Origin of the sequence: Pseudomonas sp. GM33, from assembly GCF_000282295.1 — a bacterium.
Lineage (GTDB): Bacteria > Pseudomonadota > Gammaproteobacteria > Pseudomonadales > Pseudomonadaceae > Aquipseudomonas > Aquipseudomonas laurylsulfatiphila.
Genome location: NZ_AKJO01000069.1, coordinates 1 through 46,314, shown reverse-complemented (window position 1 = coordinate 46,314; position 46,314 = coordinate 1). Strand labels below are relative to the sequence as shown.

The window sequence follows — 46,314 nt, the reverse complement described above, 5'->3', positions numbered from 1 at the left end:
GCCGGCTTGCTGGCGATGGCGGGCTGGCGGATTTTGTTGGTGGTGCACGCGTTCCCCTGTAGGAGCTGCCGAAGGCTGCGATCTTTTGATCTTGATCTTCAGCAATTTCCAGATCGCAAAAGCAAAATCAAGATCAAAAGATCGCAGCCTTCGGCAGCTCCTACAGATCTGTTTTCCCCCGGGATTGCGTGAAGAACCTTTTAATAGGGGAGGGGGACTCAGTAGCAAAACCCGCTAAACAGGACATCAATCAGCATTTCCATGGCATGTCGTAATCGAGTGATTGTGAAGTCAGGACGACGTTCTGCTGATCTGCAAAAACCCTCAATCCGCTTCCGGAACTTTTTCTTTAAGTGATGTCAATTTGATAGCGTGTCGCGATGTTTGTTGAAACAGGATCACCCAGCGCCAGGCTGTTTCCTGGCAAGCCCAAGGAAGTGTGAAATGAAACTGATTCTTGCGATGTTGTTGATGTTCAGCGGTTACGCGTTTGCCGGTTGCAACAGCATCAATGATCTTGACCAGCGAGCCTATTGCAGTGCCAAGCAGAGCGGCCGGGGCAGCGATTGCAACAGCATCAATGATCTTGGTTTGCGTGCGCAGTGCAGCGCACAGGTGGGAGATGGTTCTTGCAATAGCATCAATGATCTCAACCAGCGAGCCTATTGCAGTGCCAGGCAGAGCGGCCGCAGCAGCGATTGCAACGGCATCAATGATCTTGGTTTGCGTGCGCAGTGCAGCGCAGAGGTGGGAGGTGGTTCTTGCTATAGCATCAATGATCTCAACCAGCGAGCCTATTGCAGTGCCAGGCAGAGCGGCCGCAGCAGCGATTGCAATGGCATCAATGATCTTGGTTTGCGTGCGCAGTGTGCGTCCGAAGTGGACTGATTGGGTATATTGGATGAGTGTCCCCTATCGGCCGTTTTCTGCCTGTCACCAGGGGACATCCATCAATCCAGGGCTGCCCTTCGCGAAAGGCAGCCAGCGGTCAGAATCGGTCTTCTCTGCGCCTCATGAACTCGACTTTCAGGCGCGCTTGGGGAGCTTCCAGTTCGGGCGGATGAAGTGGCATGTGTAGCCATTCGGTATGCGTTCGAGGTAATCCTGGTGCTCTGGTTCCGCTTCCCAAAAAGGCCCGGCCGGTTCTATTTCGGTGACTACTCGACCTGGCCAAAGGTGTGAAGCATCGACATCGGCAGCGGTGTCCTCGGCAATGTCGCGTTGCTGTTCATTGAGGTAATAGATCGCCGAACGATAGCTGGGGCCCTGGTCATTACCCTGACGGTTGGGTGTGCTGGGGTCGTGTATCTGGAAGAAGAACTCAAGGATCTGCCGGTAGCTGATCACGGCAGGGTCGAAGACGATCTCGATGGCTTCGGCGTGGTTGCCATGGTTGCGATAGGTGGCATTCGGCACATCGCCGCCGGTATAACCGACCCGCGTGTGCAGCACACCGGGATAGCGCCGCAGCAGATCCTGCATGCCCCAGAAGCAGCCGCCGGCGAGAATGGCAGTTTCGGTTTGTCTGGTCATGGTCTGTCCTTCCTCTCGGGCACGTTGTGTATAGCCACTGTTATGAGGGCGTGTTGGCCAATTCCAAGGTTTCGCGCAAACAGGACTGGAATGACCACTCCTGGCCGCTTGAAGACATTCGGGTATAGGCAAAGCGTGGCACAGTTTGCGGAGATATTTCGACGTCGCAGCGTCGCCGCGGCAAGGGTTTCTATTGAGTTGGCATGGTTGGCGAATAGTCGATGCGAGAGAAATAAATCTCATTTGCCATTTATTTGGCGCTCCTCTGACGCTCGTCTGAAAAACGTCGGATAAATGACGTTTTGCGTTGTTCTTTTACCCTCCTGACCTAGGCTCAAGCCATGTGGGGAGGAGGTGAAGTCCATGCGCAAATTATTGATTGGCTCGTCGATGCTGGCCTGTCTGGTGGTGCTGGGCGGCTGGTTGAGTCGACCACAGCCGTTGCCGGTCAGGCTGCTGGAGGTTGAGCGCGGGCCGGTGGAGACGCTGGTGGCCAACACCCGCGCGGGGACGCTGAAGTCCTGTCGACGCTCGCATCTGTCCTTCAATGTCGGCGGCCAGGTTGCCGAGTTGCTGATCGCCGAGGGCCAGCGGGTCCAGGCGGGTCAGGTGCTCATGCGCTTGCGGCAGGACGAGCAGCAGGCCCGGTTGCAGGAGGCCGAGGCGCGGCTGGAGGCCCAACGCAACGCCCGCGAACAGCGCTGCCAGCAGGCTCATCTGGACCGGCGCGACCTCGATCGCCTGGGCCAGTTGGCCGACCGCAAGCTGGTTGCCGCCGATCGCCTCGATCAGGCCGAGACCAAGGCTAACCTGGCGAAGCTGATGTGCAATGCCAGTAACGTGCTGATCCGCGAGGCCGACGCCAGCCTGCAGTTGCAGCGTTCACTGCTGGAGCAGGCGACCCTGCGTGCGCCATTCGCCGGCATAGTCGCAGAAATCAACGGCGAACTCGGCGAGTTCGTCACCCCTTCGCCGCCGGGTATTCCCACGCCGCCGGCGGTCGACCTGATCGACGACAGTTGCCTGTATGTCGAGGCACCGATCGATGAAGTGGACGCTGCCCGGGTTCGCCCCGGAACCGCGGTGCGGATCACCCTGGATGCCTTCCGTGGCCAGCAATTCGCTGGCCGCGTCAGCCGCATCGCACCCTATGTGCGTGAACTGGAGAAGCAGGCGCGCACCGTCGATGTCGAGGTGCGCTTCGACCAGCCGCCGGCCAATCTGGTTCTGCTCACCGGCTATAGCGCCGATGTCGAGATCCTCCTCGAGCAGCGCGAAAGTGTTTTGCGCATCCCCACCGAGACCCTGCTGGAGGGGCAGCGCGTGCTGCGCTATGACCCCAGCGCCCGGGTGTTGCGCGAGGTGGCGGTGCAAACCGGGTTGAGCAACTGGCGCTGGACCGAGGTGCTCGCAGGGCTGGACGAGAACGCGCGCATAGTCGCCAGCCTCGAGCAGGAAGGGCTCAAGGATACCGTGGCGGTGATCCCGGTGGATGCGGCGGAGACCAGGCAATGATCCGCCTGCGCGGCGGCAGCCGCACCTTCCAGTTGGGCGAGCAGCAGGTGATGGGGCTGGACGGCCTGGATCTGGACATCGCCGCCGGTGACTACATGGCGGTGATGGGCCCGTCGGGCTCGGGCAAGTCGACCCTGCTGAACATCCTCGGTTTGCTCGATGCGCCGAGCGCCGGTGAGTACTGGCTGCAGGGCGAGGCCACGGCGACGCTGAGCGAGGCACGGCGCGCCCAACTGCGCAGCCAACTGATAGGTTTCGTGTTCCAGTCCTACCACTTGATCGCACGGCTGACGGTGCTGGAAAACATCGAGCTGCCGATGGTCCTCGCCGGCATCGGCACGGCGCAACGGCACAAGCGCAGCAGCCAATTGGTGGAGCGCCTGGGGCTGGGCGATCGCATTGCCCACCGCCCGGGCGAGCTGTCCGGCGGTCAGCGCCAGCGCGTCGCCATTGCCCGGGCGATGGTCATGCAACCGGCGCTGTTGTTGGCCGACGAGCCCACCGGCAATCTCGATAGCCAGGCCGGCGCCGAAGTCTTCAGCCTGCTGGAGGAGCTCAACGACGAGGGGTTGACCCTGATAGTGGTGACTCACGACGTCAGCCTGGGCGCCCGCGCGCAGCGCCAGTTGCACATGCGTGACGGGCGGATCCACAGTGCTGCGTCGCAGCAGGCGCTGGCCTGATGCGTGCCGCCGATGCCCTGGCCTTCTGGCTCGGCGCCTTGCGTGGGCATCGCTCGCGCAGCCTGATGTTGCTGCTGGCCATCGCTATCGGGGTGGTTGCGGTCAATCTGCTCACCGGTCTCGGTGCGGGCGCGCGGGCCTTCGTCCTGAACGAGTTCTCGCTGCTCGGGCGCGACATCCTGATCGTTTTCCCGGGCCGCAAGGAAACCACGGGGCGCATGCCGCCGCTCACCGGCCTGACGCCGCACGAGTTGACCTTGCAGGACGTACAGGTCATCACCCGGTTGCCGGGCATCCGCCGGGTGGCGCCGATGCAGGCCGGGCAGATGGAGGTGATAGTCGGTAACCGCAATCGTGAGGTGCTGACCCTGGGCACCACGCGTGACTTCTTCGCCATTCGCCAACTGACGGTCGTCCAGGGCCAGCCCCTGCCAGCGCTGGACCCTGAGCAGGGCGAGGCGGTCTGCGTGATCGGCGGCAAACTCCGGCGCGAGCTATTCGGTGCGCGCCCGGCCCTGGGTGAATGGTTGCGCGCCGGCGACCGGCGCTTCCGGGTGGTCGGTATCCTCAGTGAGCGGGGTGAATCCCTGGGGATGGATTTCGCCGAAATGTTGATCATCCCGGTGGCCAGTGCCCAGGCCTTGTTCAATCGCGAGGGGTTGTTGCGGGTGTTTGTCGAGGTGCGTGGACCTAGCTTTCTCGAGCGCAGCAAGCGGCAGATACTCGCCGCGCTCAAGGAGCGCCACGAGGGTGAGGAAGACATCACCCTGATCAGCCAGGACAGCCTGCTCAGCGCCTTCGACGAGATACTCACGGTGCTGACCCTGGCGGTGGCCGGGATTGCCGCGATCAGCCTGCTGGTGGCAGGCATCCTGATCATGAACGTGACCTGGATTGCGGTGAGCCAGCGCAGCGCCGAGATCGGCCTGCTCAAAGCCATAGGTGTGACGGCGGCGCAGTTGCGCCTGCTGTTCCTCGGCGAGGCGGCGCTGCTCGCCCTGGCGGGGGCGCTGGCGGGGCTGCTGCTGGCCGAAACCTTGCTCTGGCTGGGGCGCCTGGCGTTCGATTTGCCGCTCTATGCACCCTGGTGGGCGCGCGCTAGCGCGGTGCTGCTGGCACTCGTCACGGCGATGCTGTTCGCCTGGCTGCCGGCCGCTCGGGCCTCGGCGCTGGAGCCGGTGGCGGCGCTACGCCCGCCGGGAGCGCACTGATGCGCTGGCAAGATGGTTTCCGGCTGACCAGCTCGGCGCTGACCTGTCGACCCTTGCGCAGCCTGCTGACCCTGCTCGGGATAGCGATCGGGATAGCCGCCGTGGCGCTGCTCACGGCCATAGGCGAAGGCGTGCGCGGTTATGTGCTGGAGAACTTCTCGCAGTTTGGTACGCGGATCATCACCGTGCGCCCGGGCAAGACCCAGACCAGCGGCCTCGGCGGTCTGCTCGGCAGCGTACGGCCACTGACCATCAGTGATACCGACGCCCTGCGGCGCTTGCCGCATGTCGAGGCGGCGGTGCCGATCATTCCGGGCAGCGGGGATATCCAGTACGGTCAACTGAGCCGGCGCAGCGACATTCTCGGTGGCGGCCATCAGCTGGCGCAGGCCTGGCGCATGCAACTGAGCCTGGGCGAGTTCCTGCCCGTGGCCCGTGACGGTCGTTCGCCGCCCTATGTGGTGCTCGGCCATCAGCTGCGTGTCGAGCTGTTCGGTGCACGCAATCCGCTGGGCGAGCTGGTCCGCGTCGGCGGCGTGCGTTTCCGGGTGATCGGCGTGATGGCGCAGAAGGGCCAGTTGCTCGGCTTCAACCTCGACGATATCGCCTACATCCCGGTGGATTGGGCCGAAAGCCTGTTCAACCGCACCGGGGTGGTCAAAGTCCATGTGGTGTTCGGCGCCGGCACCACTTCGCGGGCGTTGAGTCAGCAGATTCGTCAGGTGCTCGGCGAACGGCACGGCGAGGAGGACTTCAGCCTGAGCACCCAGGACGACATGCTGCGCAGCTTCAATCGTGTTCTCGGCACCCTGAGCCTGGCCATCGGTGCCTTGGGGGGCATTTCCCTGTTGGTCGGCGCCGTCGGCATTCTTACCATCATGACCACCACTGTGGGCGAGCGCACGGCGGAAATCGGCCTGTTGCGGGCGATTGGTGCCAGTCCGCGGCAGGTGCTCGGGCTGTTTCTCGCCGAAGCGACGCTGCTGTCCCTGGCTGGTGGTTTGCTGGGCTTGCTGTTGATGGGCCTGCTGCTCGGGCTACTGCACCTGGCCATGCCGAGCCTGCCCTTGGCGCTGCAGCCGCTGTTTCTGCTGCTGGCACTGCTGCTGGCGGCGGTGCTCGGCATTCTCGCCGGCCTGGCGCCGGCACTGCGGGCGGCCCGCCTGCATCCGGTGGCGGCTCTGCGCAGTGAATAGCGGCCAGGCCAATGAGCCTGACGGGCTGGCTGTACGCTGGGTGACGATAACGAAAACGCCGGCGCTGGGCCTAATGCCGATCAGTTAAGCCCCGGACATTGTGGGAGCGAGCTTGCTCGCGATGGCAGACGGTCAGGCACCCCTTGTTTGACTGTCCAGCCGTCATCGCGAGCAAGCTCGCTCCCACAAGGTTTGCGGTGATCAAACGCTTAACTGACTGGCATTAGGCGCTGGGCCGGTGATTTTAATGGGGTGGCGGCGGCAAAAACCGAGTGCAAAACTCCGGCAGCAAGTCCTCGGAATTCAGAGTGTCCGTAGAGGATACGTTCCTACGGGTTTACGTTGATCATTGTTTCGGGTGATCGCTTAGGGTCGGATAGCGACGGTCAAGCATCGACCGTCACTATGGATAATCAGACTTCCGTTTGTTCCGCCATTTCCAGGGCATCATCGACCTCGATTCCCAGGTATCTGACAGTGCTTTCAAGCTTCGTATGACCAAGCAGTAGTTGAACTGCTCTCAGGTTCTTCGTCCTGCGATAGATCAACGAAGCCTTGGTTCTCCTTAGCGTGTGGGTTCCGTACATGGTTGGATCAAGGCCAATGGCTGTCACCCAAGCTGTAACTATTCGAACGTATTGCCTAGTGGAAAGATGGTCCGAGGCGTGCAACGGGCTCGGGAACACGTTGAGGGGAGAACAAGGATGGATCAGTCACAATGGCTGGTGGTCGCTATTCGACCCACAGCTGCCCCTCGAAATCTTGAGCGATAGCGCCGAAAGCAGTCAGTCAACGAATGAGGGGGCAGTTGAGCCATAGGCAGGCCGGAGGCGAACGGTAGCGGCTGTACCTGTGGAACGCTGGCCGAATGGCCCAAGCTGCCTGATTTTGGGCTGCTACAATCAAACGGCGTGCCGCCGCGGTGCTGTCGCAGGGGTCCAGTCGCCACAAAGTTTGCCCCTTCTTTTCCGCATGTTTTTCGGCATCCATTCACGTATTCACGGAGTTTGGAGGTTGAACATGTCGACTGAATCTTGCGCTGCCAGCCGAAGAAATGATCGGGTCAAGGAAACTGATCGTCGATCCTTAACCGTTTTACTGGGCGTCGGGGCAGCCTTCCTGATGCTGGCGGGTAACGCTCAGGCGCAGCAGGTGGCGATCCCTACAACCGCCAGCGAAGTTCCCGGCCCGGCGAGCGGCACCGCCATGACCACGGCCTACGTGCAATCGGTGGGGCGCATGGCCTACCTGTGGGGCTGGCCGCTGGTCAACATGGCCAACCGCGGCAACGCTTTTTCGAAGGCCCCCGAACCCGGCTTGCTGGGCGGCGTGATACCGATCGCATTCAACCGGAACGCAATGTTGACCGGGTACGTCAGCCCGGACCAAACCTTCATCGCTTGCCCCAACCAGGATGTCGCGTACGGCGCCGGCTTCATGACGCTGGACAAAGAGCCCATCGTCTTCCAGGTCCCGGATTTCGGTGATCGTTTCTGGGTCTTCGCCCACTATGACGCGCGCACCGACGAATTTTCCGAGATCGGTAAGGCCTACGGCACCAAACCCGGCTTCTACATGATGGTCGGCCCAAACTGGAAGGGCGAAACTCCAGCCGGCATTACGGCAGTGGTGCGCTCCTCCACGTCGCTGGCCTTTGTCGTTCCGCGTATCTTCATCGATGACAGCGCTGAGGACCAAAAAGCCGTCCAGCCGGTGATCAGCCAGATCGTCTATTACCCGTTGTCGGAGTTCGACGGCAAGATGAAGTCCAAGGACTGGAGCAAGCTACCGCATTTCCCCACGCCGAAGACCACCGGCAAGGGGGAGGCCTCGTGGGTGAACCCGGAAACCTTCTTCGACGAACTACCTGCGGTGATGAAAAGCGTGCCGCCGCTGCCAGGCGAGGAAGCCCTCTATAACTGGATCGGTAGTGTGCTGGACGCAGCCGCCAAGGACCCGAAAATCATGCAGACGCTCAAGGCAACCGCTGTCGGTGCTGAGCACGAGATGATTTCGCCGTTCCTGCGGTGGAACAACAACGGTCGTGCCGCCGGCAATGGTTGGAATTCGCCGGTGAACAACGCCCAATGGGGAACCGACTACCTCAATCGGACCGCCTCCGCCAAGTCGAACATGTACGACAACCGCCCGGAAGAGACGAAATATATCTACACGGACAACGATAGTCAGGGCAAGCAGCTCAACGGAAACAACACCTATGCCGTCACCTTTGGCAAGGGCCAGCTGCCACCGGTCAAGGGCTTCTGGTCGCTCACGCTATACAACGACGTCCACCTGTTTCATCCCAACGCGCTAAAGCGCAATTCGCTGGGCACGAAGAACAAGAATCTCAAATACAACCCGGACGGGTCGCTGACGCTCTATGCCGGCGCCAAGACGCCCGGCAAGGACAAGGAAAGTAATTGGCTGCCGGCCCCCAGCGGCCCATTCTCGCTCTACATCCGTGCCTATTGGGCCGACAAAGCCATACTCGACGGCACGTGGCAGCCACCGGCCATCGCGACAGTGAAGTGATCAAACGGCAGAGGACGCAACCATGAATCCAAAGAACTTGATCGCCGCTGCGCTCGTGAGCGCGTTAGTAATGGGCGAATTGGCAATGCAGGCCTCCGCTCAGGAAGTCAGCTTCAATAAACTCGCCGACCTGCCGTTCACGCAAGGCCGACCCACGAAGGAGGCCGCGCAGATACTACGCGACGAATTGCTTTTTCAACGGGCGACACAGACGTATCTCTGGGCGCTGCCTTTGATCAACACCCTCGGCATGCAGGTGGGCTCGGAAAAGACATTCGGCGCTGGCTACAACGTCTTGCCGATCTGGAAGCGCAGACTTGACGCCAAGACCCTGGTGACGACCCCCAACTCCGATGTCCTTTACGCGATGAGCTACATCGACTTGGGAAGGGATGGACCGCTGGTGATGGAAGCGCCGCCTGAGTTGCAAGGCATCCTGCTGGATGTCTGGCAGCGTCCCATCCCGGTCGATGGTGGCAAGTTCTTTGGAGACGTTGGTCTGTTTGGACCGGATGAGGGAAAGGGCGGCAAGTTTCTCCTCTTGCCACCCGGCTACAAGGGCGAAGTGCCGGACGGCTATTACGTGTACCGCTCTGCCACAAACAATGTCTTTGTCTTTCTGCGCGGGTTCTATAAAGACCCGAAGAATCTGACGCCGGCGGTTACGCATCTTGAACAGACAAAGATATATCCACTGAACGGCGCGGCCGGGGCGAAACCGATGACATACCCCGATGCCTCCGGCGTCCCGGTCAACATGCTGCCGAGCAGCGACGGCAATGCCTTCGATCAACTCAAGCTGCTCGTGGACAGTGAAGGCGCCAACCTCGCCGGTCCCGATTGGCTCGGCATGCTGGCGGCGATCGGCATCGTCAAGGGGCAGCCCTTCAATCCTGACGCGCAAACACGCGAGATCCTCGATCGGGCCGCCAAGACCGGCTACGAGATGAGCCGTGTCATTGGCTTTTCAGACAAGGCGAATGGTCTCTCGTATAGAGTCTATCCAGACCGCCAGTGGCTTAATCCTTTCGCCGACGGTACTCCCGCAAATCCGGGCGGGTCGAAGAATGACAGTTGGGAAAATGTCGCCGGAGCCTATCCGTACCTGGCCCTCGATGCTCGAATCTGGATGTTCACCAACTACTACTCGATAAGCCCGGGAATGATGTCCCAAACCCCAGGCAAGGGTGCCAAATATATGATCAGTTTCACCGACAGCGGGGGCACGCCCTTGTCGGGTGATACCAGCTATCACCTGAGCCTGCCGGCCAACATTCCTGCCGCCTTGTTCTGGTCGGTGACGCTTTACGATGCCGCCAATGCTTCCGGTCTCGACAACGGCCAGCCGTTCCCCTCGCTCGGTTCGCGTGACAAGCCGGTGCAAAACGCCGACGGCAGCACCGACCTCTACCTCGGACCCAAAGCACCCGAAGGCAAGCAAGCCAACTGGCTCGCCACTGTGCCAGGCAAAGGTTATTTCGCCATCATCCGACTTTACGGCCCGAAGGAACCCGCTATCGATAAGAGCTGGAAGCCCGGTGATATCGAGCAGGTGAAGTGACGTTGGCCTGTCGATGTCGGGAGGTAAACATAATGCGGATGAGATCACCAACGAGGGAGGCTTTTAGCCGAGACCCTAGAGTGGCAATTTCTGACCGATTTCTGCCCGTTGCGAAGGGCCACAACGCATTGTCAGGCGCATTCCACGGAATGCTCCATTTAAAGAATTTCACCCTCGGGCGCACGGAAGGCCTTGCTGTAGTAGCCGGATTGGTCGAAACAGCAAACCTGCTTCTTGCCGGATGCAAGCATATCGCAAGCATCACCAATTCGTTTTGCGCGCGTCTTGAGTTGCTTGGCTGAAGTAATCCAATGTATCCAGTCTACTCGTGCGATGGTCGTCGTATTGTTCCAAACCTTACGAGCCTCAGGAGTGGCTTCCAGAGCCTCCTGAAAATCGGCTGGGATGTCTGGCTCGGGTTCTTTCTTCACAGGGGTTAGCTCTAGTGTAACGACATCCCCAACGGCTATGCCTGCGGCTTCGAGTAACTCTCTACTGACCTGCAGCCAATGGCTCAGCTGACCATCCGGCTCAAGGGTCGCCTGGAAAGGGTGCCCATTGATTGTGCCTTCAACTGTCGTCCTTCCTCGCCTCGGAAGCTGTTCACTCGCGTCTCTTGGCAGTACTAAGAACGCCCACGATGCATCATTACCCGGCTTTGCCGGACGAAGAAGCTTTGCTTCAAATCGGGATTTCACATCGATTGTTGTCATCGCAACTCCTCCAACTCATACGCCTAACTACTCACTCGCGGTATCACCTTCGGATTTAAACGCGACTTGGCCCTGAGAAAAGCGCGACATTGATAAGCCAGCATGGCTCAGCCCGTTCCGAACCCCTCTCAGGCGGGGAACCGGGCTATCCAGTGCCTGGCAATCTCCTCGCGCCGGCAGATCCACACCGCGTCGTGGCCTTGCACGTAATCGAGAAAGCGCGCCAGCGCCATCGCACGACCGGGATGGCCGCTGATCCGCCCATGCAGGCCGACGCTCATCATCTTCGGGTGTTGCGCGCCTTCCTGCCACAGCAGGTCGAACGCATCCTTGAGCAGCCGGAAGAAGTCTTCTCCGCAGGCGAAACCGTTCGGCAGCAGATAGCGGGCGTCGTTGTTGACCAGTGTGTAGGGGATCACCAGGTGGGCGGGTGAGCCCGGGAGCCAGTAGGGCAGGTCATCGTTGTAGGCGTCCGAGCTGTAGAGAAACCCGCCTTCCTCGCGCAACAGGCGACGGGTGTTCTGGCTGACCCTTCCTGTGTACCAACCGACGGGGCGTTTGCCGCAGGCCTGCTCGATCACGTCGAGGGTGAGGCGGATATGGCGCCGCTCCTGGTCTTCCGGCATGTCGCGATAGTCCAGCCAACGGTAGCCATGCCCGGCAATCTCATGCCCGGCTGCGCAGAGCGCCTGGCCGATCGCCGGGGTGAGTTCCAGCGCCCGGCCGACGGCGAAGGCGGTCAGCGGCAGGCCTCGGGCGCGGAACAGTTCCAGAATGCGCCACACACCTGCGCGCGATCCGTATTCGTACATGCCCTCGACGCTCAAGTCCGGTTCCCCCACGCGCGGCGGGCGGCCCGGTAGCTCGTGAAGCCAGGCCTCCGACTGGGGATCGCCATTGAGCAGGCAGGATTCCGCGCCTTCTTCGATGTTGAGTACGAACTGCACGGCAACGCGCGCTTCACCGGGCCATCGCGGGTGGGGTGGACGGCCGCCATAACCGATGAGGTCGCGGGCGGACATCAGCCCAGCTCGAAGGTGGTGACGCCGAACACACGTTCGTGCGCGATCGCCGGAGAAGGGCCGAGGTACATGCGTGCGCAGCCGAACACCTCGGTCATGCCCTGTTGGTGCACGAGCGCCATCGCGGCGGGGTTGTTCTCCGGGGCATCGAGAAACAGTGGGCCACCTTGCGCAAATTCCGCCAGGCGCGCGTAGAGGGCATTGGCCGCCAGGGCGTCATCGGCGAACAAGGGGCCGATCTTGCAGCCTTCCCGGCAGCGCCTTATCACGCCATAGCCGCTCAGCCTGCCCTCGCGCCGGCAACCCACGGCGAGTGCATCGGCCTGGGCTATCCACCCGCTCAGGAAGGTTGCGCGCGGGGCGGGGAAGCAGGTGCGGTCGTAATCGACCACCTGATCGAACGGAAAGGCGGCCAACGGGACGATGTCCTGGTCGTCTGCCTGGGAGGTCGTCGGGCGCTCGGTGACTTCGGCACGAAAACGCAGGTTGCGATGGGAGAAGACGAAACCACCCTTGGCGTAGTAGTCCTGCATCGCGAAGACGCCGTCCATGCCGATGCTCGCGCCCGGGTGCAGGCGGGCGAGGAGTCGCTCGCGGCGTGCGTGCCAGAGGGTATTGCCCAGGCCCTGGCTGCGGTACTCAGGCCGGACGATGAAAAAACCCATGAAACCGAATTCGCCATGGTAGGAGGTGATGGCGCCGCCGCCGATCAATTCGCCGTCCCGGGACGCCGCGATGAAGGCGGCAGGGTCCGTGGCCCAGAACAGCTCGGCATCGTGAAGGCCGGGATTCCAGCCCTCACGGGCAGCCCACTCGACGAGTTCGTCCAGTTCGGGACGGGTCATGTTGCGTATGACCAGCTGATTCGACACCGTGAAATTCTCCTCAGACGCTAATCGAGCGTGTGGTCCATCCCCGCCCGGAACCCTTTCGGTATAGCTTCAACCCGAGTATTGATCCAGCTCGTCACGTCGCCTTGAGGCGTTCAGCGGGGCGCTTTCAAAAAGCGCTGTTCATGATCAGGATCCGGCAACAGGCAGGTGTCGTATTTCCCGAAGAGGCGATAGCGATTGAGCGCAATGCGGTCGTAGGCCCAATCTCGAAGTGGGCGAGGGATGATGCGCAATAGGTTCACGGGGCGCCAGATTGCGGGCAACTGGGCAAAGATTTCGAAAAATGCTTGCGAACGCTCCCAGTAGTATCGGTCGCGGATCACCGCCATGCTGTGGAATTGATCCATGGGCAAACCTGCCCAGGCGAGCAGAGCCTGCCCCTCGGGTGACTGAACCGCCGCCAACCGCACGCGCCGCTGACGGTCATGGCGAATCACGAACCTCACCCAGCCATTGCACAGCTTGCAGACACCGTCGAACAACACCACCGTCTCACCGGGTTTGAGCAGCGGCGCGGGGGAGGGGAGGATTTTCGAGGCTGGCATGAGTGTGGGTCCAAGGGCGCCTGGGTATCCCGGATCATAACCGCGTGCCGGCGGTGAAGTCTGTGCGCGACGATCCAGTAACGGTGGGTTCCGTAATTGGTGCAGCACGTTCAGCCGATTGGGGCGCTTTGGTCGACAGCATCGGTGCGCTCCACTACTCGAATGCCTTTTTCCGCGAGCGCTTGCCGCACTGTCACTTGGTAGGCATCTATTGCACCGCGTAGCCAGGTCTCAAATTTTTGGCTGGCCGGTGAGTTCGGTCTTGCCTTGGGTTTGAACAGACTGTAGTTCTGCGCGCTGACCAGGCCCAGCGGGTAGGGAACGATCAGCTCGCCTGTTTGGATGGCGGGCAATGCAAGGAAGCTGTCGCCGATGGTCAGACCGCCACCTGATGCGGCGACCGATAGGCACAGGGTGGTTTCGTTGAACACTGTCTGCTGGCGACGCGGACCGCCAGGATCCAGCCCGGTCAGGGTACACCACTCGTCCCAGACATCGTAATTGGCATCGATCAGGTAAGGCGCTTCGCAAGGCTTGTGGCCCTCACCTAAATAGGTTTCTGCAAAGCTGCGGGTGCAGACCAGAACGTCGATCCAGCGGCACAGCTCAGTCTCTTCCAGCCCTCCGCCCGCCCTGGCTCCATGCATACCATAGAAAATTCGGAAGTCGAAATCCTCATCGAGGCGGAAGCTAAAGTTGTTTTCGGCGGTGATTTCTACGGATATCCCGGGATTGGCAACCAGAAACTTCCCAACCTGGCCGGCCAGCCAGCTTGACGCGAAGTCACGGCAGACCAACACCCGTAGATGCTCTCCCCGCCGTGCCCGGCGGCTGATGGTATCGGTGGTCAGCTGAATCAACTCGAAGGCTTGTTGCAGGGCCGCAAACAGCTCGCGGCCCGCCGAAGTCAGGCGGATCACATTGCCCGTGCGCTGGAGCAGGGCGCAGCCCATGTCGCTCTCCAACTGCGTAACCTGTTTTGACACTGCTGGACGCGTTACATGCAGCTCTTCCGCAGCGGACGAAATGCTATTGAGTCGGGCAACGGCCTCGAAGGCGCGAAGCGCGGTTAGCGACTGATGTTTTCTCAAAGGGGGCGCTCCGTAACCTGAAGTGACTCAGGCTGAAATCTTGTCACTTGCCCGTATAGGAGCCTGACTTTAGCTTTGACGTCAATCCCAACACGCAATTCCGAGGTTTCATAATGCTCCTACCAATCCGTTTTTCTTCGACTGGCCCAAGTGACTGGCAGCAATTGCCGAACGAGGCTCTGGAACATGCCGAGCTGATCGAAGGCCGGCCGATGGGCCTGGATCATGCCTACTTCTGCCGTAGCGAGCCACCGGTGAAGTCGGGTATCTGGCGTTGCGAACCTTACACCGAGCGTTACGAGAACTATCCGGCTGATGAGTTCATGGTGGTACTGGAGGGGGAGGTCACTCTCGAAGCAGACGGTTTCTGCGAAACCTATACCCAAGGTGATTCCTTTCTGGTGCCCAAGGGGTTTCGTGGTGTGTGGCGTCAGCCAGTTCCGATGCTGAAGTTTTATGTGATTGTCGGTTAGCCAGCTGAAGAGTTGGGTGTGAGTCATAACAACCAATCGCAAAGCGCAAACTGAGCAATCGCTCCTTTAAACCAACCCGGACCCTGAACCTGGCGCGGACATTGCCGAGCGGGGTGAATGGGTCTGCCTCCAGCATTACGTCTGTGGGAATCATTACCATGTCGACTCTAAAGCAAACATCGTTATCCAGCCCGCAAGACGAAGGGCGCTATGACTACATCATCGTCGGTGCCGGCGCAGCCGGTTGCGTTATGGCCAATCGCCTTGGTGAAGACCCGGACTTGCGGATATTGGTGATCGAGGCGGGTGGCAGCGATGCCTCGCTCTTCGTGTCGATGCCGGCCGCACTGTCGATCCCGATGAACACCAAGCGCTTCAACTGGGGCATGAAGACCGAGCCGGAGCCTGGCCTGGACGGGCGGCAAGTGAACCTGCCCCGTGGCAAAGGGCTGGGCGGCTCATCGTCGATCAACGGCATGTGTTGGGTTCGCGGAAACCCCATGGATTATGAGCTATGGGAGGCGCTGGGTGCCGATGGCTGGCGCTGGTCCAACGTGCTCCCTTACTTCCAGCGTCTGGAAAACGTCGAGGGCGGAGGCTCACTGCGCGGGGTCAATGGGCCGATGCACATCAAGCGGGGGCCGGAAACCAATCCACTCTATCGGGCCTTCGTCAAAGCCGGGAACGAGGCCGGCTACGCTTTAAGTGACAACATGAACAATCGGCAGCACGAAGGCTTTGGGCCGATGGAAATGAACGTTTGCGACGGGCGCCGCATGAGCGCTGCCCGGGCCTATCTGCGACCTGCCATCGCCCGGGGGAACGTACGTGTAATCAAGGGCGGCCTGGTTGACCGAGTGATGTTCGATGGCCGACGAGCAACCGGTGTTTTGTTTTCGGTAGCGGGCAAGCCAGCCCGAGCCATGGCCACGCGGGAAGTCATCCTGTCAGCTGGGGCCATCATGTCTCCGGTGATCCTCAAGCGCTCGGGCGTGGGACCTGCGAGGGAGCTCGCGCAGCAGGGTATTGCAGTGATCCATGACTCACCCGAAGTGGGCGAAAACCTGATGGATCATATGGAGCTCTACCTTCAGATGGAGTGCACCCAGCCGGTTAGCCTGTTTCCCACCCAGAGCCTTCTGGGCAAGGCCAGGATCGGTATCGAGTGGCTCGCTACCCGGCGCGGGCCTGGTGCGACCAACCACTTCGAGAGCGGCGGTCATATTCGCAGCCGGGCGGGCATCGTTTATCCCGACATCCAGTTTCACTTCCTGCCGCTGGCCATCTCCTATGACGGACAGACACTCGCCGCCGGGCACGGCTTCCAGGTGCATGTCGGCACAAAGCGTTCGAAGAGCCGCGGTTGGGTCAGGCTGCGTGACGCCCGTCCGGAAAGTTTGCCGCGAGTACGCTTCAACTACATGACCCATAGCGATGATTGGACGGAGTTCAGGGCCTGCGTTCGCCTGACGCGGGAAATCTTCGCTCAGCCGGCCTTCGCCCCTTATCGGGGTCGAGAACTGGCCCCGGGCGCGGCAGTGCAGGACGATGCCGCCATAGATGCCTTTCTCAAGCAGAAGTTGGAAAGCGCCTACCATCCCTGCGGCACTTGTCGTATGGGCAGCGACGAAGCTGCGGTGACATTCCCCGACGGTCGGGTGCGCGGCGTGGAAGCGCTGCGGGTGGTAGATGCCTCGCTGATGCCCGCTGCCACAGCTGGCGACTTGCAGGCACCAACACTGATGCTGGCCGAGCGGCTGTCCGATCTGATCCGTGGCCGTCACCTGCCGGAGGCGCAGGGCGCCGAGTTACTGGCAGATCCGCAATGGGCCACCCGGCAACGCGGCTCCAATATCACCCGAGACTATTCCGGCGAGCGAAATCGGCTAGCGGCCGCGTTATTGGAAAATGCCAAGGGACAACAGCTGCCGATGGTGGCGGGTTGAGTCACAGCGTTACCGGGCAACGAAGCTACGCATAATCGAGCTTTCGTTCTGCTTTCAGCTGTACAGGTAATAAACGTTACTGCGATTGACCAGCAATTGGAGGGTGCCCCGGAAAGTTTGATGAATGAAGCCTCAGTGATTCAGCCCCGATCAATCTCAATTAGGAAAACAAGAAAATGGGAACGACATCAAACGGGAAAACAGCCACGGTGACGCCTGTCATTCAGCAGGGCCGACTCGATGGTGCGGAACGGCGCTCTGTAGATTTCGTACCGGTGGCGGAGCGCCATGGCACGGTGCGACATCTAGGTGCGGTCTGGTTAGTTGCCAACATCAATCTGACCGCAATGGCTACCGGCGTTACCACACTGGCGCTTGGCGGTTCACTGTTCTGGACTCTGGTTGCCACCGTGTTCGGTTCACTGTTCGGAACCCTTTTCATGGCTCTGCATTCTTCGCAGGGGCCTCACCTGGGTCTACCGCAGTTAGTTCAGTCCAGAGCACAGTTCGGATTTTTAGGGGCCGCGATCACGGTGTGGGTCTTCGCCTTTGTGAACTACTTCAACTACAACGTCGCCGACGCGATCCTCGCAGGATCGAGTCTGCATTTCCTCCTCGGGATTCCAACTTCCTGGGGGTTCCCAATCGCGGTATTGATCGCCGGCACCTTGGCGCTGTATGGCTACCGGTGGATCCATCGGGTTAACCGATTCCTGGTCGCACCGCTGGCCTTGACGGTCGTGATACTCACCTTTGCTGCGGTGGCGCGGGGCGGGATTCCTTCGGGTGCTTTCACTCCGGGGCCCATTCAATGGCATTCGTTCGCGACCACCTTCGTAATCGTCGCAGGTTTCCAGCTTGGTTGGGCGCCATACGTATCGGACTACTCCCGCTACCTCCCACCCACCGTTTCCACTCGATCGTCGTTCCTGTGGACCTATCTGCCTTCAGCGATATCAGCGCTATGGGTGATCGGCCTTGGCTCCTTGCTCGCGGCAGCGACCCCCGGCGTCTCCGTCATCATGGCGATCGCGCAAGGTGGCGACGCCCTGATGGCAGGAGGTGGTCGAATAGCCGTCGCATTGTTGTTCATCGGTCTTCTGGTGGTGATGGCGCTCAACGCTTACGGAGGCAGCTTGACCCTGATCTCGATCGTCGACTGTTACCGTCGGGTCCGGCCATCGTTGTTTTTGAGGGGCATCACAATCGTCGCGATGACCCTGTCCGTAGGCTTTGTCGCGGCAATGGTCGGGGAGGAACAATTCAATGTTTTCTACGGCAACGTATTGGTATTTCTGGCCTATCTGTTCACACCATGGACTGCAATAAACCTGGTGGACTTTTATATCGTTCGCAAGGGGTGTTATTCGATCCGCGAACTCTTCAATCCGGCCGGTATTTACGGCCGATGGGGATGGCAAGGAAACGTCGCCTATATCGGAGCACTGGTGATGATGGTGCCGTTTTTTGTCACCGAGCCTTTCACTGGATGGATAGCTCACCGGATGGGTGATATCGACATCTCGATGTTTGTAGGTCTTGTAGTCGCAAGCCTCCTCTATTTGCTCACATCTCGGACTCTTGATTTGAGCTACGAGCGAAGCCTGGTGGAAAAAGAAGGAATAGCTGAATAGCTGGCGAGCTATGAAGGCAGCCCGATGTTTCGGGCAAAGAATTTATCCCTATCGACACGAAAAAGTAGAGTTAGAACCATGACGACAACCGGCTGGATTTGGGACGAAAGATTTATGACTCATGACACGCGGGCTTGGAGCCTACCGTGGCAGGAACCCATCGACCATCCTGAGAAGGGCGATACCAAGCGACGCTTCGCAAGCCTCGTCAAGCGAAGCGGCCTCGATCAATACCTTGTTCCGTTAGCATTCAGCCCGGCCTCGGAGTCCGATCTATTGCGGGTACACACTCCGGAGTATGTCGATCGAATCCTGAACCCGACCGGTCCTGTCTGGAGCGATGCAGGCGACGGTGAAACGCCCGTCGGACCAGGGTCGGCAGACATTGCCAGACTTGCAGCAGGCGCTGTCATCTCGGCGTTCAATGCAGTCGTATCGGGTACTGTGACGAACGCCTACGCGCTCATTCGACCGCCAGGACATCATGCAATTGCCAGTCAGGGGATGGGCTATTGCATATTCCACAACACCGCGGTCGGAATCCGCCATCTGCAGCAAACAGGAGCGGTGAAACGAGTCGCGGTCATCGACTGGGATGTTCATCATGGTAACGGGACCGAGACCCTTTTTTATGACGATCCGTCAGTGCTGACGATTTCTCTTCACCAGGACGACCTTTACCCCATCGGACGCGGAAAGGTACAAGACATCGGAACGGGTCCCGGAATGGGTGCCAACCTGAATATTCCACTACCCGCAGGGTCGGGCCGAGGGGCCTACCTGGGCGCATTCGAGCGTGTCGTAATGCCTGCGGTGCGCCGTTTTCAACCGGATCTCATCGTGATTGCGAGCGGATTTGACTCCGCTGCGATGGACCCCTTTGGCCGCCAACTCCTGTACTCCGGGGCATATCGCGAGCTGACGACTCAGGTAATGAATCTGGCTGAAGAAGTGTGCAAATCGCGGGTCGTCGCTGTGCATGAGGGGGGCTACGATCCGTTGATGGGGCCATTCTGCGGTCTCGCCGTGGTTGAAACACTTGCAGGGCGGCGAACCGCAGTCGAGGACCCATGGATGAACACAGTCGCGAATCTTCCGGAACAAGCTTTGTTGCCGCACCATGACGCAGCGATACGAGCGTGTGAACAACTTCTCACGGGAGTACCTGATGGGTCCAAGAGCGCGCAATAACGGGGAATTTCAATAGCCTTCCACCGAAGGGGCAGCCATTTGGCGATGAGGCGCCAGTGCTGACAAGCGCTGCGCCTCGACAAGACTCAGCCCACTGCCTGCAACCAGTTAAGTAAATCCATTTCCAGGCTGCCTGGCTGAGGGGGGTTGGGAGATAACAGGCAATAGCGTGTGCCGTCTTCAATAAATCCTAATGGCGCGGCTAACACGCCGCTCTGGATATCGTCGCGCACTAAGTGCCATGGGCCAATGGCCACCCCGAGGCCTGCGACAGCCGCCTGGATGCTGAAATAAAAGTGCTCAAAAGATTGCATCTCCATGGCAGGAGCGGGCAGTCCTTTTGCAGTAGCCCACTCCTGCCAAGCTGTAGGTCGGCTATTAGTCTGAAGCAGCGGGGCCGAGGAACGCAGGCATTTCCTGCTTTTGCCAAACCATTGATCTACCTTTTCCGGCCGGCATACAGGGCCGATCTTCTCAGAGAATAGGGTCTCGGCATGATAGTCGGAGGGGCGAGGAAAATCGTCTCGCCGAATGGCCAAGTCGATGCCATGGTCGAATGAAAAGATGCCGCCGCCGGCCACTAAATGAATGTCCAGCCCCCGATGTTGTGTTTGGAAGTCGCTCCAGCGAGGGATCAACCATCGCATTAACAGTGTTGGCTCGCAGGACAGGACAAGCTGACGGGTACGACGGGCGTCGGTGCGTATCTCGCGAACGGCCTGGTTCATCAATCCAAACCCTTCACTAACTGCTTTCACCAGGCGTTTGCCGGCGTCAGTTAAAAAAACCCTTCGGTTACGCCGCTCGAACAGGTCAACGCCCAGATCCTCTTCAAGCAAGCGCACTGCTCGACTTATGGCACCTGGTGTCAGGTGCAGTTCGTCAGCCGCGCGGGCGAAGTTTTCGAGCCGTCCGGCGGATTCGAAGCAACGCAACGCGAGCAGAGAAGGCAGGCGAGCCTCGGTGATTAGTGATTTGAAGTCACTATGTTCATCAGAAATCATCGTTATTACCAAAGAGCAGGATCTGTAAACATCGCTTTCTACTACCAATAATTGAAGGGTGTCGCATGAGCGAATGGATAGCAGTAATCACCATTACAATACTCGCATGCATCAGTCCTGGGCCAGATTTCGCCATGGTTTCTCGCAACGGATTGCTACTGTCTCGACGGGCGGGCGTCCTCACAGCTGCAGGAATTGGTATGGGGGTGCTTGTCCACGTCTGCTATACGCTGCTCGGACTAGGGTTAGTGCTTCAACAAACGCCTTGGTTGTTCAATGCGCTGAAGCTGGCTGGAGCTGCGTATCTCGTCTATCTAGGCATCCAGATGCTTCGTTCCAAGCCGGCTATCGAACAGCTAGACGCACCGCCGCCCGCCATGTCCGATCTGGCAGCTCTGCGGACGGGATTTCTCACGAACGCGTTGAATCCGAAAACATCGATCTTCATCGTCAGTCTGTTCATGGGTGTTATACAACCGGACACCGCCCTGACAACGCAAATTGCATATGGGCTGTTTATCGCTGGGGCGCACGCAGTGTGGTTCAGCCTCGTCGCGCTTTGCTTTTCAGCGGGAATGGTGCGCGAGAAATTGGTGGCTGCACGGCTATGGATTGACCGAGTTTTTGGCGGCCTGCTCGTGAGCTTCGGGATATTACTGACAATCGCTCAGCGTTCAGCCTGAGTTGAATTAGCCTTTGCGCAGGGCCTTTCAAGCACACCGCCTGTTCGAGTTGTTTCTAGACCTGACTCTTTTGTGTATGAGTCTTTACTTGGGCAGTTTGAATGACCGCTATTCGGGGTGCACTGCCAAAGCCATTCGATTATATGAGCAGATGGGCCTGCTGAGCCCGCAGCGCCGTGGCAGTTATCGGTTGTACACGGCCCATCACCTGACGCAGGTGCAGATGATCCGCACGGCCCAGGCGGTGGGGTTCAAGCTGGGACGGCGGAGCCTGAAATGGACAAGGCAGGGTAGGGGTTGCCCCAAGGGACAGAGTCAAGCGCGGGCGTCAGGACCCGGCACTTCAAGATCATCGTTTTTGTGAAATCACACCCCCCATGTATTGATTCAAATCGCGCAGATCCTTAACGCTCCATGCGTGCGGCGATAGCTTTACGCCATTCTCCCGCAAGGTTCCTGGAATCAAGTCGCCATTTGGGCGAAGTATTATCGAAGAGACAATCACGCCCGGATAATCATTCAATCGCTTTTTGAAAGCGGACGTTGTCAGATCAGGCGTAGGTGGATTGCTTTTATTGGCCAGTGGTCCTGTTGCCTTGAGATCTGTTCCGTGGCACATGCTGCATCGCTGTAGATAGAGATTTTTTCCATTGGCATTATCCGCGAAGGCCAGTGAAGTTTGAGTCAGCGATAAAATTCCCAGCGAAGCGATGAACAGTATTTTCATTGTTTTTATCTTCCTTGATGGGCTCAGCGTCGATCGGACGCGATCTGGTGCGCGGGAAAGATATCAGCCGTCGCGTCGGCCCCCAAGCGGTCTGATCGACCCTTGGCTTGGGTCGATCGGCGATGAGTACGGCATCGAAGCCCAAATCGCGGGCAGCACGGCAGGTACTGTCTACGCAGTATCGAGTTTTCATTCCTGTCACGTGAGCAGACCCGGGATGAAAGTCGTGTCATGCCTGTTCTCAGGCCCGATTGTGTGTCCCGGGCCGAGCGGCCAGTTGCGATCGGGGCGTCAAGATGGCCAAGGCAACCGTCACGATGAAGAGCGCCGGCACGTCACCTGCCAAGTGCCCCATTTGCCCCGGCTGGGTGACCGTCTGGACGGCCATGATTGCTCCGTGTACGGCGCTGGACCACACGGTGAACCAGATCAGGCTCAGATGGGCTAATGGATCACGTGCAGCCAGGATCAAGAACACGCCAAGTGTGGCGTAGATGCCAACGATCATCATCGGGTAGTCCCAGTGACCGACGTGCCAGGCCCAGCCGGACGGCCAGAACAACATGAGTGGGTAGAGAGCAAGGCAGGCGAGGCCAGCCAAAACCAGGGCGACACGCAAATACCTGAGGCGATCGACTAAGGTCATGGCGGACTTCCTCATTGGGCCTGACTCTAAATTGACCCCAAGTGGGGTAACAACGCCTTTACGGGCTTGGTGGATAACAATCTGCTCAATCAGTTCCGGCAGTAGACCAAGCATAGGCCTCGTTGCTTGGTGGTGCACGTGTGCCCTTGTAGGCGCTGCCGGAGGCTGCGATCTTTTGATCTTGCTTTTGCGATCTGGAGATTGCTGAGGATCAAAAGATCGCAGCCTTCGGCAGCTCCTACAGATATTTCGTTATCTGTGTCCCCCCCGGGATTCCTTGAAGAACCTTAGTTAACCATCACCTCGTCCAGCGCCTGCTCGAGGGTGCTGACCGTGCGCTCGATATTGTGCAGCTTTTCGAGTCCGAACAGACCGATGCGGAAGGTCTGGAAGTCGGCCGGTTCGTCGCATTGCAACGGCACTCCGGCGGCAATCTGCAGGCCGTGGTCGGCAAATTTCCTGCCGCTCTTGATGTCGGCATCATCGGTGTAGCTCACCACTACGCCAGGGGCCTGAAAGCCGGCAGCAGCCACGCTTTTGATGCCTTTGCCGGTCAACATTGCGCGCACCCGGTCGCCCAGCGCCTGTTGTTCGCTGCGGACCTTGTCGAACCCGTAGGCTTGCGTCTCTTTCATCACTTCGTTGAATCGCGCGAGGGAATCGCTGGGCATGGTCGCATGGTAGGCATGTCCACCCTGTTCGTAGGCCTGCATGATCTGCAGCCACTTTTTCAGGTCGCAGGCGAAGCTGCTGCTTTGCGTCTGTTCGATGCGCCCGAGGGCCAGGGAACTGAACATCACCAGGGCGCAGCAAGGGGAGGCGCTCCAGCCTTTCTGCGGTGCGCTGATCAGCAGGTCGACTGCGCATTTGTGCATATCAACCCAAATCGTGCCTGAGGCGATGCAGTCCAGCACGAACAGGCCACCCACCGCATGCACGGCGTCGCCGACGGCCCGCAGGTACTCGTCGGGGAGGATAATCCCTGATGAGGTTTCAACATGGGGGGCGAAGACAATCTGCGGCTTGTGCGCCGCAATGGCTGCCAGCACTTCGTCCAGAGGAGGTGGGGCGTAGGCCGCCTGGCGACCCGTGTCGACCGGTCGGGCTTTCAGCACCGTGGTGGCCGCCGGGATGTTGCCCATCTCAAGGATCTGGCTCCAGCGATAACTGAACCAGCCGTTGCGTATCACCAGGCATGGCTGGTCGGTGGCAAACTGTCGCGCCACCGCTTCCATGCCGAATGTGCCGCTGCCCGGGACCACCGCAACAGCCTGGGCGTTGTAGACCTGTTTCAGGGTCGTGGAAATGTTCTTCATCACGCCTTGAAAAGACTGCGACATGTGGTTGAGCGAGCGGTCGGTGTAGACCACTGAGTACTCGACCAGCCCCTCGGGATCGATACTGGGATATAGCTTTGACATGGGGTGACTCCTTTGACAGGGATCTCAGTGGTATCGACCCTGCCCTAAGCCTTGGCAAATGACAAGATTGCTCGGGATTGAATGGCGACTTCTGTCGAGCGGTTGGCATCATCAGATCGATTGCCGGGCGTAGTAATGCTCGCAGGTGGCGGTTGAGTTATGGGGGAGTGGGCCTTGAAGTGTGCCCCAGAGATCAGGACCGGCATTGGTTTCGCTGCGGGTGCGCCCCTGCAGCGCTCACCTGCAGTCCTTAAAATAGCCTGGTGATTTCATTCAGGATCCGATCCTGGGTTTGAGTACTTGGCCTGTGGCGATAAGCTACTGCGAGAAAGGCAACGCCTTCGTAGTCGCAGCGAATCGAAAAAGTCATGCCTTCACGCAACCCATAGACTGATCTTTCTCCTGCTTCAACAAAATATCTCGCTTTCGTAAGAGCCGCTCTGGCGTGCTGCAGGCAACCCGTTTGGCTAAGTGAGTGTTGTAGCCAACTCGTTGTGATTCGCACAGACGACGTCTCGCTGTCATCGACAGGTGGTCGAGTAATTTCTTTAGTCGCTGCAGTCATGTTCTCGTCGCTGGTGCAAGCGGTCAGCCCCATTGAGATAACACCCAGTAGAAAACCAAGACGAACGCTTGAATGCTTGAGTGGATTTCGCATGGTGGGGCGTACCTGTGATGATCTGCAATGAATGAAGTGTCAGGCCGCACTTGCCGGTTTCCGTGCTGCCCTCAGGACTGCGGGTCGAACCCGAAGACGCGCAGTTCCTGGTCGCAGCGACAGGCCTTGGCGATGCGCGCCGCCCACGCGATGGCCTCATCGCGCGAAGGCAGTTCCAGTACGGTGAAGCCGCCGTCGAGCGTGGGCGCCCAAGGATAGCCGCCCATTGCAACCGTACCGTCGGCAGAGACCAGTACGGGCGGTACGTCGTTGTCGATTCCGCCGCCGAAGACGTAGACACCGGCGGTTTTCGCCTCATCAATCACAGCGTGTGAATCGCGGCGCACCGCTTCCCATTCGCCATCGGGCACTACCATCGCCGCGCTTGGAAAAGAGATCAGGTATTTGGCCACTGTGCTTCTTCCGGGAATTGATGGCGGTCGTGATGCCTGTGGGCGGCATGCACCGTCCAATGGGCTCGCTGGCTGCTCGGGCAAGCGTTTAAAGGCTAGCGCATTGGGCCGCCGCAAGGCTGCCGCTCGTCGGCGACAACTCCTGGCCGAAAGCTGCACGTTGCGAGGGACTGAATACGACCATGGCAGCCAGTCATTTGGCGCCTGCAATAGGTGATTGATACAAAATCCAGAATGACGAAGTGACGGTCATTCGGGGGGCAGGGCGGAGTGTTCGATTTCGCCTTGCAGCAACGCCAGGGCCCGATCGAAGTCGAAGCGCTCAAGCTGCTGCGCTACCCGGCTCAGACGCCTGGCCAATGCATCATCGAGATACAAGCGCCGTAACTCTTCAAGCGCCTCAATGGCGGCGGTGTCACTCTCGGCCAATAATTGCCCGAGCCGGGTGAGCCGGTCACTGACTTCCGCCTCGTGCTGCGGCGACTGCGCCCCTGAAGCCGTTTTTTCCTCGGGCAAAAGCGCCAGCGCGCTCAATACGGGTATCAAGCACTGCCTGACCTCGGTCAAGTGAGCGTGCACGCCATCGCTCGGCTCGCCAGCCCGGCACGCTTGTTCCAGCTGGGCTGCAGCCTGTGCCAGCGCCCTGGCGCCGATGTTCCCCGCGTTACCACGCAACGTGTGAGCCATTCGAACAGCCGCCGTCGGATCGGCATCGGTGATTGCCGTTTTGAACTGTTCGACGAAATTCTGCTGGGTCTCATGGAATGTGCGCAGCAGTCGCAAGTAAAGGGCAGTCTTGCCCGAGCAGGCAGCCAGCCCGGCGAGCTGATCGATACCTGCAAGCTCGGTGGGCAACTGTCCGGATGTCTCGGCAACGCTCGTCTCCCGCGCCTGGCCGCCACGCCCGGGCCGTGGCTTGATCCACCTGGCCAGCGTGGCGAACATGCTGTCTACATCCAATGGCTTGGACAGGTGGTCATTCATGCCGCAGGCCAAGGCGCGTTCGCGGTCCCCGGCCATGGCGTCGGCGGTCATGGCGATGATCGGCAATGCCGCGAAGTTCGATTGCTGGCGAATCCTGCGGGTCGCGGTATAGCCGTCCATCACCGGCATCTGGCAGTCCATCAGCACACCGTCGAAATCGCTGTCCCGGGCCAACCTGTCGAGGGCCTGTTGGCCATCGAATGCCAGCTCGAGCTCAATGCCTGCCTCTTGCAACAGGTCGCACGCCAGTTCCCTGTTCAGTTCGTTGTCCTCCACCAGCAGCAGGCGCGCCCCCTTCAGGCGTGCCATGTTGTCAGCGCTCTGCTCGTTGCGTTCATGGGCGCGGGTAACGGTTTGGGGCGCTTTGCCGAACACTGTGCCTATGGCTTCGAGCAAGGTGGACGGCGTGACCGGCTTGGTCAGCACCACCGGCAGATGTACGTCCTGGTGCCTGGCCTGTTCAAGTAACTCCTCGCGATCAAGGGCGGTGACCATGATGACCGACGGTGTGCGTGCCAGATTGGCGCAGCGCATCTGGCGGACGGTCTCCACCCCATCCATGCCCGGCATCCGCCAGTCCATCAGAACCAGGTCGAAAGGCAGCGAATCCTTCTCGGCCTGCGCCAGCATGCGCAGGGCCATGCGACCACTTTCGGCGACGTCCACTTCGACACCGAAACTGTGGGCCATGCCCGAAAGAATTTCCCGCGCACTGGCGTTGTCATCGACCACCAGCACGCGGATGCCCAGCAGTTCATCGGCGGTGAACATGCGTCGCGCCGTCGCCGCTGCCTGCAGGCCCAGACTTACGCAAAAGTGAAAGGTCGAACCGCTGCCCAGTGTACTTTCGACCCAGATGCGACCTCCCATCATCTCCACCAGACGCTTGGAAATCGCCAGGCCCAGGCCGGTCCCTCCGTACTTGCGAGTGGTGGAACTGTCGGCCTGGATGAAAGACTGAAAAATTCTCTGGCATTGCTCTTCGCTCATGCCAATGCCCGTGTCGCGCACCCAGAAATGCAGCTCGACCTTGCCCTCGTCATTCCCGGTGCGCTCGATGCCCAGCACGATTTCACCCTGTTCGGTGAACTTCGTCGCGTTGTTGCCCAGGTTGGCCAGGACCTGGCCCAGCCGCAGCGGGTCGCCAATCAGTGCAGTCGGCAGATCGGCTACCGTGCTGTAGAGCAGTTCCAGGCCTTTATCCTCGGCTCTCAGGCCCACCACATTGGTGAAATTCTCCAGCACGTCTTCCAAGCGGAACGGAATAAGCTCCAGGTCCATCCTGCCGGCTTCGATCTTGGAGAAATCGAGGATGTCGTTGATGATCCCCAGCAGGTTCTCCGCCGAGCGATGCACCTTCACAATGTAGTTGCGTTGCCGGTTATCGAGGTCGGTGCGCAGCGCCAGGTGACTCATGCCGATAATGGCGTTCATCGGCGTGCGGATTTCATGGCTCATGTTGGCGAGGAATTCGCTCTTGGCCCGTGTCGCCTCTTCGGCGATCTCCCGGGCGTGCTGCACTTGCGCCTCGGCGGCCTTGCGGTCGGTGATATCGTAATACCAACTGGCGCTGATATTGCGCTCGCCGAGTGTCAAGGGTACGGCCGAGAGCAAGACCTCGAAACGTTCTCCTCCATCGCGCTGCAGGCTGGCCTCGAAGTTTAAAACCGCGCCCTTGGCGGCTGCGGCCAGGAAGCGGTCATGTGCCTGTGCGTCGTACCAGAAGCGACTTTCATCCATCTCGCCCAGTTGCTCGCGGCTGACGCCGAACAGGCCCTCAAGCTCCGGGTTGCAGTAACTCAGGCGGCCATCATCGCCACGGATCAGCATGGCCACCGGACTGCTGTCCAATACCGCACGCAACTGCGTTTCGCTGGATTTGAGCGCCGCTTGCATCTGCCGTCGCTCGCTGACATCGCGAACCGAAGCGCAGATGCATGTGCCACGCCCCTCCAGAAGCGGTAAGTGCGACAGGCCGATCTCCACGGAAAACAGGCTGCCATCCTTGCGAAGTCCCTTGAGGTCATCGAGTTTCGCGCCCATCTGCCGGGTGCTGCCATGGGCGATGAAGCCATTGCGCAACGCCACATGCCGACCGCGCGCCGCGTCAGGCACCAGCCGCTCGATGGTCTCGCCCACCAACTCACCTGTGGCATAACCGAACAGCGTGTCCAGTTGCGGGTTGGTCATGAGGATCTCGCCCTCGGCATTGATGACGATCATGCCGTCCGGTGCCGCCTCGAGGATCGCGCGGTACCAGGCCTTGGTGGCACGCAAGGCAGTCTGTTGTGCCTCCAGCTCCTTCGATTGCAGCTCCAGGCGCAAGGCCTGCTGACCCATTTCATCGGCCTGGCGCCGGGTCTCGCTCAGCAAGGATTGCACCGCCAGATGACGCTCCATCACCGCCATGGCTCCGGCCAGGCGTGGCATGGCCTCCTGCAACAGCGACTGTTCACGGGCCCCCAGCGCTTGATGACCCGCCAGTTCGAGCACGCCGAGCAGACGCTCACCACGCAAAACCGGCTGCACCAGCAGATAGCTGGCCGGCACTTCACCCAACTGCGAATGCAACCGTCCGAGCGGCTGCGTCAACCCCTGCAATTCGCGGGGCGCACGATCCAGCGCGCATTGTCCTAGAAGGCCGGCTCCCAGAGCCACCGTCGGCGCCGGCGGGTAATCGGGATCGGTCGCGTAACCGCCAATCAATTGCAGGCTTTGATCCTGCTCTTGCAGGCTATAGAGCACGCCCCGGCAGATGCCGAGCATGCTCGCCATATGCCGCAAAAAGACCTGGGCCAGCTCCTGCGGCGTTTCCGATTGTGGCAAGTCGGCCTGGAGTTGCTCGGTTTGTGCCTTGACCCAGCGTTGGCGTTCCAATTGTTGCGACTCGGTTTGCAGTGTCGCGATGGCACGCGCCAGATCACCGGTTTCATTTTGCAGGTCGGTATGGGGAATCGTCCCGTCCAGTCGGCCGGCGGTCAGCTCGTCAACGGCGGCGCGAACCCGGTAAAGGGGCAGGCGAATCGAACGGCTGATCAACCAGCCCATCAGCAACGCCAGTGCCAGGCCGCCCAGCAGCAATTGATAAGTGAGCCGGGTGCTGCGCCCGGCAAAGTCTGCGATCTGTTTGGCCGTGTCATGAATGGAGGCCTGTTTGATTCGCGCCATCTCCTTGAGCAAGTTGTCCCCTCGCTCATCCAGCCCCTGGAACCCGACGCTATTGATCATCCGCAAGGCTTGCGCTTGATCCCCAGCGGCAAGTTCCAGTGCTGCCTCACCGTCGTGCAGCAAACGCTTCAGCAAAACCTCGAACGTGGCGAATCGCTCCTGGTTTTCCTCGCGCCAGAGGGTCGGTTGTGTCTGTAGCAGCGCCTCTTGAAGATGTTGTCGAGCCTCACGAAATTGCTCGACGCCCTTGCTACGATCATCTGCGTTGTTGCCGCCGACGGCATGCTGCAATCCCTGCATGAGATGCGACATCTGCACCCGTGCTTCCTGCAAGGGTTCGATGCCCGCCAACTCATGCTGGTACAGCCTCTGCATATCCGCTTTCAACAAATCCTGGGTACGCAGGCTCTGCACGCCGAGTACCAGAACCAGCGCCGCTAGCGTCGCGAAGCCGAGGATCAGCTTGATACGAAGAGGCAGGCGTTCAAGCTGAGCGAGTACTCGGGTCATGGCAATTCCCGTTGATGAAAAACCGGCGCGTTGACCGTTCAGGGTTTCTGGAGAGTGCGTTGCAGGTCGACCAGCATGGCCATGTCCTGATCGCTGTCCGCAAAGCGCTCGGCAATGAGATGGAATTGCTCGGCGTTGGCAAGAAAGGCATCACAGACGTCTGGGTCGAAGTGGCTCGCGCGCCCCTGCCGAATGATCTCCACGGCCTGTTCATGCGGCATTCCAGCCTTGTACACACGACGACTGATCAGCGCGTCATAGACATCCGCCACCGCCATCAATCGGGCACTCATCGGGATTTCTTCGCCAACCAGTCCCTGCGGGTAGCCGCTGCCATCCCACTTTTCCTGGTGGCTGTAGGCGATTTCCTTGGCCATGCGCAGAAAATCCACCGAAAGGCCCAACTGATCCTCGGCACGCTGGATGGCATCGCGCCCCAGGGTGGTGTGGGTTTTCATGATCTCGAATTCTTCCGGGGTGAAACGCCCCGGTTTAAGCAGGATGTGGTCAGGAATGCCGATCTTGCCGATATCGTGCAGCGGTGCCGACCTGAACAGCTGGCGGATGCTGTCATCGTTCAGGAACGGATTGAAACGCGGGTGATCGCGCAGCAGCTCGGCCAGCAGCCTGACGTAGTGTTGGGTACGACGGATGTGGTTGCCCGTCTCGTTATCGCGGGTTTCGGCCAGTGAAGCCATGGCCTGGATAGTGACGTCCTGAATGGCTATGACCTCACGGGTGCGGCGCTGGACTTCCTGTTCGAGGAAGTCATTCTGATCGCGTAGGAAGTCAGCCGCGGCCTTGATCTTCAGTTGGGTCTGCACCCGGGCCAGGACCAGTGGCGGACTGATCGGCTTGGTGATGTAGTCGACCGCGCCCAGCTCCAGGCCCTGGATTTCGTTTTCCATTGACGCCAGGGCGGTGAGGAAAATGATTGGAATCTGGCGGGTGCGCGGATCTTGTTGCAGCAGCCGGGCGACGTCATGCCCCGACAACCCTGGCATCATGATGTCGAGCAGGATCAGATCCGGCAGTGGATTGTTTTGCAGCACGCGCAACGCCGTTTCGCCGCTGTTGGCGGCCTTGACCCGATACCTGTCCTTGAGCAGGTCGGTCATCAGCATCAAGTTGTCTGGCGTGTCATCGACCACCAGAACGGTGGCTGCAGGATAAACATCCTGTTCAATTCCCATGTCTTTTGGCTCCGCTGTCCTATGAAGGATTGCGCACAGTCCCTCCATTGCAGACAAGCGTAGCTCTATTCATCGCAATTGCTGATGGAGAGCCAAGGCCGCTCAATAGCCGCCCTCGGAAAACACGGAATTGCGAAACGCCCGCTGAACGATTCAGCCAATCTGTTGCAACGACCGGTTGAATCCACAGCCGATAGCGACCGGTGAGCGTGGAAGATCGCTTGAGTCATTTCCCGCCCGGCGTATTACCTGTTTCGGGTTATGCGCCCTACGGCACTAGCGATGGTTGCGATAGCGTTCGGTCAAGGACTGCACGAGGGTGACGTAGGATTGCGTCTCGGCGTAGGGAGGCACGCCGTTGTACTCGGCCACGGACGCTTCGCCGGCGTTGTAACCTGCCAACGCCAGCACCTGGTTGCCGTTGAAACGCTTGAGCAGCCAGGCCAGGTAGCGCACGCCGCCACGAATGTTCTGTCGTGCGTCGAACGGATCGTCCACGGCGAAGCGCTCGGCGGTGGCGGGCATCAACTGCATCAGCCCTTGGGCGCCGGCTTCGGAAATGGCGTAGGGGCGAAACGCCGATTCGGCATGTATCACTGCGCGGACCAGCGCCCGATCGACACCATAAAGACCCGAAGCGGCTTCGATCTCCCGCCGATAGGATTGGGTGTCCAGGCGCAGTGAGGTGACCTTGAAATCCTTCGGCGCCCTGCACAGGTAGCAGCCCTTGATGTAATAGAGATCAATGACATCGACCCGTGCGGAAATCCCGACGGGGCGCCGGCTCACATATTGACGAACACCCCTGTGGATGAAGGTGAATACCCGAACCCGCACCGCGTCTGTGTTGTCGTCCCGCACAAACCGTGGCAGGGCCATTGCCTTGGTGCCGACACCGGCGCCGGCCATGCCATTGAGGCGAGTGCAGCGGGCGCTGGCGATGGCTTGGCTGGTGTAGCTGATGGCTCCGTCCCTGGCTTGGCACTTGTACATGGCGCTGGCGCACAGTGGAGCGACCAGCAAGGTCAGCCCGATGCAGCCAAGAAGGCTCTTGCGAGCCCATCGCCATGCTCTGCAACTCATCACATCGCTCCGCGCCGCAGGCGCCGATCAGGCCTGGGGCGGCTGGCCCGGGCGCTGCCTTTGGAGGGCCTGTTCCGGGTGACCCGCCTTTTGATTTGATAGTTATACGCCTTGTAATCGGCCTTGGGACTTGCGTTGACGTACGGGCTGCCGGCGACTCATGGTTGCCGGTCAGCATCGGCAGAAATTGGCCGATCGATGCCTGTCGCGAAGGACTGAAACCGGCCAAAAGCAGCACCCCAAAGCATCTATCAAACCGGGGACAATTCACTGTATCGTCGAATGGCTGTAGGCGAAGCGTTGACGACGTATCTCGCTTCGCCTATTCGAGAGATCTTTGACCAAACATGCGCGAGCTTTTAACAACTGGTCGGCTGTTGACCGCACAGTACAGCCCCCCGGCCAACACCAACCCCATCGCCCAACTAATGTCGGCGCCTAGCCAGTTCGCTACAAAGCCTGTGTAGAACGAGAGTTTCATGAAGGGAATCGTGCCGATTATCGAAACGGCATAGACCATGAGGGTTCGCCCGTTGAAGCGGGCGTAGCGGCCTTTAGGGTCGTACAGGTCACCTACTTCATAGTGGCCGCGACACACCCAGTAGTAATCAACCAGGTTGATCGCACTCCAGGGAATCAGCAAATACAACTGACCGATCAGAATATCCGCAAAAAACGTGTCAAAACGGTACTGGGTGGCTATGGCGATCAGGGTCGCAGCAACGGTCAAAATGGCCATCACCAATGCTTTTGCTGGAGCCGTGACGTATTTGAGCCCTCCAAAGGCTCCGAATATCGTGACCGAAGACATATAGGCGCTGTACAAGCAGAGTACGTTGTACTGGATGACGCCAAGCGCGATCACGCCCAGTACCAAAGGTGCCCACGGGCCAAACAACATGGCAATGGCGGTTGCAGGGTCGCGCTCAAGCGCTGCAGGTATCGCTACTGCCAGTAAAGCGCCTAATGCCATCATGGCAAAAGAGCCCAGTGCGCAACCACAATAGGTTGTCCAGAACGTGGCACGGGTGCTCACGTTCGCGGGGAGGTAACGCGAGTAGTCTGCCACGTAGGGGCCGTAACCTAAAGTCCAGGAGGCAGCCTGCGCTATGACCAGGTTAAAGGCCGCCAACGTAAAGCCCGTACCTGAGACGGTTGTTGATGCCGCGTCGCCGGGGTGCAGCAGGATCAAGGCCAGGGCGCTTGCAAACACCAAGGTAGATAACAGGCTCATCCACGCCCCCATACGGTGGATCAGCTCGTAGCCTATAAAACCAATGATGAAAGTCAGAATGCCGACCACCACAATGGCCTGGTCGTCGCTCATTGGCACCAGCGCCTTTAAGGCATCGCGCATCAAGACGCCACTGGCGGCAAGAAATAGCACCGCCGCCGTGACCATTACCAGCAGGGGGATCGCGGCGCCGTAAACACCGAACTGTGCCCGGCTCTGGATCATTTGTGGAACCCCCAAGTGAGGTCCCTGGGCGGAGTGCGCGGCCATGAACACGGTGCCGACCAGATTGCCAATCAGCAGGCCCAGCAATGTCCAGCCGAAGCTCAACCCCGAGGCGATACCCAGCGTACCGACCATCAAAGCGGTCACTTGGAAATTGGAACTGAACCAGATGGTGAACAACCGCCGTGGCGTTCCGTAACGTTCACTGTGAGGGACAAACTCGATACTACGCTTTTCCAGCTTCACGACCGCCTCCTGATTTATTTTTATGATTATCAGATAGGTATCGATAGCTTTTCGGCCCAGCTGCGAACGCCTCATAGCTAGTAGCGCCATACCCTCGCGTAAATTGCAGGCGTTTTCACACAGGCTGGACCCAGAGCTGCCTGTCGCAGTCACCCCTGAATAATCCAGCGATGCCAATAACAGCGTGTGTAGTAAGCCCAGCAGCAATTAATGAATTGAATTTAATAATGTAGTGATTTTGAGTTAACCAACGCCTGTTGCTCACTTCGTATATTCCAGCCACACGCCGGCTGATCTCCCTTCGAAGGCGCACGAAAATAAAAGGTGGAGTTGACGATGAACACTTACAAAATTGCAGCGGTTCCTGGTGACGGTATCGGCGTGGAGGTGATCGACGCGGGTGTTGAAGTGCTCAAGGCACTGGCCGAATGCCTGGGCACCTTTGCCCTGGACTTCAAGCACTTTGACTGGAACTCTGACAACTTCCTCAAAAACGGCCACTACATTCCCGAAGGTGGCCTGGAAGAACTCAAGACCTTCGATTCCATTTTCTTTGGCGCCGTGGGTGCGCTCAATGTGCCGGACCACGTCTCCCTCTGGGGCCTGCGCCTGCCGATCTGCCAAGGCTTCGACCAGTACGCCAACGTGCGTCCGGCTCGCGTGTTGCCGGGTGTAAAAAGCCCACTGAACAACGGCCACGAGATCGATTGGGTGGTGATCCGCGAAAACTCCGAAGGCGAGTACTCCGGCAACGGTGGCCGGGTGCATCGGGGCTTGCCGGAAGAGGTGGCCACCGAGGTGTCGGTGTTTACCCGTGTCGGTGTCGAGCGAATCCATCGCTTTGCCTTCGAGCTGGCGCGTACCCGGCCACGCAAGCACCTGACCATGGTCACCAAGTCCAATGCCCAGCGCCATGGCATGGTGCTGTGGGATGAGATTTTCTACGAAGTGGCGAAGGACTTCCCTGACGTGAAAATCGACAAGGAGCTGGTAGACGCCGTGACCACCCGCATGGTGCTTAAGCCATCCACCCTGGATGTGATCGTGGCCACCAACCTGCACGCCGACATTCTCTCGGACCTGGCTGCTGCGTTGTCGGGCAGCCTGGGCATCGCGCCCACCGCCAACCTGAACCCGGGCAAGAAATTCCCGTCGATGTTCGAGCCCATCCACGGCTCCGCCTTTGACATCACCGGCAAAGGCGTGGCCAACCCGATCGCGACCTTCTGGACCGCCGCCATGATGCTCGAACACCTGGGCGAGGTGCAGGCATCGCGTCAGTTGATGTCGGCCATCGAAGCCGTGACCGAGGCGGGCGTCCATACCCCCGACCTGGGCGGCACGGCCACCACTCGCCAGGTGACCGATGCAGTCATTGCGCTGCTGCGGCGTTAAACATTTTCCTTATCGTGCTATTGCGCCACGGGGGCCGGTCACTCGGACCGGACTCCCGGGCATTTCCTGACAACAATAAAAATTCAGGGTCCGCCATGAAACGCATACTCGGCAAACTCTATGTACAAGTACTCATCGCCGTCGTACTCGGTGCAATCGTCGGGGTGCTGTTTCCCGAAACAGGGACAGCGCTCAAACCCATCGGCGACGGCTTCATCAAACTGATCAAGATGCTCCTCGCCCCGGTGATTTTCCTGACGGTGGTCAGCGGCATCGCACGCATGGAAAACATGAAGGAACTGGGGCGCGTGGGCGTGCGCGCATTGCTCTACTTCGAAGTGGTGTCCACCTTGGCCCTGGCCATCGGCCTGATCGTGGTGGATGTGTTCAAGCCTGGTGCCGGCATGAACATCGACCCCAAGGCACTGGACACCTCCAGCATTGCCACCTACACCACCCAGGCACCGCACAATTCCTTCATGGATTTCATCCTGAGCATCATTCCGGACACCATCGTCGATGCTTTCGCCAAGGGGAATGTGCTGCAGATCCTGCTGTTCTCTATCCTGCTCGGCGTAGCCCTGGCCAATGCCGGCCCCCGCGCCAGGATCTTCATCGACGTCATCGACAGCCTCATGCGCGGCATGTTCAACATCGTCAATATGGTGATGCGTCTGGCGCCCCTCGGCGCGTTCGGGGCCATTGCTTTCACCATCGGTAAATACGGTTTCGGCTCGATGTTCTCGTTGGGCAAGTTGATGGCCTGTGTGTACCTGACCTGCGTGGTGTTCGTGATCTTCGTGCTGGGGCCGATCTGCCGCTACAGCGGGTTCAGCTTGTGGAAGTTCCTGCGCTACATCAAGGAAGAGCTGTTCACCGTACTGGGCACCAGTTCCTCGGAGTCGGTGCTGCCACAGATGATCACCAAAATGGAACAGGCAGGGTGCTCCAAGCCGGTGGCCGGCATGATGATTCCCGCCGGGCTGAGCTTCAATCCGGACGGCCAGGCCATCTACTACACCATCGCCGCCATCTTCATCGCTCAGGCGACCAACACGCCATTGACCTTGACCGACCAGTTGATTGTCCTGGCGGTGTTGATGTTCACCTCCAAGGGTTCGGCGGGGGTGAGTGGCTCGGGCTTCATCATCCTCGCCGCGACGCTGGCCTCCCTGGGCAACATTCCGGTGTCAGGCATGGTGCTGCTGCTGGGCGTCGATCGATTCATGTCCGAGGCCCGCGCCATCACCAATACCATCGGCAACGGGGTAGGGTGCCTGGCCATTGCGAAGTGGGTGGGGGCGCTGGATACAGCCCGGCTGAAACGGGTGCTCGATGGTGAAGAGCAGGTGGTGGAGGAGGTGGCAGCCGCCAAGGCCCCGAGCTTCACCTTGCAGCCTGAAAATGCCCATCCATTGGGTGGTGTGAAAACAGCCTCCCACATCTGATCGAAAGGTCGTCATTGAGCTGTCGATTTCCCCGTGGAGTCGACAGCATTTTTTTATCCGCGGTCTTCGATGTTATCGATCTGCTTGAAGCGTTCGATCAGAAAGTCGATCAGGCTGCGTACCCGGGCTGACAGGTGCAGTTGCTGCGGGTAGACCGCATACACGTCTGCGCGGGTGGGGGTATGGTCCTCCATCACCAGGCGCAGCCGCCCGCTGCGCACATAGCGGGCGATGTCCCACTCGGCGCGCAGCAGCACACCGTAACCCTCCAGCGCCCAGTTCAGGGCGACCTCACCGTCGTTGCAACCCAGGGCCCCGCGAACCTTGATGCTCTCGGTCCGCCCGCCGTTGTTGAAGTTCCATACACCGTAGGGGGATTCGTTCTGGCGAATGAAAATGCAGTTGTGGTTTTGCAGGTCGGAGAGTTTTTCCGGGGTCCCATGCTTATCCAGATAAATCGGCGAAGCGCACAGCAACCGCCGGTTTGAGGCAATCTTGCGGGCATGTAGCGCAGCGTCCGGCAGCGTGCCGAAGCGAATGCCCAAGTCGAAGCCGTGGGTGGCGAGATCCAGCGGGTGGTCACTGATTTCCAACTGGATTTCCACCTCCGGATAACGGGCGTAGAAAGCCGCCAGCGCAGGGCCGATATGCCGACGGCCGAAACCCAGTGAGGCGTTCACCCGGATCAGCCCCTTGGGCGTGGCGCGGCTGCTGCTGACCAGCTGCTCCATTTCGTCGACCTGGGTAAGAATGCGCGCGGTATGCGCGTAATACAGTTCACCCTCGGGGGTAAGGCTCATGGAGCGGGTCGTGCGGTTGACAAGCTGAACCCCCAGCCGTGCCTCCAGCGAAGCCAGGCGCTTACTGACGGCCGGTGGCGTCACGCCAAGCTCCCTGGCGGTGGCGACCAGGCTGCCCTGTTTAGCCAGCAGGAAGAAAAAACCCAAGTCCTGGGTGTTCGTCATTCATGACTCCAGATTAATTATCGCGTTGTTTTACGCTAAACCATCGCTTGCGTTTCAATACATATACTCCAGCCGATCCTGCGCGAAAAGCCTTTGTGTCCATGCGGTTTTCGCAGACGTGAGCGATTGGCCGGGCACGAGCCGTGAGGATCGCGGGCCTGGTTTTTACTGAGAGGAGGGTGATGCAAGGACGTGCGGTCCAGGCGTGGCAGGAAGGCTCAGGACATTGGCAGGAAAGGGTGTTGCTGAGGGCATTACATGGGATCGGGAAGCACAACCTGTGGCGAGGGAGCTTGCTCCCGTTGGGGCGCGCAGCGGCCCTGCTCTTTGTTTAAAAAAAACAGGGGGCTGCTGCGCAGCCCAACGGGAGCAAGCTCCCTCGCCACAGGTGATCTGTTCGTACTTGAGTGAACAGAATCACCCACCCGCGGATCATTTAATAAAGCGTACCTGGGCGTTGATCTTCTCGATGATCGACCCTTTGCGTTCGTTGAAGCGCACCTTGTTCTGTTCGAAGAGGTTGTTGCCCTTGGTGTCGATGGAAATGATCAGTGGGCCGAACTCGCGTACCCGGTTCACCCAAAGGGTTTCCGGCATGCCCAGGTCCTGCCACTCGGCGCGCTCGATTTCCTCCACCTTGGTGGCGGCCAATACCGCGCAACCACCCGGGAACACCGCATGCACCGCCTTGTTTTCCAGGCAGCCAGCGGTTGTTTCAGGCCCCATGCCGCCTTTGCCGATGATCAGTTTGACCCCGGTTTGTTCGATGAACTGCTTCTCGAATTTTTCCATGCGCATGCTGGTGGTCGGCCCGATGGACACCATCTCGAAGTTGCCATCATCTTTCTTGCGCACAATGGGGCCGGCATGGAAAATCGCGCCACCGCGCAGGTCTACCGGCAGCTCGCGCTTGAGCTCGATCAGGCGACGGTGCGCCACATCACGGCAGGTCACCAGTTGGCCTGTGAGGTACACCACGTCACCGACGTTCAGACCGGCCAGGTCCTCGTCCTTGATAGGGGTATTAAGGACTTTGATCACAGTACTACTCCTTCATGGGAGAGGATGTCGTAGGACAGGTCGGCGTTGATGCGGATCTTTCCGCGCCGATGCGCCCAGCAACCGGTGGACACGGCCACGCCAATGGTGGAAGGGTGACGCGCCGATGACTCGATGTTCACCCCCATCACACTGCTGTTACCGGTCAGGCCCTGCGGGCCGATGCCCACCTCGTTCAACCCTTCCTCCAGTAATTGCTCCATGAGTGCCGCGCTTTCGTTCGGGTGGCTGGAGTCCACCGGGCGCAGAATCGCCCGCTTGGACAAACGGGCAGCCGTCTCCACCGACGTCGAGACGCCCACGCCAACCAACAGTGGCGGGCAGGCATTGACGCCGCGCGACGTAATGACGTCAAAGACAAACTCGGTGATGCCTTCATAACCCTGACCGGGCATCAACACCTTCGCCGAGCCAGGCAACGTGCAACCGCCACCGGCCATGTACACATCGATCAATGCATAGTCGGCATCCGGAATGATCTCCCAGTCCAGCCACGGAATCTTCGAGCCAGTGTTGGTGCCGGTGTTCTTCTCGATAAAGGTCTCCACTGCGTTATGGCGCAGGGGACCCTTGATGGTGGCCTCGCGCGTGGCGTTTTCGAGGATGCTCTCCAGCTCGCCCAACAGCGGGAACCGGGCGCCAGCGCTGATGAAGTACTGAATCACCCCGGTGTCCTGACAGCTGGGCCGATCCAGCTTGTCGGCGTAGTCCTGGTTCTCGGCCATGGAGTCATAGACAGCAATGGCCAATGGATTGGTTTCCGCTGCGCGCAACTGGGCAGTCTTTTTCTTCACGTCGGTGGGCAGGCGCTTGCCGATATAGGCCGTGAACTTGGCCATCACATCAGTCAGCGAATCAACGGCTGAGTCTTTATCCACTTTGATTTCCTCACTGCATCTCAAGGCTTGTTTTTTTGTTTGGAGCTTTTGGTTGTGCAAAAGGACGCCGGCATGCCCAAGGGGCAATTCCATATGAAAGATGTGGTTAAGGCGCTGAATTAAAATTATCAGCTGAGCTAAAAGGATTGAATGGGGTCGTGGTTATTACACTGTTTACTTAAAGTTAATTATCGGGAGTGAAGTCGAGAGACGGATTGCTGGGTTGGAAAGACGCGTGAAATGGCTTTGGACGAGGGATGTGAATCGGGCATGGGGGAGTAGGTGAGAACCGGGCATCTCAACAGTGGGTATCGATTTTGATGGATTGCATTTGATCGGAAACGGACGACGGCTCAGGGGTGTGAGGTGTTGCGAGTAGGTCAGGAGGGGATGGCTTCTTCGGTTTAATTCCATGAAGCATTGCGGGTGGCCTGAATGGCTGCCACTGGCTGCTTTCTGCCTGTGGCGGCCGGCTGAAAACGACCGGTCATTCGTGACGGGCAGAAAACGGCCAAAATCTTCCCGTCACAACAGACCGGAAATGGCCCAAAGCTCTCATCGTAAGTCCACAAAAGGAGGGCATGTTTTCGCTGTTTTCAGCGTCGCGCAGACAGCTGTTGCGGCGCCAGAAATGCATCGTGGAAATAGTTACGAAACGCCTGCATCGCCGGGCTGAATTCGCGCTCGCGATGCCACGCCAGTCCGACACTCATCGGCGTCACCTTGTCGGTGACTGTCAGGGTTTCGATGCGTTTTCCTTCCAGTGACCAGGGGCGGTGCACCAGGTCCGAGAGGATTGCCACGCCGCTGCCATTGGCGACCATGCTGCGCACCGCTTCGACTGAACTGGTACGCACCCGCACGTTTGGCTGCTGATGCGCATGTTCCCAGTAGCGCATGGCGCTTTGTTCGGCTTCGTCGACGGTCAGCAGGATGTAGGGCTCTTTTGCGACGTCGGCGAGGCTGACGGCCGAGCGTTCGCATAGCGGATGATGGCTGGGCAACCAGAGCCGACGCTCGGAATTGAAGAGGATTTCCGAGACGATGTCCGGGTGCGTCAGGTTCGCGGTCAGCACCACTGCCATGTCGAAGCGACCCTCCAGCAGGCCTTCCTCGATGGCCGTGCGCTCCTGTTCGTGGACCTCGATTGCCACGTCCGGGTGCCAGTGTTCAAGGCGTTGCAGGTGGTGCGGCAGGAAGTACCCGATCACCGTGTAACTCGCTGCCAATCGCAACAGGCCACTGGCGCGAATGTCCGGCAGCGGGCTGTTCAACGCGTCATCGACGCTGCGCAGAATCACATAGGCACGATTGAGAAAGTGCCGACCGGCATCGGTCAGGCTCATGCCCTGGGCCGAGCGCTGGAACAACAGTGTGCCGAGAATCCCCTCCAGTTCCTTGATCGCGGTGGTCACCGCCGACTGGGAAATATTCAAATGAATCGCGGCTTGCGAGATTTGCCCGATTTCGGCCGTAGCGACGAAATAGCGGACCTGGCGCAGGGTCAGTGACATGAAAACTCCGGACGAAGTATCTGTTTTTCAGAAGATGGCCTATCTGATAATAGATCTTCCCAAGGGGGTGGCTGGAATTTAACGTGGTCTGCATGAAGTCACAAGCGTCAGGAGCAAGCGTCATGCAGGCAGTAGATTTCAACTCGGACATGGGCGAAGGCTTCGGTCCATGGACCATCGGCGACGGCGTCGACAATGAACTGATGGCCTTCATCAGCTCGGCCAACATCGCCACCGGTTTTCATGCCGGCGATCCCGGCACCATGCGTCGCACGGTCGAACGGGCGAAAAGCCTGGGCGTGGCCATCGGCGCGCATCCAGGGTTTCGCGACCTGGTCGGTTTTGGCCGCCGACATATCAATGCCCCGGCGCAGGAACTGGTCGACGACATGCTTTACCAGTTGGGTGCCTTGCGTGAACTCGCCCGGGTTCAAGGCGTGGCGCTGCAACACATCAAACCCCATGGCGCGTTGTACATGCACCTGGCCCGGGACGAGGAAGCCGCCCGTTTGCTGGTGGAGAACCTGCAGCGCCTGGAGCCTGAGTTGCTGCTGTATTGCATGCCCGACTCGGTGATCTGGCGCGTCGCCAAAGAGTTGGGGCAACCGGTGATTCGCGAGTTCTATGCCGACCGCGAATACGACTTGAGCGGCTCCATCGTCTTCACCCGCAACGTGCGCGCCTACGACCCTGCCCAGGTGGCAGCACGTGTGCTGCGGGCCTGCCAGGAAGGTGTGGTGCGCACGGTCGAAGGTGAAGACCTGGCGATTGAATTCGACTCCATTTGTTTGCACAGCGACACCCCTGGTGCTCTGTCGTTGGTTGAGGCCACACGCAGAGCGCTGGATAACGCCGGGATCAAGGTTCGCGCTCCGCGCTGAAGCTGGACGAATGACCCGGCACACAGACGCCAGGGATTGAATACCGACTCATTTTTGCCTGCCTTTCTACAACTATTCCAAAAGGAACAGACATGGCCGAACACACTGTCATCACCCCATTGCCAGGAACCTTCTATCGCAAAGCCACACCTGAATCGGCGAACTACGTCGAGGTCGGCGCGCAAGTCAGCGCCGACACGGTGATTGGCCTGATCGAGGTCATGAAGCAGTTTTCCGAACTGACCGCCGGGACGGCCGGTCGCCTCAACGCCTTCCTGGTAGAAGACGGTGATCCGGTGGAGCCGGGTCAGGTCATCGCAACACTCGACGACGAGTGAGGGCACGATCATGACTCAAGGCATTCGTAAATTACTGATCGCCAACCGCGGCGAGATTGCCGTGCGGATTATCCGTGCCGCCAGGGAGCTGGGGATTCCCACCGTTGCTGCGTGCAGCGAAGCGGACGTCGATTCCCAGGCGGCGCGCATGGCCGACGAGGTGCACATTCTCGGCCCGGCACGCGCCGATAAAAGTTACCTGAACGTCGAGGCATTACTGGGAGCCTTGAAAGCTACGGGCGCCAACGCGGTCCATCCGGGATATGGTTTTCTCTCGGAGAGCGCCGATTTCGCCGAAGCGGTGCTCGCGGCCGGTGCCATTTTCGTTGGACCAAGCCCCGATACCATCCGCCGCATGGGCGACAAGGCCGAGGCGCGGCGTACTGCGCAGGAGGCCGGCGTACCGGTGGTGCCGGGTTCGCCCGGTGAACTGTTCGACGTCGCGTCGGCGCTCGAGGCTGCCGAATCGGTCGGCTATCCACTGTTGATCAAGGCTTCGGCCGGTGGCGGCGGGCGCGGTATTCGGCTGGCGGAAAACGCCGAGCAACTGAGCGAAGAATTTCCCCGTTCCCAGCGCGAGGCACAGGCAGCATTCGGCAACGGCGCGGTGTATCTGGAGCGGTTTATCAGCCGCGCCCGGCACATCGAAGTACAGGTGTTGGGCGATGGACAGCACGCCGTGCATTTGTTCGAGCGCGAATGTTCGTTGCAACGACGTCGGCAGAAGATCTTTGAAGAAGCACCGTCGCCGGCCCTCGATCCGCAGCAGCGCGAGACGCTTTGCACCAGCGCCGTACGCTTGGCCGAGTCGCTGGGCTACAAGGGCGCCGGCACCCTGGAATACCTGTACGACGATGCCACCGGCGAGTTTTTCTTTATCGAGATGAACACGCGGATTCAGGTTGAGCACCCGGTCAGCGAGCTGATCACCGGTATTGACCTGGTTCAGGCCATGTTGCGCATTGCCGGTGGTGAGCCGCTGGGCTTCAAGCAAAGCGACATCCAGCTCCAAGGTGCCGCGTTGCAAATGCGCCTGAATGCCGAGGACCCGGCACGGGATTTCTTCCCCAGCCCCGGTCTGGTCGAATCGTTGATCTGGCCGCAAGGCAAGGGCGTTCGCGTTGACACCCATCTCTATCAAGGTTACCGCGTGCCGCCGTACTATGACTCGCTGCTGGCCAAGCTGATTGTCCATGGCTGTGATCGTGCCGAGGCCCTGGCTCGCGCACGGGTGGCAGTAGAGCAAACCACGCTCACCGGCATGGCCAACACCTTGGCGCTGCACGGAGAATTGCTGGAACAACCGTGGCTGCACAGCGCCGACTTTCACACCGGCACCCTGGAAACCTGGCTGGCCGAGCGCCGCAGCGGAGGTGAAGCATGAGTACTCCCATCCGCTACAGCTTTGGCGCCGATGAGCATTTGTTTGCCGAAGTCAGCGACAGCATGTCCCTGGACGCGTTCTTCAAAGGACTGGCCGTCACCCGCGCCGTGGAACGGCTGACGCTGGATGGCGTGCTCGATATCTGCCTGGCCAACGCCTCATTCCAGATTCGTTTCGACCCGGATCGCATCGCCCCTCACACCTTGCTCGAAGCGGTAAAAATCGCCGAGGCCGGAGCCGTTGCCGAGCGCACTTTGCAGACGCGGATTATCGAGATTCCGGTGCTCTACAACGATCCCTGGACCCACGAAACCCTGATGCGTTTTCGCGACCGCCATCAAGACCCGAGCGCCACGGACCTGGAATACGCCGCACGAATCAACGGTCTGGCCGACGTCGATGCATTCATCGCGGCCCACAGTGGCGCGCCGTGGTTTGTCTCGATGGTCGGCTTCGTTGCCGGGCTGCCGTTCATGTTCCAGATGGTCGAGCGCGAGCGTCAGTTGCAGGTGCCCAAGTACCTGCGTCCGCGCACCGACACACCGAAATTGACCCTTGGTCACGGCGGTTGCTTTGGTTGCATTTACTCGGTGCGCGGCGCCGGCGGTTATCAGATGTTTGGCGTCACGCCCGCGCCGATCTACGACCCGCAACAGAACCTCGCGTACCTGAAAGAACACATGGTGTTTTTCCGTCCAGGCGACATCGTGCAGTTCAAACCGATGGACCGTGAAGCCTACGACCACGCGGTGGCCGAAGTGGAAGCCGGTTGTTTTGATCTGCGGATTCGGCCAGTGGAGTTTTCGCTGGACGCGTTCCTCGCCGATCCCGTTGGCTATCCCAAGTCGTTGCAGGAGGTGTTGGCATGATCAAGGTCCTCAAACCCGGCCTCGCCACTTCGGTACAAGACCTGGGCCGCGAAGGGTATTACCACTTGGGCATTCCGCCATCCGGCGCGCTGGATCAATACGCCTTGAGCGCGGCCAATCAACTGGTCGGCAACCCGGCAGGTTTGGCGGCGCTGGAATGCACGCTGCTCGGGCCTGAGTTGGAGTTTCAGCAGGATGCATTGGTGGCGGTCAGCGGCGCGCACATGACGCCACGGGTCGATGGCGTGGAAATGCACCACGACACCGCGTTCATGGTGAAAGCCGGGCAAGTACTGCGCTTTGACTTTCCCAAGGCCGGTGCTCGTGCCTACGTGGCGGTGGCTGGCGGCATTGATGTGCCGGTGGTGCTCGGCAGTCGCTCCACCTATGCGCTGGGCGCGCTCGGCGGTTTTCAGGGGCGACGCCTGATTGCAGGCGACGAATTGCCGGTGGGCATCGCCAGTGGCAGGAGCCGCGCCGGGGCCAGTTTGCCCATGGCGTTACGGCAATCATTGGGTGGCGAAATCACCCTGCGGGTGGTGCCCGGCTTGTACTACCACCGCTTGACCGAATCGGCGGCGAAGAGCTTTTTCGCCGAGCCGTGGACGGTCGGTTCGGAAGCCGACCGCATCGGCTATCGCTTCAAGGGCGGTAGTGCGCTGAGCTTTCAGCCCCGGGAGCAGCCGTTCGGTGCCGGTTCTGATCCGTCGAACATCGTCGACAGTTGCTACCCGATCGGTTCGATCCAGGTGCCCGCCGGGCTCGAACCCATCGCGCTGCACCGTGATGCGGTGTCCGGTGGCGGCTACGCGATGATTGGCACGGTGATCAGCGCCGACCTCGATTTGATCGGCCAGATGCAACCCAACCAGAAGGCCCGCTTTGTCGCGGTAACCCTCGAAGAGGCGCTGGAAGCGCGACGTTCCTATAAGAAAAAACTCAGCTGCCTGAGCAAGCTGTTCCCTTCCTGATTCTGCCCGCCGTCTAGCGCGGGCCATGCCAAACGGTACGCCAACGCCGCACTTCGGTGCGGTGACGGCTGCCCGCGCTTCAACCTTTGACTGGTTTTGGAGTTCACGCATATGGCTGCTTTATCGCAATCGAGTCAAACCGGGCAAGACCCGGCGCATCATCCTGTTCCCACCGAAGCGCGCATGGGGCGACTGTCCCTGACCATGGCCTGGTGGGCGGTGTGCAGTGCAATGTTTTACATCGTGGTGGGTGCTTCATTGGCGTTGTCGTTCGGTGCGCGCAATGCGCTGATCGGCATGGTCCTGTCGGTGATCAGTTATGGACTGGTCAACAGCGTGCTCAGCCGCTTTGCGATTCGCAGTGGTTTGTCGGTGGCGTTGTTTTCACGGCTGTTGTTCGGCAGCACCGGGGCGTGCCTGGCGACATTGATTTTCTTCTCGACCGCGATCTATTACGCGGTGTTCGAAGGTTCGGTGATCGCCGTCGCGCTCAATCACCTGTACCCGGAACTGGTCTATCCGCTGGCGGCATTGGTGGTGGTGCTCTACAGCGTGCCGATGATCCTGGGCAGCGTGCAGCACTGGCTGGACAAGCTCAACGGTGTGTTGCTGCCGGTGTATCTCGGTGGTTTGCTGGTGGCGGTGGGGCTATCGATCAGCCGTTATGGCTAAAAA

The 46,314-nt window shown here is 59.7% G+C and carries 41 protein-coding genes and 3 pseudogenes; 22 read left to right on the top strand and 22 right to left on the bottom strand.

The window, feature by feature from the left end:
* Nucleotides 1-192: hypothetical protein (locus PMI26_RS31840; protein WP_238540803.1), on the top strand; the 192-nt coding region annotated here is incomplete at its 5' end.
* A gap of 252 nt (nucleotides 193-444) precedes the next feature.
* Entirely contained in the window at nucleotides 445-888 is a 444-nt protein-coding gene (locus PMI26_RS0129485; RefSeq protein WP_033047670.1) for a hypothetical protein, read from the top strand.
* Between the two features lie 138 nt (nucleotides 889-1,026).
* Here PMI26_RS0129485 and msrA read toward each other — a convergent pair whose 3' ends face one another.
* Nucleotides 1,027-1,533, bottom strand: a complete 507-nt coding sequence (gene msrA, locus PMI26_RS19820) for a peptide-methionine (S)-S-oxide reductase MsrA (protein WP_007973026.1) — start codon at nucleotides 1,531-1,533, stop codon at nucleotides 1,027-1,029.
* Nucleotides 1,534-1,896: 363 nt separating this feature from the next.
* Here msrA and PMI26_RS19825 point away from each other — a divergent pair, with 363 nt between their 5' ends.
* Genes PMI26_RS19825 through PMI26_RS19840 form a run of 4 tightly spaced genes read left to right on the top strand, consistent with a single transcriptional unit; the run spans nucleotide 1,897 to nucleotide 6,138 of the window.
* Nucleotides 1,897-3,048: an efflux RND transporter periplasmic adaptor subunit gene (locus tag PMI26_RS19825; protein ID WP_007973025.1), complete on the top strand. Its 1,152-nt coding sequence runs from the start codon at nucleotides 1,897-1,899 to the stop codon at nucleotides 3,046-3,048.
* The gene (locus PMI26_RS19830; protein ID WP_007973024.1) at nucleotides 3,045-3,731 is read left to right on the top strand and encodes an ABC transporter ATP-binding protein; all 687 of its coding nucleotides are present in this window, start codon (nucleotides 3,045-3,047) and stop codon (nucleotides 3,729-3,731) included. The genes PMI26_RS19825 and PMI26_RS19830 overlap by 4 nt, the downstream gene beginning before the upstream one ends.
* On the top strand, nucleotides 3,731-4,942 hold the full coding sequence (locus PMI26_RS19835; protein WP_007973022.1) for an ABC transporter permease: 1,212 nt from the start codon (nucleotides 3,731-3,733) through the stop codon (nucleotides 4,940-4,942). The genes PMI26_RS19830 and PMI26_RS19835 overlap by 1 nt, the downstream gene beginning before the upstream one ends.
* Nucleotides 4,942-6,138: an ABC transporter permease gene (locus PMI26_RS19840; protein WP_007973019.1), complete on the top strand. Its 1,197-nt coding sequence runs from the start codon at nucleotides 4,942-4,944 to the stop codon at nucleotides 6,136-6,138. The genes PMI26_RS19835 and PMI26_RS19840 overlap by 1 nt, the downstream gene beginning before the upstream one ends.
* A 413-nt stretch (nucleotides 6,139-6,551) precedes the next feature.
* Here the strand turns inward: PMI26_RS19840 and PMI26_RS0129480 are convergent.
* Nucleotides 6,552-6,824, bottom strand: a pseudogene (locus tag PMI26_RS0129480) (tyrosine-type recombinase/integrase); the annotation flags it as partial.
* Between the two features lie 334 nt (nucleotides 6,825-7,158).
* Here PMI26_RS0129480 and PMI26_RS19845 point away from each other — a divergent pair.
* Together PMI26_RS19845 and PMI26_RS19850 are read left to right on the top strand one after the other, a co-directional pair.
* The gene (locus PMI26_RS19845; RefSeq protein WP_007973017.1) at nucleotides 7,159-8,673 is read left to right on the top strand and encodes a DUF1254 domain-containing protein; all 1,515 of its coding nucleotides are present in this window, start codon (nucleotides 7,159-7,161) and stop codon (nucleotides 8,671-8,673) included.
* Between the two features lie 22 nt (nucleotides 8,674-8,695).
* The gene (locus tag PMI26_RS19850) at nucleotides 8,696-10,234 is read left to right on the top strand and encodes a DUF1254 domain-containing protein (RefSeq protein ID WP_007973015.1); all 1,539 of its coding nucleotides are present in this window, start codon (nucleotides 8,696-8,698) and stop codon (nucleotides 10,232-10,234) included.
* 158 nt (nucleotides 10,235-10,392) lie between these two features.
* Here the strand turns inward: PMI26_RS19850 and PMI26_RS19855 are convergent, their stop codons facing one another.
* From PMI26_RS19855 to PMI26_RS19875, 5 genes are all read right to left on the bottom strand, one after another.
* Entirely contained in the window at nucleotides 10,393-10,947 is a 555-nt protein-coding gene (locus PMI26_RS19855) for a YdeI/OmpD-associated family protein (RefSeq protein ID WP_007973013.1), read from the bottom strand.
* 128 nt (nucleotides 10,948-11,075) lie between these two features.
* Nucleotides 11,076-11,969, bottom strand: a complete 894-nt coding sequence (locus PMI26_RS19860) for a polysaccharide deacetylase family protein (RefSeq protein ID WP_007973012.1) — start codon at nucleotides 11,967-11,969, stop codon at nucleotides 11,076-11,078.
* Nucleotides 11,969-12,841, bottom strand: coding sequence for a GNAT family N-acetyltransferase (locus PMI26_RS19865; RefSeq protein ID WP_007973011.1), 873 nt, complete (start codon nucleotides 12,839-12,841; stop codon nucleotides 11,969-11,971). Before PMI26_RS19865 ends, PMI26_RS19860 begins: the two co-directional genes overlap by 1 nt.
* Nucleotides 12,842-12,954: 113 nt before the next feature.
* Nucleotides 12,955-13,407 (bottom strand): thiol-disulfide oxidoreductase DCC family protein, encoded by a 453-nt coding sequence (locus PMI26_RS19870; RefSeq protein ID WP_007973010.1) that lies wholly within the window; start codon nucleotides 13,405-13,407, stop codon nucleotides 12,955-12,957.
* Between the two features lie 110 nt (nucleotides 13,408-13,517).
* Nucleotides 13,518-14,498, bottom strand: coding sequence for a LysR family transcriptional regulator (locus PMI26_RS19875; protein ID WP_081500955.1), 981 nt, complete (start codon nucleotides 14,496-14,498; stop codon nucleotides 13,518-13,520).
* A 113-nt stretch (nucleotides 14,499-14,611) separates the two neighbouring features.
* On the opposite strand from PMI26_RS19875, the gene PMI26_RS19880 reads away from it, so the two are divergent.
* The 4 genes from PMI26_RS19880 to PMI26_RS19895 all read left to right on the top strand — a co-directional run bounded on the left by PMI26_RS19880 (nucleotide 14,612) and on the right by PMI26_RS19895 (nucleotide 19,742).
* A complete protein-coding gene (locus PMI26_RS19880) occupies nucleotides 14,612-14,971 on the top strand; it encodes a cupin domain-containing protein (protein WP_007973008.1) in 360 nt (119 codons plus the stop codon).
* 158 nt (nucleotides 14,972-15,129) lie between these two features.
* Nucleotides 15,130-16,917 (top strand): choline dehydrogenase, encoded by a 1,788-nt coding sequence (locus PMI26_RS19885; RefSeq protein WP_007973007.1) that lies wholly within the window; start codon nucleotides 15,130-15,132, stop codon nucleotides 16,915-16,917.
* Between the two features lie 176 nt (nucleotides 16,918-17,093).
* The gene (locus tag PMI26_RS19890) at nucleotides 17,094-18,551 is read left to right on the top strand and encodes a purine-cytosine permease family protein (protein ID WP_007973006.1); all 1,458 of its coding nucleotides are present in this window, start codon (nucleotides 17,094-17,096) and stop codon (nucleotides 18,549-18,551) included.
* 78 nt (nucleotides 18,552-18,629) lie between these two features.
* Nucleotides 18,630-19,742, top strand: coding sequence for a class II histone deacetylase (locus PMI26_RS19895; protein WP_007973005.1), 1,113 nt, complete (start codon nucleotides 18,630-18,632; stop codon nucleotides 19,740-19,742).
* 86 nt (nucleotides 19,743-19,828) lie between these two features.
* On the opposite strand, the gene PMI26_RS19900 is transcribed toward PMI26_RS19895, so the two are convergent.
* On the bottom strand, nucleotides 19,829-20,746 hold the full coding sequence (locus PMI26_RS19900; RefSeq protein ID WP_007973003.1) for a LysR family transcriptional regulator: 918 nt from the start codon (nucleotides 20,744-20,746) through the stop codon (nucleotides 19,829-19,831).
* 65 nt (nucleotides 20,747-20,811) lie between these two features.
* On the opposite strand from PMI26_RS19900, the gene PMI26_RS19905 reads away from it, so the two are divergent.
* Together PMI26_RS19905 and PMI26_RS30515 are read left to right on the top strand one after the other, a co-directional pair.
* Nucleotides 20,812-21,429: a LysE family translocator gene (locus tag PMI26_RS19905; RefSeq protein ID WP_007973000.1), complete on the top strand. Its 618-nt coding sequence runs from the start codon at nucleotides 20,812-20,814 to the stop codon at nucleotides 21,427-21,429.
* Between the two features lie 76 nt (nucleotides 21,430-21,505).
* Nucleotides 21,506-21,793: a MerR family transcriptional regulator gene (locus PMI26_RS30515; protein WP_081500958.1), complete on the top strand. Its 288-nt coding sequence runs from the start codon at nucleotides 21,506-21,508 to the stop codon at nucleotides 21,791-21,793.
* Here PMI26_RS30515 and PMI26_RS30510 read toward each other — a convergent pair.
* The 10 genes and pseudogenes from PMI26_RS30510 to PMI26_RS19940 all read right to left on the bottom strand — a co-directional run bounded on the left by PMI26_RS30510 (nucleotide 21,779) and on the right by PMI26_RS19940 (nucleotide 33,937).
* Nucleotides 21,779-22,156 carry a c-type cytochrome gene (locus PMI26_RS30510; RefSeq protein ID WP_081500954.1) on the bottom strand — a complete coding sequence of 126 codons (378 nt, stop codon included), beginning with the start codon at nucleotides 22,154-22,156 and terminating at the stop codon, nucleotides 21,779-21,781. The two genes, PMI26_RS30515 and PMI26_RS30510, sit on opposite strands and share 15 nt — an antisense overlap.
* Before the next feature lie 115 nt (nucleotides 22,157-22,271).
* A pseudogene (locus PMI26_RS31350) lies at nucleotides 22,272-22,358 on the bottom strand (isochorismatase family protein); the annotation flags it as partial.
* Between the two features lie 39 nt (nucleotides 22,359-22,397).
* Nucleotides 22,398-22,802, bottom strand: a complete 405-nt coding sequence (locus PMI26_RS19910) for a DUF6632 domain-containing protein (RefSeq protein WP_007972998.1) — start codon at nucleotides 22,800-22,802, stop codon at nucleotides 22,398-22,400.
* A 287-nt stretch (nucleotides 22,803-23,089) separates the two neighbouring features.
* Nucleotides 23,090-24,223 carry an aminotransferase class V-fold PLP-dependent enzyme gene (locus tag PMI26_RS19915; RefSeq protein WP_007972996.1) on the bottom strand — a complete coding sequence of 378 codons (1,134 nt, stop codon included), beginning with the start codon at nucleotides 24,221-24,223 and terminating at the stop codon, nucleotides 23,090-23,092.
* A gap of 250 nt (nucleotides 24,224-24,473) precedes the next feature.
* Nucleotides 24,474-24,881 carry a hypothetical protein gene (locus tag PMI26_RS31345; protein WP_146094561.1) on the bottom strand — a complete coding sequence of 136 codons (408 nt, stop codon included), beginning with the start codon at nucleotides 24,879-24,881 and terminating at the stop codon, nucleotides 24,474-24,476.
* Between the two features lie 71 nt (nucleotides 24,882-24,952).
* Nucleotides 24,953-25,294 carry a YciI family protein gene (locus tag PMI26_RS19920; RefSeq protein ID WP_007972994.1) on the bottom strand — a complete coding sequence of 114 codons (342 nt, stop codon included), beginning with the start codon at nucleotides 25,292-25,294 and terminating at the stop codon, nucleotides 24,953-24,955.
* Between the two features lie 249 nt (nucleotides 25,295-25,543).
* The gene (locus PMI26_RS19925; protein ID WP_007972992.1) at nucleotides 25,544-29,956 is read right to left on the bottom strand and encodes a response regulator; all 4,413 of its coding nucleotides are present in this window, start codon (nucleotides 29,954-29,956) and stop codon (nucleotides 25,544-25,546) included.
* A gap of 38 nt (nucleotides 29,957-29,994) precedes the next feature.
* Nucleotides 29,995-31,149, bottom strand: coding sequence for a response regulator (locus PMI26_RS19930; protein WP_007972990.1), 1,155 nt, complete (start codon nucleotides 31,147-31,149; stop codon nucleotides 29,995-29,997).
* Nucleotides 31,150-31,425: 276 nt separating this feature from the next.
* Entirely contained in the window at nucleotides 31,426-32,232 is an 807-nt protein-coding gene (locus tag PMI26_RS19935; protein WP_007972989.1) for a lytic transglycosylase domain-containing protein, read from the bottom strand.
* A 322-nt stretch (nucleotides 32,233-32,554) separates the two neighbouring features.
* The gene (locus PMI26_RS19940) at nucleotides 32,555-33,937 is read right to left on the bottom strand and encodes a purine-cytosine permease family protein (RefSeq protein ID WP_007972986.1); all 1,383 of its coding nucleotides are present in this window, start codon (nucleotides 33,935-33,937) and stop codon (nucleotides 32,555-32,557) included.
* 336 nt (nucleotides 33,938-34,273) lie between these two features.
* On the opposite strand from PMI26_RS19940, the gene PMI26_RS19945 reads away from it, so the two are divergent.
* Together PMI26_RS19945 and PMI26_RS19950 are read left to right on the top strand one after the other, a co-directional pair.
* Nucleotides 34,274-35,332 (top strand): tartrate dehydrogenase, encoded by a 1,059-nt coding sequence (locus tag PMI26_RS19945; protein WP_007972984.1) that lies wholly within the window; start codon nucleotides 34,274-34,276, stop codon nucleotides 35,330-35,332.
* A 95-nt stretch (nucleotides 35,333-35,427) separates the two neighbouring features.
* Complete coding sequence (locus PMI26_RS19950; RefSeq protein WP_007972982.1) at nucleotides 35,428-36,780, top strand: dicarboxylate/amino acid:cation symporter; 1,353 nt, start codon at nucleotides 35,428-35,430, stop codon at nucleotides 36,778-36,780.
* A 53-nt stretch (nucleotides 36,781-36,833) separates the two neighbouring features.
* Here the strand turns inward: PMI26_RS19950 and PMI26_RS19955 are convergent, their stop codons facing one another.
* The 4 genes from PMI26_RS19955 to PMI26_RS19970 all read right to left on the bottom strand — a co-directional run bounded on the left by PMI26_RS19955 (nucleotide 36,834) and on the right by PMI26_RS19970 (nucleotide 41,196).
* Entirely contained in the window at nucleotides 36,834-37,745 is a 912-nt protein-coding gene (locus PMI26_RS19955) for a LysR family transcriptional regulator (RefSeq protein ID WP_007972980.1), read from the bottom strand.
* Nucleotides 37,746-38,177: 432 nt separating this feature from the next.
* The gene (gene ttdB / locus PMI26_RS19960) at nucleotides 38,178-38,786 is read right to left on the bottom strand and encodes a L(+)-tartrate dehydratase subunit beta (RefSeq protein WP_007972978.1); all 609 of its coding nucleotides are present in this window, start codon (nucleotides 38,784-38,786) and stop codon (nucleotides 38,178-38,180) included.
* On the bottom strand, nucleotides 38,783-39,682 hold the full coding sequence (ttdA, locus tag PMI26_RS19965) for a L(+)-tartrate dehydratase subunit alpha (RefSeq protein ID WP_008004557.1): 900 nt from the start codon (nucleotides 39,680-39,682) through the stop codon (nucleotides 38,783-38,785). Before ttdA ends, ttdB begins: the two co-directional genes overlap by 4 nt.
* Before the next feature lie 596 nt (nucleotides 39,683-40,278).
* A complete protein-coding gene (locus PMI26_RS19970) occupies nucleotides 40,279-41,196 on the bottom strand; it encodes a LysR family transcriptional regulator (RefSeq protein WP_007972975.1) in 918 nt (305 codons plus the stop codon).
* A 122-nt stretch (nucleotides 41,197-41,318) separates the two neighbouring features.
* Here PMI26_RS19970 and PMI26_RS19975 point away from each other — a divergent pair, with 122 nt between their 5' ends.
* The 6 genes and pseudogenes from PMI26_RS19975 to PMI26_RS20000 all read left to right on the top strand — a co-directional run.
* The gene (locus tag PMI26_RS19975; protein ID WP_007972974.1) at nucleotides 41,319-42,077 is read left to right on the top strand and encodes a 5-oxoprolinase subunit PxpA; all 759 of its coding nucleotides are present in this window, start codon (nucleotides 41,319-41,321) and stop codon (nucleotides 42,075-42,077) included.
* 92 nt (nucleotides 42,078-42,169) lie between these two features.
* Nucleotides 42,170-42,415: an acetyl-CoA carboxylase gene (locus PMI26_RS19980; RefSeq protein WP_007972973.1), complete on the top strand. Its 246-nt coding sequence runs from the start codon at nucleotides 42,170-42,172 to the stop codon at nucleotides 42,413-42,415.
* 10 nt (nucleotides 42,416-42,425) lie between these two features.
* Complete coding sequence (locus PMI26_RS19985) at nucleotides 42,426-43,799, top strand: acetyl-CoA carboxylase biotin carboxylase subunit (RefSeq protein WP_007972972.1); 1,374 nt, start codon at nucleotides 42,426-42,428, stop codon at nucleotides 43,797-43,799.
* Entirely contained in the window at nucleotides 43,796-44,668 is an 873-nt protein-coding gene (locus PMI26_RS19990; protein ID WP_007972971.1) for a 5-oxoprolinase subunit B family protein, read from the top strand. The genes PMI26_RS19985 and PMI26_RS19990 overlap by 4 nt, the downstream gene beginning before the upstream one ends.
* The gene (locus PMI26_RS19995) at nucleotides 44,665-45,639 is read left to right on the top strand and encodes a biotin-dependent carboxyltransferase family protein (RefSeq protein WP_007972970.1); all 975 of its coding nucleotides are present in this window, start codon (nucleotides 44,665-44,667) and stop codon (nucleotides 45,637-45,639) included. Before PMI26_RS19990 ends, PMI26_RS19995 begins: the two co-directional genes overlap by 4 nt.
* A 111-nt stretch (nucleotides 45,640-45,750) precedes the next feature.
* Nucleotides 45,751-46,308: pseudogene (locus tag PMI26_RS20000) on the top strand (allantoin permease); the annotation flags it as partial.
* Nucleotides 46,309-46,314 lie beyond the last annotated feature (6 nt).

What these genes read in the sequence shown, in the direction of transcription:
- PMI26_RS19990 (WP_007972971.1), top strand. Translation starts at nt 43,796, where the DNA reads ATGAGTACTCCCATCCGCTACAGCTTTGGCGCCGATGAGCATTTGTTT.
- PMI26_RS19870 (WP_007973010.1), bottom strand. Translation starts at nt 13,407, where the DNA reads ATGCCAGCCTCGAAAATCCTCCCCTCCCCCGCGCCGCTGCTCAAACCC.
- PMI26_RS19910 (WP_007972998.1), bottom strand. Translation starts at nt 22,802, where the DNA reads ATGACCTTAGTCGATCGCCTCAGGTATTTGCGTGTCGCCCTGGTTTTG.
- PMI26_RS19995 (WP_007972970.1), top strand. Translation starts at nt 44,665, where the DNA reads ATGATCAAGGTCCTCAAACCCGGCCTCGCCACTTCGGTACAAGACCTG.
- PMI26_RS19930 (WP_007972990.1), bottom strand. Translation starts at nt 31,149, where the DNA reads ATGGGAATTGAACAGGATGTTTATCCTGCAGCCACCGTTCTGGTGGTC.
- PMI26_RS19850 (WP_007973015.1), top strand. Translation starts at nt 8,696, where the DNA reads ATGAATCCAAAGAACTTGATCGCCGCTGCGCTCGTGAGCGCGTTAGTA.
- PMI26_RS19980 (WP_007972973.1), top strand. Translation starts at nt 42,170, where the DNA reads ATGGCCGAACACACTGTCATCACCCCATTGCCAGGAACCTTCTATCGC.
- PMI26_RS19915 (WP_007972996.1), bottom strand. Translation starts at nt 24,223, where the DNA reads ATGTCAAAGCTATATCCCAGTATCGATCCCGAGGGGCTGGTCGAGTAC.
- PMI26_RS19955 (WP_007972980.1), bottom strand. Translation starts at nt 37,745, where the DNA reads ATGACGAACACCCAGGACTTGGGTTTTTTCTTCCTGCTGGCTAAACAG.
- PMI26_RS19880 (WP_007973008.1), top strand. Translation starts at nt 14,612, where the DNA reads ATGCTCCTACCAATCCGTTTTTCTTCGACTGGCCCAAGTGACTGGCAG.
- PMI26_RS19985 (WP_007972972.1), top strand. Translation starts at nt 42,426, where the DNA reads ATGACTCAAGGCATTCGTAAATTACTGATCGCCAACCGCGGCGAGATT.
- PMI26_RS19825 (WP_007973025.1), top strand. Translation starts at nt 1,897, where the DNA reads ATGCGCAAATTATTGATTGGCTCGTCGATGCTGGCCTGTCTGGTGGTG.
- PMI26_RS19835 (WP_007973022.1), top strand. Translation starts at nt 3,731, where the DNA reads ATGCGTGCCGCCGATGCCCTGGCCTTCTGGCTCGGCGCCTTGCGTGGG.
- msrA (WP_007973026.1), bottom strand. Translation starts at nt 1,533, where the DNA reads ATGACCAGACAAACCGAAACTGCCATTCTCGCCGGCGGCTGCTTCTGG.
- PMI26_RS30515 (WP_081500958.1), top strand. Translation starts at nt 21,506, where the DNA reads ATGAGTCTTTACTTGGGCAGTTTGAATGACCGCTATTCGGGGTGCACT.
- PMI26_RS19900 (WP_007973003.1), bottom strand. Translation starts at nt 20,746, where the DNA reads ATGATTTCTGATGAACATAGTGACTTCAAATCACTAATCACCGAGGCT.
- PMI26_RS19895 (WP_007973005.1), top strand. Translation starts at nt 18,630, where the DNA reads ATGACGACAACCGGCTGGATTTGGGACGAAAGATTTATGACTCATGAC.
- PMI26_RS19945 (WP_007972984.1), top strand. Translation starts at nt 34,274, where the DNA reads ATGAACACTTACAAAATTGCAGCGGTTCCTGGTGACGGTATCGGCGTG.
- PMI26_RS19885 (WP_007973007.1), top strand. Translation starts at nt 15,130, where the DNA reads ATGTCGACTCTAAAGCAAACATCGTTATCCAGCCCGCAAGACGAAGGG.
- PMI26_RS19860 (WP_007973012.1), bottom strand. Translation starts at nt 11,969, where the DNA reads ATGTCCGCCCGCGACCTCATCGGTTATGGCGGCCGTCCACCCCACCCG.
- PMI26_RS30510 (WP_081500954.1), bottom strand. Translation starts at nt 22,156, where the DNA reads ATGAAAATACTGTTCATCGCTTCGCTGGGAATTTTATCGCTGACTCAA.
- PMI26_RS19855 (WP_007973013.1), bottom strand. Translation starts at nt 10,947, where the DNA reads ATGACAACAATCGATGTGAAATCCCGATTTGAAGCAAAGCTTCTTCGT.
- PMI26_RS19840 (WP_007973019.1), top strand. Translation starts at nt 4,942, where the DNA reads ATGCGCTGGCAAGATGGTTTCCGGCTGACCAGCTCGGCGCTGACCTGT.
- PMI26_RS19970 (WP_007972975.1), bottom strand. Translation starts at nt 41,196, where the DNA reads ATGTCACTGACCCTGCGCCAGGTCCGCTATTTCGTCGCTACGGCCGAA.
- PMI26_RS19950 (WP_007972982.1), top strand. Translation starts at nt 35,428, where the DNA reads ATGAAACGCATACTCGGCAAACTCTATGTACAAGTACTCATCGCCGTC.
- PMI26_RS31345 (WP_146094561.1), bottom strand. Translation starts at nt 24,881, where the DNA reads ATGCGAAATCCACTCAAGCATTCAAGCGTTCGTCTTGGTTTTCTACTG.
- PMI26_RS19905 (WP_007973000.1), top strand. Translation starts at nt 20,812, where the DNA reads ATGAGCGAATGGATAGCAGTAATCACCATTACAATACTCGCATGCATC.
- PMI26_RS19890 (WP_007973006.1), top strand. Translation starts at nt 17,094, where the DNA reads ATGGGAACGACATCAAACGGGAAAACAGCCACGGTGACGCCTGTCATT.
- PMI26_RS19975 (WP_007972974.1), top strand. Translation starts at nt 41,319, where the DNA reads ATGCAGGCAGTAGATTTCAACTCGGACATGGGCGAAGGCTTCGGTCCA.
- PMI26_RS19830 (WP_007973024.1), top strand. Translation starts at nt 3,045, where the DNA reads ATGATCCGCCTGCGCGGCGGCAGCCGCACCTTCCAGTTGGGCGAGCAG.
- PMI26_RS19935 (WP_007972989.1), bottom strand. Translation starts at nt 32,232, where the DNA reads ATGAGTTGCAGAGCATGGCGATGGGCTCGCAAGAGCCTTCTTGGCTGC.
- PMI26_RS0129485 (WP_033047670.1), top strand. Translation starts at nt 445, where the DNA reads ATGAAACTGATTCTTGCGATGTTGTTGATGTTCAGCGGTTACGCGTTT.
- PMI26_RS19845 (WP_007973017.1), top strand. Translation starts at nt 7,159, where the DNA reads ATGTCGACTGAATCTTGCGCTGCCAGCCGAAGAAATGATCGGGTCAAG.
- PMI26_RS19925 (WP_007972992.1), bottom strand. Translation starts at nt 29,956, where the DNA reads ATGACCCGAGTACTCGCTCAGCTTGAACGCCTGCCTCTTCGTATCAAG.